Below are 57671 nucleotides of genomic sequence, written 5' to 3'. Positions count from 1 at the left end.
TCAATGATTCCTGTATGGAGATAGGGTCAACGTTGATAGTCGCAACCTTTATTCGGGCAATACAGCTGCCCCTTGCGCTCGGCCAGGATGCCGAAGCCGCATTCGGGGCAGACCTCGGCCCGGGGTTTGTCGTTGATGACATAGCGGCAAACCGGGTAACGCTCACAACCATAAAAGCGTTTGCCGTAACGGGAAGTTCTCGCGACCAACTTGCCCTTGCCACAGGACGGGCAGGCGGGATCCGTGCCACCCTGTTCGTTGATGTCGGCCACATGATGGCAGGCAGGATAATTGGAGCAACCGATAAAGAGGCCGTAACGCCCCTTCTTGATGGCGAGCACATGGCCGCAGGACGGGCATACACTGCCTTCCAGCACTTTCTCCACGTCCTCGTCGTGCTCTATCACCTTGAAAGGGCGTAAATAGTCACAGCGAGGATAAGACGCGCAGCCAATGAAGGCACCATGCTTGCCATGGCGCAACTCCAGTTTATCACCGCACCGGGGACAAGGCTCATCCGCCCACTGTGGGCCATGATCCTGGGTATTGAACAGACTGGGATCGATTTTCGACATGCCGCGCCTCCGAATTCATTGCACGAATTCTAACAGCGCGGCCGCCCTCAGTGAACCGCCCCTTCCGGCTGTTCGAAAATCAGCTCCTCCAGCTGGTGGTAGGCGGACTCGCTGCCGGGCACATTGAACAGTACCATCAGCACCACCCACTTGAGATCGTCCAGTTCGATCACCGGCGAGTCCAGTTCCATCAGCCGATCGATGACGATCTCGCGGGTTTCAGCATTAAGTACCTTGATTTGCTCCAGGAACAGCAGAAAACCACGACCTTCGGCGTCGATTTTATAGAGTTCTTTTTGAGTGTAGATACGGAACGAGTCCGGAGCAGAACGGGCCCAGGCAGGCGTTTCTTCCGCCTCCTGCAACTCGGCGAGGCGCTCCAGCCAGGCCAGAGCCTTGAGGATCTCTTCCTTATGAAAACCCGCTTGGGTCAATTCATCGGCGAGTTCATCCTGTTCTACCATGGCGTCTACATCCGCATGGATGTAGGTTTCGAACAAGTACATCAGTACATCGAACATGATCAGCCCCTCCTCGCTCTGACATAACCCCCGGGTACGGATTCCACCCAGCCAGCCAATTCCAGCTCGACCAACCGGGTAAGTACCTCCTGCACCGGCTGCTGACAACGGGACGCGATCAAGTCCACTGCCGTTGTCTCTAAACCTACGTTATCCAACAAGTCCGGATAAGGCAATAATTCCTCCGTTGCAGGAGGATGAATTTTTATCGCAGCGTCCGAAAACGCCACCAGCTCTTCGAGAACGTCACTGGCTTCACAGACCAGCTTGGCACCCTGCTGGATCAAGCGGTTGCACCCGCCGGCCTGGGGGTTTTGCCAGGCTCCGGGAATGGCAAACACCTCTCGCCCCTGCTCCAGCGCAAAACGGGCAGTGATCAGGGAACCGCTGCGCTCCGCGGCCTCCACCACCAGCACCCCCAGGCTCAGCCCGCTGATGATACGGTTACGGCGGGGAAAATGATGAGCCAGAGGGCTTTCCCAGGGATAACACTCCGATATCAGGGCACCACCCCCGCCGATAATGTCCATCGCCAGCCGTTGGTGTCGCTTGGGATAGCAGTGCTCCAGCCCCGAGCCCAGCACCGCCAGGGTGATGCCCCCCCGGGCCAGCGCCGCCTGGTGGCTGAGCCCGTCGATACCGATGGCCAGCCCCGACGTAATGGCCGCGCCGGCATCCACCAGCTGCGGCACCAGCGCCTTGGCATTCTCCCGCCCCACATAGGACGGGTGCCGGGTACCCACAATCGCGATCTGGGCGAGAGACAAGGCCGGCAAAGCTCCTTCCACAAACAGCATCAGGGGGGCGCCGGGCCAGGATTTGAGCAAGGCGGGATAGTCCCTGTGATCCCACGACAGGATATGGCGGGACGGGTTCGACTGCTGCCATGCCAGCAGCCGCTCCAATATCTGCCACTGGGGCGTCCGCAGTTGCGCCAGTTGCTCGTCGGACAGAGCGCAAGCCTTCAGTGCGGGAGAGTCAAACCAGCTCGCACCCAGCTTAGCGCGCAATTTGCATGCGCGAATCGGGCCTATGCCCGCCGTATGCTGCAGGGCCAGCCAGGGTAACAGCGGGTGCTGCTCAAGGCCGGTACCCGGCATCTCTCACATCGCCCAGTCGGTAATGGGTACGCACCAAATCTTCACTGTCCAGTATCAGGGCCGTGCTGATGCGCTCCTGTACGCTGAATACCACCAGCCGTGCTATGGCCCTGGACGGCAAAGCCTGAGCCGGGCCGCTATTGCGCAGGTAGCGACTCGCCGAATCGGCATAGATGAGTTCATTGCGCGCAGCGGTACCATAGCCGTACACCCCGGGCCCGGGTTTCAGCACCGCATAGAGATCGCCGGCCCTGACGCCCTGCTCATGGCCTTTATTGATGAACACCACGCCATGGCGCCCGGCCATGCTGCCGTCCCGCCCCATCGCCACCACATAGGCATCGTCAAATGCCGGCCCCGGCCGAGGATAATAGAAGGCGGCCAGGGCACCGTCGGACGCCAGGGGCAACACCTTGTCGCCCTGTCGCACCTCCTGTTTCAGGCTGCTCAGGGCCACGCGGCTTAGCTGCTGGTCCATCTGCTGCCGGGCCAGCACGGTACCGACCAGAATCGCTTTCTGCCCCAGGACGGTATCGGTTGTCCTGTCGGTCAGTTTTTCCTGCAGACGGTATACCGCGTAAGACTCTCCCGGGTGCAACCGACCGCGGACATAGACGTCATCTCCCTTCATCATCGCCACCCGGCCCTGCTGGTCACCGAGGATGTAAGGAGCCTGTCGCAATACCGAGGGCGCCAGCATGCGGTGGCTGTCGGTAAAATTCAGGATCGATGCGAGGGGAATGGTGGCAACCGCCGGTTCGGCCCGTACCCGGGGCGACAGTCGTGCCACGCCCGTTCCGCCCTGCTCGACCCGCACCAGGCGGGGCTGGCCATCGACCCGGATCAGGGTAAGAACGTCTCCGGGATAAATCAGGTGAGGATTGGCCAGCCGAGGATTGGCCTGCCACAGCTTGGGCCACAGCCAGGGGGAGGTCAGAAACCGGGCCGAGATATCCCACAGGGTGTCACCCTGACGCACGGTGTAACTGTCGGGGTAATGGGCGGTCAGTTCCGGGCTCTGAGCCTGCAGGCCAAAACAACACCCCGCCAGCAAACCGAGCAGACGCATGCCTTGCTGTTTCATCACATCCTTGTCCTTCGGCCAACTCTTGCTGTTTTTTGTGTGGTTACACGGCTAAAATACTGTCAGTACCGATATTGGAATAAGCATAGTAACCATGGCAAAAGTGTTAGAAGTATTACGTTTTCCCGATGAGCGGCTGCGCACCGTGGCCAAGCCCGTCACCGAAATCACCCCGGCGTTACAGCACATTGTAGATGATATGTTCGAAACCATGTATGCCGAGGAAGGCATCGGCCTGGCGGCGACCCAGGTTGATATTCACCAACGGCTGATCGTGATCGACGTGTCCGAAAACCGGGATCAGCCGCTGGTGCTGATCAACCCTGAAATTCTGGAACAATCGGGCAGCACCGGCATTGAAGAGGGTTGCCTGTCCGTGCCCGGCGCCCGCGCCCTGGTGCCCCGAGCCGAACGGGTCAAGGTGAAAGCCCAGGACCGCCAGGGACAGGAATTCGAACTGGAAGCCGATGACCTGCTGGCCATCTGTATCCAGCACGAGATGGATCACCTTATCGGCAAGCTGTTCGTCGACTACCTGTCGCCGCTCAAGCGCCAGCGCATCCGCCAGAAGCTGGAAAAACTCGCCAAGCAAGATCAACGCTAATCCGATAAAGGACGCCCCTTGAGCAAGCTCAATATCATCTTCGCCGGCACCCCGGACTTTGCCGCCCGCCACCTGCAGGCCCTGCTCGGCTCGGAGCACAATGTCGTCGCCGTCTACACCCAGCCTGACCGGCCCGCCGGCCGGGGCAAGAAGCTGACCCCCAGCCCGGTCAAGGTGCTCGCCGAACAAGCAAATATCCCCGTTCACCAGCCCGAGAGCCTGCGCAACGAGCAAGCCCAGGCCGAACTGGCCGCCCTTAACGCCGATATCATGGTGGTGGTGGCCTACGGCCTGATCCTGCCCCAGGCGGTGCTCGACACTCCGCGCCTGGGCTGCATCAATGTGCACGGCTCCCTGCTGCCACGCTGGCGCGGCGCCGCGCCCATCCAGCGGGCCATCTGGGCCGGCGATGCAACAACCGGCGTCACCATCATGCAGATGGACAAGGGGCTGGACACCGGCGCCATGCTGCACAAGGCCAGCCTGCCGATCACCCCGGCAGACACTTCCGCCAGCCTCTATGAAAAGCTGGCGGAGATCGGCCCCGAGGCGCTATTGCATACCCTGGCCCAACTGGCCGCAGGCTCGGCGGTGGCCGCCCCCCAGGATGACGCCCAGGCCAATTACGCGGAAAAGCTCAGCAAGGAAGAGGCACTGATCGACTGGCACCAGCCCGCCGTTCATATCGAGCGCTGTGTACGCGCCTTCAATCCCTGGCCGGTCAGCTACTTCATGATCGGTGAGCACAACCTCAAACTGTGGCAGGCCCAGGCCCTGGATGAAGGCACAGAACTGGCGCCCGGCACCATACTCAGGGCCGGCAAGCAGGGCATCGACGTCGCCACCGGTGCCGGTGTACTGCGCCTGCTCAGCCTGCAGCCACCGGGCAAGAAGGCCATGAGCTGCCAGGATCTGCTCAACGCCCGCAAGGACTGGTTCGAACCCGGCACCTGCCTGGTTTGAACACTCTCAACTCAGTGGACATCCTATGAAAACCCGTGCCGCCGCGGCCAATATCCTGCACCAGGTGATCCATCAGGGCCAGTCACTCTCGGCCCTGCTACCGCGCTATCAGCAAGAGCTCGCCGCCAAGGACAGGGCGCTGTTGCAGGAACTGTGCTTCGGCTCCCTGCGCTGGTACAGCCGGCTCGACGCCATCGCCAGGCAATTGCTGGAAAAACCGCTCAAGGGCAAATACCAGCCGGTGCATGCCCTGCTGCTGGTGGGTATCTACCAACTGCTTTATACCCGCATCCCGGCCCATGCCGCCCTGGCCGAAACCGTCAATGCCTGCAAGCTGCTCAAGGCCGAGCCCTTCAAGGGCATGGTCAACGGCGTGCTGCGCAACGTGCAGCGCCGGCAGGACGAACTGACCACCAAGATCGACGCCTTGCCCCAGCTGCGCCTGGCCCACCCCAACTGGCTGGTGAAACGGTTGCAGCAGGCCTACCCGGAACAGTGGCCGACCATTCTCGAGGCCAACAACCAGCATCCCCCCATGTGGATCCGGGTGAACCGTCGCCACCACAGCCGCGAGCATTACCTGGCCCTGCTGCTGCAGGCGGGCCTGGACGCGGCTCCCGACCCGCTGGCCGACAGTGCCCTGCGCCTGGCCCGCCCGCTGGACGTTGCCCTGCTGCCCGGATTCGAGCAGGGCCACAGCTCGGTGCAGGATGCCGCCGCCCAGATGGCGGCGCAGCTGCTCGAAGCGGCGCCCGGCGAACTGGTGCTCGATGCCTGTGCCGCCCCCGGCGGCAAGACCGCTCATATTCTTGAACGCCAGCCCGAACTCGGCCAGTTGGTGGCGCTGGACCTGGATGCCGAACGCCTGCAACGAGTCCACCAGAACCTGCAACGCATCGGCCTCACCGCCAGCGTCCTCCAGGGAGACGCGGCCAGGCCAGCCGACTGGTGGCAAGGGCCGCTGTTCGATCGCATCCTGCTGGACGCGCCCTGCTCCGCCACCGGCGTCATCCGCCGCCACCCGGATATCAAGTGGCTGCGCCGTCAGGAAGACATCGCCCAGTTGGCCGACTTGCAGGCGAGTATCCTGGATGCCCTCTGGCAACAGCTCAAGCCGGGCGGCACCCTGCTTTATGCTACCTGCTCCATACTGCCGGACGAGAACAAGGAACAGATCAAGGCGTTCCTGAACCGTACCCCGGATGCCCGGCATCTGCCGCTGCACGAGCACGACAGCCCGCAGCACCCGGGCTGGCAGCTGTTGCCGGGCACCGAGCAACGGGACGGTTTCTATTACGCCAAGCTGAGCAAAATCGCATGAAGATCATCATCCTGGGCGCCGGCCAGGTCGGCGGTACCCTGGCGGAAAACCTGGTGGGCGAGAACAACGACATCACCATAGTGGATACCGACGGCGAGCGGCTGCGCGAGTTGCAGGACAAGTACGACCTGCGGGTGGTCAACGGTCACGGCGCCCACCCCAACGTCCTGCGCGAAGCCGGCGCCCAGGATGCGGACATGCTGGTGGCGGTGACCAACAGCGACGAAACCAACATGATCGCCTGCCAGGTGGCCTACTCCCTGTTCAACACCCCCAACAAGGTGGCGCGGATCCGCTCCCCCGAGTTCCTGGTGGAGCGGGAGCGGCTGTTCATCAACGAGGCGGTGCCGGTGGACAACCTGATCGCCCCCGAACAGCTGGTCACCGAGTATATCTACCGATTGATCCAGTACCCCGGCGCCCTGCAGGTGGTGGACTTCGCCGAGGGCAAGGTCGGCCTGGTGGCGATCAAGGCCTATTACGGCGGTCCCCTGGTGGGCAACGCCCTGTCCACCCTGCGCGATCACATGCCCAATATCGATACCCGGGTAGCGGCCATCTTCCGCCAGGACAGGCCCATCCGGCCCCAGGGCACCACCATCATAGAGGCGGACGACGAGGTGTTCTTCGTCGCCGCCAGCGGCCACATCAAGGCGGTGATGTCCGAGCTGCAGCGGCTGGAAAGCGACTACAAGCGCATCATGATAGTGGGCGGCGGCAACATCGGCGCCGGCCTGGCCCGCCGGCTGGAAAAGCGCTACTCGGTGAAACTGATCGAACACAACCCCAGGCGGGCCGAGCAGCTGTCCGAAATACTGGAGCATACCATCGTCTTCTGCGGCGACGCCGCCGACCAGGAGCTGCTGATGGAAGAGCATATCGATCAGGTGGACGTGTTCATCGCCGTCACCAACAAGGACGAGGCCAACATCATGTCGGCCATGCTGGCCAAGAAAATGGGCGCCAAGAAGGTGATGGTGCTGATCCAGCGCGGCGCCTACGTGGATCTGGTGCAGGGGGGCACCATAGACGTGGCCATCTCGCCCCAGCAAGCCACCATCTCCGCCCTGCTCACCCATGTGCGCCGGGCCGACATCGTCAACGTCTACTCCCTGCGCCGGGGGGCGGCCGAGGCCATCGAAGCCATCGCCCACGGCGACAACAGCACCTCCAAGGTGGTCGGCCGCCAGGTGGGCGAGCTCAAGCTGCCGCCGGGCACCACCATAGGCGCCATAGTGCGCGGCGACGAGGTGCTGATCGCCCACGACAAGACGGTGATCGAGCAGAACGACCACGTGGTGCTGTTCCTGGTGGACAAGAAATTCATCCCGGAAGTGGAGCGGCTGTTCCAGCCCAGCCCCTTCTTCCTTTAATCCGCCAGGCGCCCGCCCGGCAGCGACCGCAGGGGCTCCTCGCCCGCCGCCTCCCGCAGGTGCTCGGGCAGGGGCTTGGCCACCTCCACCCCCAGCTCCCGGAACGCCTCGGCCTGGCGGATCAGGTTGCCCCGGCCCGTGGTCAGCTTCTTCATCGCCTTCTGGTAGCTGTCGTCGGCCCGCTGCAGCGACTGGCCCACCGCCTCCATGTCTTCCGTGAACAGGCGCAGTTTTTCGTAGATCTTGCCCGCCGACTCGGCGATCTTGCGCGCGTTCTGGTTCTGCCGCTCCACCCGCCACAGGTTTTCTATGGTACGCAGGGCCACCAGCAGGTTGGTGGGGCTGACCAGCAGGATATTATGGTCCAGGGCATACTTCACCAGCCCCGGCTCCGCTTCCACCGCCACCAGGAAGGCCGGCTCCACCGCCACGAACATCAGCACATAATCGAGGGTGCGCACCCCCTGCAGTTGCTGGTAGTCCTTGCGCCCCAGCTCGCGGATATGACCGCGCACCGAGGCCACATGCTCGCGCAGCGCCTGCTCCCGCCCGGTCTCGTCCTCGCCGTTGAAGTAGCGCTCGTAGGCGGTGAGCGACACCTTGGCGTCGATGATGATGTCCTTGTCTTGCGGCAGGTGCACCACCACGTCCGGCTGGTAACGCTTGCCGTCGGCGTTGCTGAGGCTCTGCTGGGTGCTGTATTCGTGCCCCTCGCGCAGCCCCGACTCGGACAGCACCCGGGCCAGCACCACTTCGCCCCAGTTGCCCTGCTGCTTGCTGTCCCCCTTCAGGGCCCGGGTCAGGGCGGCGGTGTCGGCGCTCATCTGCCGGTGCAGCTCGGCCAGCCGCTCGATCTCGAATTTCAGGCTGTGCCGCTGGCGGCTCTCGTCCGCATGGCTTTCCTGCATGTTGCGGCGAAAGCCCTCCAACTGTTCACGCAACGGTGACAGCAGGCTCTCCAGGCTGTGCTGGTTCAGTTCCCGGAAGTTGTGGGTTTTCTGCTCGAAGATGCGCTGGGCCAGGTTTTCGAACTGCTGGCTCAGCCGGTTTTCGCTGGCTTCAGACTGGGCCTGCTTCTCCGCCGCCCATTGCCGTTCCTGACGCAGCAGGGTTTCGTATTCCTTGAGCCGGCCGTTCATCTTCAGCACCAGCTGCTGCTGCTGCTCCAGCCGCTGCCTGCTGCCTTCCAGCTCCTGCAGCCGCGCTTCCAGCTGCTCCTGCAGCTGTTCATTCTGCTGAGCCAGCAACGCCAGTCGCGGATGCAGGCCGAGCCGGGTCAGGCCCCAACCGGCCAACGCCGCCCCCGCCGCCAACAGATAGGGCCAGTACCCCGCTAGCAGCCCGGCCATCAGCGCCTCCGCTGCTCAAGCATCGCCATCACCCGCCGGTTAAAGCGCAACCAGAGTAACACATAGAGCAGATACAGCAGAGTAATCAGCCACTTGTGCTGGTTTACCCCGTTGTCGAAGGCGGCCAGAGGCAGATCCAGCAACTGGCTGTACAAGGCCACCAGCAGTGGAAACATCAGAAACACAGACCAGCGCCAGCACTGGGCGAGAAAAGAAATAAAGAGGCCGTTATCCAATGCCTTAGTCCCGATTGCCGAGGGTAAGGCCCAAGCTTACCAGCGACCGCCCCCGAATTCAGCCGGTACGGTGCAGATAACTCTTCAACTGTTCGGAAGGAATGGAGGTACTGGAAGACAGGGCATAAGCCGCCCACTGCCCGGCCTGCTCCAGTGCCGCCGGCATCGCCAGCCCCGACACCAGGCCATGGATGAGCCCTCCGGCGAAGGCATCGCCGGCCCCGGTGGCATCCACCACCGACACCGGCCGGGCCGGCACCCGAATATGCCGGTCCGCCGAAAACGCCTCGGCGCCCTGCTCGCCGTGGGTCACCACCAGCCACTGCAACTGCTCGCCCGCCAACCGCCGGGCATGGCTCCAGAGATCCGGCTGCGGTGCCAGATCGGCGGCGGAGGCGATCAGCACCTGGCAGGGCCGGGACCAGCGCCCCTCCTTGGGATACTGGCTGATCACCAGGGTACGCTCGAGCATCCGCGCCATATAGCCGGCGGCTTCGGCACCGTCCATATTGACGTACAGGCAATCCGCCGGTTCGATCGGCAGCAGGCCGGGCAATGCAGGCCGCCGGGCCTGGCGCAAGATGGTGCGCTCGCCCTGGGCATCCACCAGCACCAGCAGCTCTCCGGTGTCGCCATCGAAGCGCTCCACGTAGTCGATGTTCAACCCCAGCCCCTGGGCCTCCTGCCGCAGCCAGTCGCCGGTGTCATCCCGCCCGACCCGGGAAATAATGCAGACCTCATGCCCCGCCCACAGCAGGCCGACACCGGTGTTGGCGGCCCCCCCGCCCAGCCGTCGCCCCTGATCCCGGTACAGCAAGCGGCCGCCGGCAGCGAGCGGCTCGTTCAACAACAACACATGATCACAATTCAAGTTGGCCAGAAGCAGCAGTTTTGCCATCGCCAGGATCCTTCATTACATCGCGGCACCCGGGACGGCACCACCCTATCAAACAGGCTCACACCTGAGCAGCAAGGGGTTCCGGCAAGCCGAGCCTGTTGGCAGTGGGCATCATTCTACCGTCACCTTGATGGGCTCCGACATCAGCGGCGGCTGATGCGGAATGTGCAAGTGGTCTCCCAGCACCAGCTGCAGCCGGTATTCCCCCGGCGGCAGGCTGAGCCGGGTTTCGGTCTGGCCACCCCCGAAATGCAGCACCCGTTCGCTGGCCGGCAGGGGCTGCGACAGATCTTCCGCCTCCGCGTTGATCAGCAGGTGATGGTGGCCGGTATTGGGCAGTTCAACCCCGGCCGGGGCCACGCCCATGCCCTGCAGACCGAACCTGACCGTAAACTCCGTACTCACGACCTCGCCATCGGCGGGCGTGATGAAGTAGACTCGCGCCCCTTCCGGAGAAGGGGTCGCCATCAGGGTCGCGGCGGCCAGCACGGCCGCCAGGGTGAAGATGCTTGCTCCGCTCATCAGCTCTGCTCCTTGATAGTGGCATCAGCAGCAAGCATAGCATCCCCGGAGGTGGAGGAACTCAGTCGGCCCGGCCCATGTAGCGCCGCTCCGTGGTATGGATACGCACCTTGTCGCCGATTTTCAGGTATTCCGGCACCTGGACGGTCAGCCCGGTGGCGAAGGTGGCCGGCTTGGTGCGCGCCGACGCCGAGGCGCCCTTGATTTCCGGCGTGGTCTCCACGATCACCATTTCCACCGTTTGCGGCGGCTCCAGGCCGATCACCTGGCCATCCACCAACATCACCTGGATACCCTGGGTGTTTTCATCAAGAAACAGCAGCTCGTCGGCAATCTCGCTGCTGCGGATCGGATACTGGCTGTAGTCTTCCATGTCCATGAAAATATGGTCGTCGCCGTCCACGTAGGACAGCACCACGGTGCGCCGCTGCAGCTCTATGGTGGTCAGCAGATCGTCGCCCTTGAACCGCTCTTCCGCCTTGAGCCCGGTCTTCAGATCGGTAAAGCGCATCTTGTAGAGGGTGGTGGCACCACGCGCACTCGGGCTCTGCACCTCGATGTCGCGAACCATCAGCAGCTTGCCGTCCAGCTCGACCACCATTCCTTTTTTAACTTCATTCGCCCTTGGCATGAATACTCTCCAGAAAATCAGACGCCGCATCTTAGCCAAGGCCGGAGGGCGGCACCATACCCCCTGGCCATGATTTGAGAGCGAGACGGCAAATACCGACCCGCAGGAGCCCGCCTACCCCCGCAGCACCTTGTCCAGCGCCTGCTCGAAGGTGGCGACGGTGCGATCCACATTCTGCAGCTTGTCGAGCCCGAACAGGCCGATGCGAAAGGTCTGGAAATCGGCCGGCTCGTCGCATTGCAACGGCACCCCGGCGGCAATCTGCAGCCCCTCGACGGCAAATTTGCCGCCGCTCTTGATGGCCGCATCATCGGTGTAGCACACCACCACCCCAGGGGCGGCAAAACCGTCGGCGGCCACGCTCTTGATGCCGCGCGCCGCCAGCAGCGCCCGTATCCGGCTCCCCAACTGCTGCTGGCGCTGCTTGAGCAGGGCGAACCCCAGCGCCTCGGTTTCCCGGATGGTGTCCCGGAACCGGAGCAGGGCGTCGGTGGGCATGGTGGCATGATAGGCATGGCCGCCCTGCTCGTAGGCTTCCATGATCTGCAGCCATTTTTTCAGGTCACAGGCAAAGCTGCTGCTCTGGGTATCCTCAATGCGCCGACGGGCACGCTCGCTCAGCATCACCAGGCCACAGCAGGGCGAACTGCTCCAGCCCTTCTGCGGGGCACTGAGCAGGATGTCGACACCACTCGCCTTCATGTCCACCCAGAGGGTGCCGGAGGCGATGCAATCGAGCACGAAGAGACCGCCCACCTCATGCACGGCGTCGGCCACCGCCTTGAGGTAAGGATCCGGCAGCATCATGCCGGCGGCGGTTTCCACATGGGCGGCAAACACCAGAGCCGGCCTGTGCTCCCTGATGCTGGCCACCACCTCCTCGATGGGCGCCGGGGCCAGTGCCGCCCGGGGGCCGGGCTCCACCGGGCGCGCCTTCAGCACCCTTTCCGAGGCCGGGATACGGCCCGTCTCGAAAATCTGGCTCCAGCGATAGCTGAACCAGCCGTTGCGGAGCACCAGGCAATGCTGATCGGTTGCAAACTGGCGGGCCACCGCCTCCATCCCGAAGGTGCCGCCGCCCGGCACCACCACCACCGACTCGGCCCGATACAGCCCCTTGAGGCCGGCGGAGATATCCCGCATCACCTGCTGGAAGCGTTGCGACATATGGTTCAGGGAGCGGTCGGTATAGACCACCGAATATTCCAGCAGGCCATCAGGGTCGACATGGGGCAGTAATCCGGACATAAACACCTCTTCGCTGAGCGTTAATGCTTAATACTGCCCAATCTGTTCACAAATAACAAAGACCTGGTACACGAAAATCCATTCCAGATCCCACTGCCGGCACGGCCGCCACCGGTGTTACCATAACGGCCCTATGTTTAACTGTGGTAGCCCCTGAAATGAACGAACAATTCAGCCTGGAAGGCCATGCCTTTATTCCCCTGCATAACCTGCTCAAAGTCATGGGTTGGTGCGATTCCGGCGCCATGGCCAAGGCGGTGATCGAGGAGGGTATGGTGCTGGTCAACGGCGAGGTGGAGTTGCGCAAGCGCTGCAAGATAGTGGCCGGACAGCGTGTCAGCTTCAATGGCCAGGACCTGGTGGTAACGGAATAAGCAAAAAGGCCTGCATCGCTGCAGGCCTTTTTTGTTGAATCTGGTCGGCATGAGAGGATTCGAACCTCCGACCCCTTCGTCCCGAACGAAGTGCGCTACCAAGCTGCGCTACATGCCGTCAACGGGGCGAGAATTTACATAAATGGCGCAACGCTTGCAAGCTCTTTTTCATCAAAGCCCTTATTTAGGTCCCAATAGCCGCAGGCTCCAGTCGCCCACCTGGCCCTCGACCAGGTAAGCCGCTGCTTTTTCACGCCAACTGGTTGATAAACAATCTAATTCGGCCAACTCCCGCAAACCGGCCTGATCGAAGCCATGGTTGAACACAATATCGCCGGCCCGCTTCACCGGCATCTGCGGACAAGGCCGCTCCACCAGGGTCATGCTGGCCTCGGGCGTCACCTCCCCCTGCTCCAGCACCCGCAGCAGCCAGCCGGCCCGGCCATTGGCCTGCACCAGCACCGAGAAAAAATCGTAGCCAAAGCGGGCATTGAGCTTGTAGCAGGGCGAACGGGGCTGGCTTACCTGCACCAGGGCGCTGTCCAGCCGGTAGATGTCGCCGATGCAGGCCTCCTGCTCCAGCAGACCGACACCGGAAATATTCTCGCCGAAGGCGCCCGGCCCCAGCAGCCCGAGAGGTCCGGTCAATCCCATGCCCCGGAACCAGCTCTGCCAGAAGTCATAATGCTCCCGGGGATAGTAGTGCAGCGCCCGTTCCGGACCACCGTGAAAACGGGTGGATACCTGGGCGTCGTCGTTCAGACCGCCAAAACTGCAAAACTGGCGGCGGCTGACCGGCTGCTTGTCGATGGCACTGGCAATCGCCGGATTCAACATTTTCGGTTTGCCTGCCAGAATCGTTACACGCATCAAAGCCTCCCTGGCGGTGATAAAAACGCGTTACCGGATAAGACAAAGCCCTGCAACTCAGGGTAGATTGAGTCTATAACAAGGTATAACGCCATTCCCCTATCATGCTTATTAAGGAACCGGGTGTCATGAATAAAATGCTGTTATTGCTGCTGGCCCTGTTCAGCCTGCCTGCTCAGGCCAGACTGGCGGTCAATATTCCGCAACCGGAGCAGGCCCCGCCCCACCACGACTACTATCGCCAGGTACTGACCCTGGCCCTGGAAAAAAGCGGCGAGCCCTTCACCATCAATCCGGTGCCGCTGAACGAGTCCCAGTTCCGCATCGCCCAGATGCTGTTCCGCGGCACCCCGGTCAACCTCGCCTGGATGGGCACCTCGTCCGAATACGAACAAAAGCTGCTGCCGGTGCGGGTGCCGCTGATGCGCGGGCTGTCCGGCTTCCGGGTGCTGATCATCAACCAGTCACGCCAGCAGGAGTTCAGCCTGGTGCAGAGCCTGGCCGAACTGGCCGCCTTTACCGGGGTGCAGGGCATCGGCTGGAGCGATATCGAGGTATTGAAAGGAGCCGGGCTGAACATCAGCGCCGCCCGCCGGGTCACCATACTGGACATGCTCAACCGCAACCAGCATGTCGATTACTACCCGCGCAGCCCGGTGGAAGCCTTCGGCGAGCTGGCCGCCCAGGGCCAGGACTACCCGCAGCTGATGATCGAACCCCGACTGCTGTTGCACTACCCCTTCGCGGTCTATTTCTTCGTGAGTCCCGAAGCCCCCAGGCTGGCCGAAGCGCTGCAACGGGGGCTGGAGCGGGCCTATAGCGACGGCAGCTTTATGGCCCTGTTCGAACGGCATCCGCTGATCCGTACCAGCCTGCAGCAGCTGCAACTGGAACAGCGGCTACGACTGGAGCTGGTCAATCCGGATCTGACTGAAGCCACCCGAGCCTTGCCGGACCATTACTGGCATCCGGGGGCCCGGCCTTGAAAAAACGGCGATAACCGCACAGTATCCTTATATCAACCCAGCAGCTCGGAGCACAGAACCGGTGAATATCGCCTTCTTCAGCAGCCAGCCCTATATGCAACAGCCCTTCGCCGAACAAAATGCCGGTTACGGCTTCGACATCACCTGGTTCGAGGCCCGGCTCGAACCCCACACCGCCGCCCTCGGCAAGGGCTTCGACGCCATCTGTGTCTTCGTCAACGACAAGGTCGATGCCGAGGTGATCGAGGTGCTGGCCACCGGAGGCGTACGCTACATCGCCCTGCGCTGCGCCGGCTACAACAACGTGGATCTGGACGCGGCCCGGGCGGCCGGCATGACGGTGGTAAGGGTGCCGGCCTACTCACCGGAAGCGGTGGCCGAACATACGGTGGGGCTGATGCTCAGCCTCAATCGCCATATCCACAAGGCCTACCAGCGCACCCGGGATGCCAACTTCTCCCTCAATGGCCTGGTCGGCTTCAATATGCACGGCAAGACCGCCGGCATCGTCGGCACCGGCAAAATAGGCATCGCCACCCTGCGTATCCTCAAGGGCCTGGGCATGGTGCTGCTGGCACACGACCCGATGGAGAACCCCGAGGCCCTGGCCCTGGGGGTGCGCTATGTACCGCTGGCGCAACTGTTCGCCGAGGCCGACGTGCTCAGCCTGCACTGCCCCCTGTTCGAAGAAAACTATCACCTGCTCAACCGGGACAGCTTCGCGCAGATGAAAGACGGAGTCATGATCATCAACACCAGCCGGGGCGGCCTGCTCAACGCCGACCATGCCATCGAGGCCATCAACAACGGCAGGATCGGCGCCCTGGGGCTGGATGTGTATGAAGAAGAGGAAAACCTGTTTTTCGTCGACAAATCCAGCGAGATCATCCGCGACGACACCTTTCACCTGCTGTCCGCCTACCCCAACGTGATCATGACCGGGCACCAGGCTTTCCTCACCCGGGAAGCCCTGGCCGCCATCGCCCACACCACCCTCGACAACCTGCAACGGCTTTCCCGCGGGGAGTCCTGTGATAATAAAATCAACTAAGGAGCACAGTATGAAACTCGTCCTTGCCGCCACCACCGCCACCCTGCTGCTCGCCGCCTGCGCCGGCGGTGGCCTCAGCACCACCGAGTCCAGCCTGCAGCATCAGCGCTGGACCCTGGCCACCGTCAACGGCGAACCGGTCGATGCCGGCATCGGCTCCGATCTGGCCATCGGCGAGCACATGGCCATCAGCGGCCTGGCCGGCTGCAACCGCTTCTTCGGCAGCGCCAGGCTCGAGCAGGGCCGGCTCAAGGCCGATCCCCTGGCCAGCACCAAGATGGCCTGCCTGTCGGGCAGCATACAGCAGGTGGAAACCGCGGTGCTGGCTACCCTCAACCAGGGCGCCGCCGTCAGCCATGACGACCGGCAACTGACCCTGACCGGCAGCGACTACACCCTGGGCTATCGCCTGGCCGACGCGGACTGATGCCATGAGCGAGCACTTTCTTATATGTCCGGCCTGCGGGGCCAAGAACCGGGTGCCGGCGACCCGGCTGCAGCAGGGGCCCCAGTGCGGCAAATGCAAGGCCTCGTTGCTGCCGGGCACGCCGCTGGAACTGGACGGCCCCCGGCTCGAGCGCCTGCTCGCCCATGAAACCCTGCCGCTGGTGGTGGACTTCTGGGCGCCCTGGTGCGGCCCCTGCAAGATGATGGCGCCGGTATTCGCCGCCGCCGCCACCGAGCTGCAGGGCAAGCTGCGCCTGGCCAAACTGGATACGGAAGCCCACCAGCAGGCGGCAGCCCGCTTCGGCATCCGCTCCATCCCCACCCTGATCGCCTTTTCCGGCGGCCAGGAGCTGGCCCGCCAGTCCGGCGCCCTGCCCGCCGGCCAGCTGCGCCAATGGCTGAGCCAGTTTTATTGAACCAGGCCTACGACGGCATCGGGAAAGGAATCCTGCTGCCAGTCAACCCTCCGGCCACAACATCAAATTGTTTGAATAAAAGACTCTAATATCCCCGCTGGTCATCCCCGCCCGGTCGGCCACAATAGTCCTGTCAGTATTTCATAGGAGCAGGATCATGGGTAAGTTGGTAGATGGCATCTGGCATGATGTCTGGTACGACACCAAGACCACCGAGGGACGCTTCGAGCGTAGCCAGAGTCAGTTTCGCCACTGGATCACGCCGACCGGCGAGGCGGGTCCCAGCGGCCAGGCGGGTTTCCAGGCCGAGGCGGGGCGTTACCATCTTTATGTGTCCCTGGCCTGCCCCTGGGCCCACCGCACCCTGATCATGCGCCGCCTGAAAGGGCTGGAGGAGATGATCCCGGTGTCCGTGGTGCACCCGGTGATGCTGGAGCACGGCTGGACCTTCGCCACCGACTTCGAGGGCGCCACCGGCGACAGCCTCCACGGCCTCGACTACCTGTACCAGCTCTACCTCAAGGCCGACGCCCGTTATTCCGGCCGGGTCACGGTGCCGGTGCTGTGGGACAAGCAGCGGCAGACCATCGTCAGCAACGAGTCCGCCGACATCATCCGCATGCTGAACGGCGCCTTCGACGACCTCGGCGCCAAAGCCGGCGACTACTACCCGCAGGAGCTGCGCCCCGAGATCGACGAGCTCAACGCCTGGGTCTACGACCAGATCAACAACGGCGTCTACCAGGCCGGCTTCGCCACCCGCCAGGCCGCCTACGACGAGGCGGTCACCGCCCTGTTCGAGGCACTGGAGCGGCTCGAAGCCCGGCTGTCCGGCCGGCGCTACCTGCTGGGCGAGCGCCTGACCGAGGCGGACATCCGGCTGTGGACCACCCTGGCCCGCTTCGATGCCGTCTATCACACCCACTTCAAGTGCGACCGGCGCAAGATAGCGGAATACCCGGCGCTCTACGGCTACCTGCGCGACCTCTACCAGACCGCGAATATCGCCGGCACCACCAACATAGCGCACATCCGCCACCACTATTTTCGCAGCCACCCGACCATCAATCCCCACGGCATCGTCTCCGTGGGCCCGGCACAGGACTGGACGACGCCCCACGGTCGCGGGTCGGGTGGCGGGGCCGGACCGGCGTAGGCGGCCGCCGCAGTATGACCCATCGCAGGCAGCCCGACCGGAGGCGGGTATCGGCCGGCTCCCGATCATCCATTCCGTTGCCGAAATTGCGCAGGCAACCATGGATTAGCGGGTGGGCAAGCTGGTATAAAGAGGTTTTTATTCCACTAGGTATGCCCCATGGACGCGCTTGAGCAACATCGCTTGAAACGTATTCTTTCCAACACCCGCAGCATCGCCCTGGTCGGGGCCTCGAACCGCCCGGATCGCGCCAGCTACCAGGTGATGGAATATCTGCAGCAACAGGGCTATCAGGTCTATCCGGTCAATGACCAGCTGGCGGGCGCCATCATCCTCGGCCAGACCTGCGTGGCCGGCCTGGAGGATCTGGATCAACCGGTGCAACTGGTCAATGTGTTCCGCCGCGGCGAGTTCGCTTCCGACATCGCCCTGGAGGCCATAGAGCACGAGGCGCTCTGCCTCTGGCTGCAGCAAGGCATCACCAGCCTGCAGGCCGCCGAAGCCGCCGCCGAGGCCGAGCTGGAATACGTGGAAGATCTCTGTATCAAGCAGGTACACCAGCAGTTGCTGGGATAATCTGAGTCAAAAGGGGCCATAGGCCCCTTTTGACTTGATGGCAACGTCGTTGTCATGACCGCATAAGTCGGCCAAAGGGCCAACTCCGCCGACACGCCGCAAGTACGTCCATGTAGGCTCGCACATGCCATCCCTGGCATGTGACGGTCGACGGAGCCGTTCCCTTTGTCCGCCTGTTCTGACATAGACGTTGCCTGTCCAGGTAAGCCTGAAGGTTTGCCAGCAGTCTGCTTTTTCTTTTATCGGGCGTCCGCCTCCGCCCTGGCCGGCATGTCCGTTTCCTGCTCCGCCGCTTCCGCCCGCCGGCCCAGCAGCCGCAGCCCCAGGGCCATGATGCCGGCGCTGATCGCCAGCCCCAGCCACCAGGGCAGGCCGTAGGCCACCGGCAGCACGGCGCAGAGGGTGCTGATCACCCCCACGAACAGGGCGTAGGGCAGCTGGGTGCGCACATGCTCCACCAGGCCGCAGCCCGAGGCCATGGCCGCCAGCAGGGTGGTCTCGGCCAGGGGCGAGCAGTGATCCCCCCACACCGCGCCGGCCAGCACCGCCGCCACCGCGGCGTAGAACAGGTGCATGGCCGCCGGATCCCCCGCCAGGCCGTGGTGCTGCAGCACCGCCCAGGCCAGGGGCACCACCAGCGGCATCATGATGCCCATTACCCCCCAGGAGGAGCCGGTGGCGAAGGCGGTGAAGGCCGACAGCAGGAAGACGCTCACCGGGATCAGCTCCGGACTCAGGCTGTCGCTCAGCACACTCACCAGGTAGTCGCTGGTATTGAGCGCCTCGTTCACCGACGACAGCGCCCAGGCCATCATCAGTATGGTGATGGGCAGCAGCATGGACTTGACCCCCTCGAACCAGTAATGGGCGGTCTCGTCCATGCTCAGCAGGCCCTGGGCCCGGGTCATCACCAGCGCCACCAGGGTGCTGAGCAACGAGCCCCACATCATGGCGGTGAAGGAGTCGCCGTTGCCGAACACATCGCGCAGGCTGGCCCCGGCGGGAAAGCCCAGCTCGCTCATGCCGGTATACCAGATGCCGCCCAGGGTGGTCAGCACCAGCACCGTCATCGGGATGATGGCGTTCAGGGCCCGGTGGGGTATGCCCGGCTTGGCGTCGATGCTGGCTTCCTCGGCGATGGCTTCCCGGTCGGTCAGCGCCTCGTCCGGCTCGCCACGCTGTTGCACCGCCCGGATTTCCGCCTTCAGCATGGGCCCGAAGTCGCGCCCGCTGAGGCTTATCATAAACACGAACAGCAGCGCCAGTATGGGGTAGAAGCTGTAGCTGATGGCGGCCAGGAAGACCCCGTAGGCGGAGCCCTCGAAGCCATCGATCTGACGAATGGCCTCATCGATCAGGCCCACCTGAAAGCCTATCCAGGTGGTCACCAGCAGGATCGCGGACACCGGCGCGGCGGTGGAATCCACCAGGTAGGCCAGCTTTTCCCGGGAGATACGCAGCTTGTCGGTGATGTTGCGCATGGTGTTGCCGACGATCAGGGCGTTGGCGTAGTCGTCGAAGAAGATGGCGGTGCCCAGCAGGCCGGTGGTGGTCTGGGCGCTGCGCCGGCCGCGCACGAAGCGGGTGATGTGGCGGGCGATGCCGACGGTGCCGCCGTTGCGGGAGATGATGCCCACCATGCCGCCGATCAGCAGGCAGAACAGCACCACCGACATGTGCTCCGAGTCGCTGGCGGCGGCGAGCACATGCACATTGACCGAGTCGAGCACACTGGTCAACAGTTGCTCCCCGGCCAGGCCGTAGCCCAGCCAGCCGCCGACGCAGATGGCGACGAACAGCGCCAGTATCACCTGGCGGAACACCAGCGCCAGCAGGATGGCAAGCAGGGCCGGCAGCACCGACAGCCAACCGGCGATGGCCGGGCTGTCCACCTCGGCCAGCACCCGGCCGGTGGCGTCCACCAGGGTCAGGGCGACGTGGTCGGCGCCGGTGACCAGGCCCTCCACCACCGCCTCGCCGTCGTCGAACGCCAGGGCGTGGCGCCGGCCGTCCAGCACCAGCCACAGGGGCTGCGCCGGACTTCCCGCCACCGTCACCTCGAAGGGAATCCCCTTCAGCACCAGGGCCGGCGGACTCAGCGCCAGCGTCGGTTCCGTCTCCCCGGCCCTAAGGCCGCCCGACCACAATAACACCAGGGCCAGCAGGGCGCTCAGCAGTAACGCCAAAACCCGCTGATAACGTCGTCTGTCATGCCCGCAGGAGTCGGCCAAAGGGCCTACTCCAGATATCGCCGGCTGGCAACCCCGCAACTGTTGATATCCTTCCATGGTGGCTCTCCTCCCTTACACCGAACGCAGATACCAGTCGTACTCCTGGGAGCTGACATGGCGCATAAACAGCTGCCGCTCGCCGTAGCGGTTGGCGTGGTAAACCCGGCAGAACTCCGCCCCCAGGTAGGAGGGCAGCACCTCGTTGCGTTGCCACTGATCCAGCGCCTGGATCCAGCTGTTGGGCAGGCTGGGCGGATGGCTGGCGTAGGCATTGCCGGTCACCGGCACCGGCGGGCTCAGCCGCTGGCTGATGCCGAGATGGATGCCCGCCAGTATGCTGGCCACCAGCAGGTAGGGGTTGGCGTCGGCACCGGCCACCCGGTGCTCCAGCCGGCGCGCCTCGGCGCTTCCGCCGGGAATGCGCACCGCCACGGTGCGGTTGTCGGCGCCCCAGGTCTGGCTCATGGGCACGTAGAAGCCGGGCTGGAAACGGCGGTAGCTGTTGGCGTTGGGGGCGAACACCACCATCGACTCGGGCATCAGCGCCAGCACCCCGGCCACCGCCTGGCGCAGCGTCTCGCTGCCCAGGCCCTGGTCATTCTCGCTGGCGAAGCGGTTGCGGCCCTGCTCGTCAAGCAGGCTCACATGGATATGAGTGCCGCTGCCCGCCTCCTGGTTGTAGGGCTTGGCCATAAAGGTAGCCTCCATGCCGTGGCGGGCCGCCACCCCCTTGATCAGCCGCTTGAGCAGCACCGCCTCGTCACAGGCCTGCATGGCGTCGGCCCTGTGCTTGAGGTTGATCTCGAACTGGCCCGGGGCGCATTCGGCGATGGCGGTGTCCACCGGCAGCTGCTGGGTCAGGGCCGACTGATGAATGCTTTCGATAAAGTCGCAGTGGTCGTCCAGATCCGACAGGGAATACACCTGGCACTGCTTGTCCCGCTTGCCGGTGACCGGCGACAGGGGCGGCTGCAGCTGGTGCTGGCCATCCCGCTCCCGGTCCACCACGTAAAACTCGGTTTCCACCGCCACCACCGGGGTCAGCCCCAGCTCGGCGAAGCGGTCCAGCACCCGCCGCAGCACATGGCGGGGATCGTAGGCGAAGGGGCGGCCGTCGTTTTCAAACATGCTCATCAGCACCTGGGCACAGGGCCTGTCCTGCCAGGGCACCCGGCTCAGGGTGCCCGGCACCGGAAAGCACAGCCGATCCCCCTCCCCCTGATCCAGGCCCAGTCCGGTTTCTTCGATGGTATTGCCGTTGATGTCCAGCGCGAACAGGGACGCCGGCAGGCAGACCCCCTCTTCGTAGGCCTTGAGCAGGCTGTCCCGGGGGATGCGTTTGCCGCGCACCACCCCGTTGATGTCGCCGATCATCAGGTCGATGGAATTGATATCCGGGTTCTGCTCCAGAAACGCCCGGGCCTCTTGCATGCCCCTGTCACCCATAGTGAACTCCATGTTGCTTTTTAATAACCACACCAAAAGATGAATCGTTATAGAATACTGAACACAACAGAGCAAGATGGCCGCCCAACCAAAGGTTAACATTTTGTGAAAAATAGTTAAGCGCATCACAAATGACGCAGGAAATCCGCTTATTTTATGCTTTCAGATCTGGATCAAACGATGGAGTCATGCTCTTATTTCACTCATACAAGATATCGCGACACGTTGAATATATAAACCAACAGGTTTTATCGGGTGGAAAAATGGAAATAAAAATGAACAATCCTGTAGTGGGCGTCAGCGCCTGCCAGCGCCAGATAGAGGGGCATGGCTGCCATATGGTGGTCAACAAGTACGTCGAGGCCCTGCGCCGCTCGGCCGGGGTGGAGGTGGTACTGCTGCCGGCCCTGGACGAGGGCCTGGATCCGGCCATCCTGGCCCGGCTCGACGGCCTCTGCCTCACCGGCAGCTACAGCAATGTGGAGCCCCGCCATTTCGGCCAGGCCCCCTGGCCCGGCGACTGCCGCTACGATCCGGCCCGGGACGGCTCGGCCCTGTCGCTCGTCCGCGCCGCCCGCCGCCTGCAACTGCCCCTGCTCGGCATCTGCCGGGGGCTGCAGGAAATGAACGTGGCCTACGGCGGCAGCCTGCGCCAGCCGCTGCAGGAACTGCCCGGCCTGCTCGATCACCGGGAGCCGGCGGCCGACCACATGGACGAGCACTACCAGCCCGCCCACGGCATCCGCCTCAATCCGGACGGCCTGCTCGCCCGGCTCGGCGGCGCGCCGGAATTCGAGGTCAATTCCCTGCACCAGCAGGGCATCGACCGGCTGGGCGAGGGCCTGATCGCCGAGGCCCTGGCCCCGGACGGCCTGATCGAGGCCATCAGCGATCCGGCCCATCCCTTCGCCCTGGGCGTGCAGTGGCACCCGGAATGGCGCAGCGCCGAGCATCCGCTCTACCGGGCCATCTTTACCGCCTTCGGCGCCGCCTGCGCCCGATACCGGGAAACCATCAAGGCCTGACAGAGCGCTCACCCGATAAACACATGAACGAAAAGGACACCATCATGCATCAGTACAACACTCAAGCATTGCGCGAACAGGACGGCCGCCACCACCTGCACCCCTTCACCGACACCAAGGCGCTGGGCAGCGGCAGCCGCATCATCACCGGCGCCGACGGCATCTATATCCACGACTCCGAAGGCAACCGCATCCTCGATGGCATGGCCGGGCTCTGGTGCGTCAACCTGGGCTACGGCCGCCGGGAGCTGGTGGAGGCCGCCGCCGCCCAGATGACCGAGCTGCCCTACTACAACAACTTCTTCAAGACCGCCCACCCGCCGGCGATCAAACTTGCCAAAAAACTGACCGAGCTGGCCCCCGAGCACATCAACCACGTGTTCTTCACCGGCTCCGGCTCCGAGTCCAACGACACCGTGGTGCGCATGGTACGCCGCTACTGGCAGCTCAAGGGCCAACCGCAAAAAACCGTGATCATCGGCCGGCGCAACGGCTACCACGGCTCCACCGTGGCCGGCGCCAGCCTGGGCGGCATGGCGCCCATGCACGAGCAGGGCGGCCCCATGCTGCCGGACGTGGCGCACATCGCCCAGCCCTACTGGTTCGGCGAGGGCCGGGAAATGAGCCCGCAGGAATTCGGCCTGCTGGCGGCTCAGTCTCTTGAGCAGAAAATCAAGGAGCTGGGAGTGGAGCGGGTGGCCGCCTTTATCGCCGAGCCGGTGCAGGGCGCGGGCGGCGTCATCATCCCCTCCGACAGCTACTGGCCCGAGATCCAGCGCATCTGCGACCACTACGGCATCCTGCTGGTGGCCGACGAGGTGATCTGCGGCTTCGGCCGGCTGGGCCAGTGGTTCGGCAGCCAGCACTTCAACATCAAGCCCGATCTCATGCCCATCGCCAAGGGGCTGTCCTCCGGCTACCTGCCCATCGGCGGCGTACTGGTGGGCGACCGGGTAGCCGAGGTGCTGATCGAGCAGGGCGGCGAGTTCTACCACGGCTTCACCTACTCCGGCCACCCGGCCTGCGCCGCCGTGGCCCTGCGCAACCTGGAGCTGATGGAAGAAGAAGGCATCCTCGAGCGGGTGCGCGAGCTCACCGGCCCCTACTTTGCCAAACAGTGGGCCAGCCTGGCCGATCATCCCCTGGTGGGCGAGGTGCGCAGCCTGGGATTGCTCGGCGCCCTGGAGCTGGTGGCCGACAAAACCACCCTGGCCCGCTTCACGCCGGGCATCGGCGGCCGGTGCCGGGACAACTGCTTCGCTACCGGCATCGTGATGCGCTCGGTGGGCGAGACCATGGTGGTGTCCCCGCCCCTGGTGATCACCGAGGCCCAGATAGACGAGCTGGTGCGCCTGGCCCGCCAGAGCCTGGATCTGACCGCCCGCCAGCTGGGCCTGATGGACTGAGGTGATCCCATGAGCGCACACACCTTTGCCGACTGGCGCGCCCTGAGCGAGGGCCTGCAACCCGAGGGCCGGGCCTTTATCCGCGGCCGCTACTGCGAGGCGGCAAGCGGCGACCGCTTCGCCACCCTCAACCCGGCCAACGGCCTGCCCCTGGCCCTGGTGGCCAGCTGCGACGAGCAGGACGCGGAGCTGGCGGCAGGCCATGCCCGCGCCGCCTTCCGCCGGGGCGACTGGTCCGGCCTGGCTCCGGCCGGGCGCAAGGCCGTGCTGCTGCGGCTGGCCGGGCTGGTGGAGCGGCACGCCGAGGAGCTGGCCCTGCTCGACAGCCTGGATATGGGCAAGCCCATCTCGAGCAGCCTTAACGTGGATCTGCCTGCGCTGGAACGCCGAGGCCATCGACAAGGTCTACGGCGAGGTGGCCCCCACCGGCCCCGACAGCCTGGGGCTGGTCACCCGGGAGCCGCTCGGGGTGGTGGCGGCCCTGGTGCCCTGGAACTTTCCGCTGATGATGGCCTGCTGGAAAATCGCCCCGGCGCTGGCCGCCGGCAACGCGGTGATCCTCAAGCCCTCGGAGAAGTCGCCGCTCAGCGCCATCCGGCTGGCGGCCCTGGCCCGGGAGGCGGGCCTGCCCGACGGCATCCTGCAGGTGCTGCCGGGCTACGGCCACACCCTGGGCAAGGCCCTGGCCCTGCATCCGGAGGTGGACGCCCTGGCCTTTACCGGCTCCACCCGGGTGGGCAAGCTGCTCACCCAGTATGCGGGCGAGTCCAACCTCAAGCGCACCTTTATGGAATGCGGCGGCAAGAGCGCCAATATCGTCTTCGCCGACGCCGGCGATCTGGACCGGGTGGCGCGGGAGGCGGCCCAGGCCATCTTCTACAACCAGGGCGAGGTATGCATCGCCGGCTCCCGGCTGCTGGTGGAAAACACCATCAAGGAGGAGCTGGTCGAACGCATCCTGCACCACGCCCGGGCCTGGCAACCGGGCCACCCGCTGGATCCCCAAAGCCCCATGGGCGCCATCGTGGACGCCGCCCAGCTCGACGGCATCTGCGGCCATGTGCACAAGGCCCTGGCCCAGGGCGCCCGGCTGCGCCTGGGCGGCGAGCCGGTGCTTACCGACGGCGGCGGCTGTTATTTTCCGCCCACTGTGTTCGACCAGGTGCACAACGGCATGGCCCTGGCCCGGGAGGAAGTGTTCGGCCCGGTGCTGGCGGTGATCGGCTTCGACGGCGCGGACGAGGCGGTGGCCATCGCCAACGACTCCCCCTACGGCCTGGCGGCGGCGGTATGGACCCAAAACCTGGACCTGGCGCTGACCACGGCGCGGCGGCTGGAGTCGGGCCAGGTGTTCGTCAACAACTACGCCGGCGGCGACATGACGGTGCCCTTCGGCGGCTATAAGCAGTCGGGCAACGGCCGGGACAGGTCGCTGCATTCCCTGGCGGAATACAGCCAGTTGAAGACCACCTGGATAGCCCTGCACGGGCATTGAGGTTGCCGAGACCCAAAACGACGGGCGCCATCATGGCGCCCGTCGTCTTATCAATACTTATTCGCACCCCATATGCTGCCGGAAACGCTCGGGATCATGCCCCGGCGGTACCTGCTCACAGGGCGACGCGGCAGAGCCATAGCCGCGCAATGCCTGATAGCGCCGGATCTGGGCCTCGCTGAGCAACGTCACCGTATCGAGATGGCGCGACAGATGGACAAAACGCAGCTCGGCGCGCACCGCCTCGGCCTCCGCGATACGCTGGCGCAGTTCCGCCTTGCCGATGCTTCCTCCCTTCAGGGCCTGCTCCAGGGCAAGCTCCGCCTGGATCAGGCGTTCACCGGCGCTGATCGCCTCTTCCCGCATCTGCTCGAACAACTGCCGAACGGCCGCCCGCTGGGCCTCGTCGAGGGGCAGCTCCTCCTGCAGCTCGAGCAGGTGCGCCGGCCCGGGAATACCGTTCAGCTCGGCGGGCAAGGCCAGCCCCCAACCACCGCCGCGGCGCAGCTCGGTCATATCCGCCTCGGAAAGGCTCTTGATCTCGCGCTCCTGAAAGCCGGCATAGGGTGAGTGGTGGTTGTGGTGGTGCCGGCCGTCCGACGCCTGCGCCAGACCGGAAAACAGCAATGCCGCAAAGGGGAATGTCACGTATCGAAGCATGGTGGACTCCTTGTACTACTGTCCTTGCCGAAAGAGGGCTTGGTGGAAGGCCGCGGCGCACATGGGCACCCGCAAGATCCGGCCGGCGCCCAACCGAAGCGCCCCCAGTTTAACACTCAACCGGGAAACGGCCTTCCTGTTAGGCCGCAGAGCGGCGCTAACCGGGCCGATTTCTTCGGCCATGGCGGACGACCTTGCCCGGGCACCTTATGCGGGACCGGCACCCTGCCCGGCCATCTTGCCGATTAACCCGCAGAGGGCCTGCAGCTCCCGTTGCACCGGCTCCTCGAAGGGAAAGCCGATATTGATGCGCAGGCAGTCCCGATAGCGGTCGGAGGCGGTGAACAGCGCGCCGGTGCGGATATCCAGCCCCGCCCGTTCCGCCGCCCGGCCGAGGGCGTCGCCGTCCAGCCCCGGCACCTGGAGCCACAGCACCAGGCCGCCGTCGGGCTGGCTGATGCGGCACCCTTCGGGCAGGTGGCGGACCAGGTAGTCGAGATACAGCGGCTTGTGCCGGGCCAGCCGGTCACGAGTGCGCCTGAGATGGCGGGCGTAGGCGCCGCTGTCGATAAAATCGGCCAGCGCCAGCTGCATCAGGGTCGGCACCCCTAGCGCCCGCTGCACATAGGGCCGGAAGTAGCGGCCCGGACGGCACCAGCCCAGGCGATAGCTGGGCGACAATGTCTTGGACAGGGAGCCGCACCAGATCACGAAGCCGCCCTCGTCATGGTAGGCGGCCGGCAGCGGCACATGCGGGTGATGCGCCAGTTCGAGGTAGACATCGTCCTCGATCACCGGCACCCGGTAGCGGTTGGCCAGCTGCGCCAGCCGCCGCTTCTGCGCCACCGACATGGTGATGCCCTGGGGGTTCATGTGGGTGGTACAGAACAGCCCCGCCTGCACGGTGCCGAGCCGCAGGTGGTGCTCCAGCTGCGCCAGATCGATGCCGTCGTCCAGCGACGGAATTTCCACGATGCGCAGTGACAGCTGCGCCAGCACCTCCAGCAGGCCGTTGTAACAGGGCGAACTGATGGCGACGGCGTCGCCGGGCCGGGTACAGACCTCGAGCGCGGTCTTCACCGCGTCCATGCAGCCGTGGCCGATCACCAGCTCGTCGGCATCCATCGCGAAGCCGCACTGGCCGAAGTGCCCGGCCAGGGCCTCGCGCAGCACCGCCTCCCCCTGCGGCGCCGGATAGCGGTCGAGGCGTTCGCCGGCCGCCCGCATGGCCCGGCGGAAGCTGCGCTCCAGGGCGGCCCGGCTGGCCTCTTCCAGGGACAGGCGCGAGGTGCCCAGGGGGCCACTCAGGGTGGCGGGGTGGCGATAGGGCACCACGGGGGTGGCGAGCCGGCTTTCGAACGGCGCCCATTCGGGCCCTTGGGTGGCGGCGCGGCGCGGCGCGACGAAAAAGCCCGCCTTGGGCCGCGCCTCCAGCCAGCCGAGGGATTCCAGCTCGGCGTAACAGCTGACGGCGGTGGACAGGCTGACTCCCTGCTGCCGGGCGAACTGCCGCAGCGACAGCAGGCGATCGCCGGCGGCGAGCCTGCCCGCCCGAATATCGCCGATAAATTTCTCCGCCAGCTCCCGGTATTTCGCCATGCCCGCCCCATCTGTACCCGTTAAATTTCCAAAAATTGTATCTGTACCGATTTTTGCCCGCAAGCGACACTGGCTCCGTCACATATCAACAGGGGGAACGGGAGCTATGCAGGGTCGGGATTTATTGCTTATCGTATCGGTGATGGCGATTTGGGGATTCAACTTTTCGATGATCAAGCTCGGGGTCACCGGGATGGATCCGTTGTTGATCGCGGCGGCGCGCTTCGCCTGCGCCACCTTTCCCATCATTTTCTTTATTCGCCGGCCCAAGGTGCCCTGGCGCTACCTGATGGGCTACGGCCTGCTGTTCGGCACCGGCATCTGGGGCATGGCCTCGTGCGCCATCACCTTCGGCCTGTCGTCGGGCATGGCGTCGGTGCTGCTGCAGCTCGACGTGCTGACCACTGTGCTGGTGGGGGTGCTGCTCTACAAGGAGATCATCTCCCCGCGCATGTGGTTGGGCATGGGGATGGCGCTGGTGGGCCTGGTGGTGTCCATCCTCTACACCAACGGCAACGTGACCCCGGCGGGCGTGGCCTTTATCCTGATCTCCGCGATTTGCTGGCCGCTGGCCGGGGTCATGGTGCGCCAGTCGGGCACCCGCTCGCCCTTCGCCTTCAACATCTGGGGCATGCTGTTCGCGCCGCTGCCGCTGATCGGCCTGAGTGTGCTGTTCAACGGGGTGGAGGTGCTCGAGATCACCTACCGGCAGTGGAACGCCGAGGCCTGGCTCTCGGTGCTGTTCCAGGCCTACCCCACCACCCTGTTCGGCTACTGGGTGTGGAACAAGATGCTGCTCAAATACCCCATGAGCCAGATGGCGCCGCTTACCCTGCTGGTGTCGGTGTTCGCCCTGGCCAGCGGCTACCTCATCTACGGCGAGCGGCTGTCCGCCGCCCAGTGGCTGTCGTGCAGCGCCTTCCTGCTCGGCGTCGGCCTGGTGCTCTACCGGGGGCCCTTGCCCGGCGCGGCCAGGGCGGTGAAGCAGCAGAAGGCGGTGTCTTAACGGGCGGCGCCCTCATTGGCAGTCAGAAATGCTTGGCCGGGGTGGAGCAGCTGACGATCCGGCAGGGCTGGTCGCTGATATTGCGGAAACGGTGGGGCTGGGTGGTGGAGAAATAGTAGCTGTCTCCTTCTTTCAGCAGCCGGCACTGGGCGCCGACGATCAGCTCCACTTCGCCCTCGATCACCACCCCGGCTTCCTCGCCCCGGTAGGCCATCATGTCGTGGCCGGTGTCCACCCCGGGCGGATAGGTTTCGATGATAAAGGACATGGCCCTGTTCTTGCGGTTGTAACCCACCAGTTTGAGCGACAGGCTGCCGGTGCCCACGTCCTGCAGCTCGTCGGCGGTATAGAAGATCTGATCGGTGTTCTGCAAGTCCAGGGTGAAGAACTCGCCCACCGTGATGGGAATGCCGTCGAGGATCTTCTTCAGCGAACTGACCGAGGGGCTGACCTTGCCCTGCTCGATCAGCGACAGGCTGGAGTGGGTTACGCCGGTGCGCTTGGCCAGCTCCCGCTGGGAGATGTTACGCAGCAGGCGAACCGCCTTGAGCCGGGCGCCCACGTCGTTGGCATCGTCAGAACCTTGATCCGCTGTCGTCATATCACCACGCCAAGAAAGAGGGGAAAAATTGTGCGAGCCGCATTCTACAGGAAGCCGGAAGAGGCTGTAAAACGATTCTAACTGCCCGACTTATCGAATAAATTTTCCGCTACAACCCCGCCAGCCCCTGGATATCGGTGGGCTGCAGATAAAGCGGATAACGGGGCCGAGGGGTAAACAAGCGAGGATTTACACAACGAAGGGAAGTGATTATGCCGTCGTGGAACGCCACTTTCGGCAAAACAAGGAAAACAATACCGCAGATGGCACCCAGTTATCAGGCCGTGACCAGCATCTCGCGCAACTGGTCTATGCCCATGGGGCGGTGATACTTGAAGCCCTGCAGATAGTTGCAGCCCTGGTGTTGCAGCCAGGCCTCCTGCTCCTGGTTTTCGACCCCTTCGGCCACCACCTCCAGCCCCAGGCCTTTGGCCAGACCGAGGATCGAAAGGGTAATGGCGCAGTCGTCCACATCATGGGGCAGCTCCTTGGTAAAGGAGCGGTCGATTTTGAGCTTGGTGAAAGGCAGGTTTTTCAGCCGCAACAGCGAGGAATAACCGGTGCCGAAATCGTCGATGGACAGCTTGATGCCCATGCGCACCAATTCCTCCAGGGTCTGCCGCAATGCCCTGGAATCGCCCTTGATGGCGTCCTCGATCACCTCCAGCTCCAGCTGCTCGCCCACGACCTGGTAGCGCTCGAGCAGCTCCCAGACCTTGTCGGACAGCAAGGGGTCCATGATGGCGTCGGCCGACAGGTTGACGGCCACCGGCGGTAACCTCAGTGCTTGCCGGCGACTTTCCTGGATATCCCGGCATACCCGCTCCAGCACCCACTGGTCCAGCGCGGCAATCAAACCGGCCTCATAGGCCAGAGGCAGGAACTCGGCCGGCGACATAAAGCCCAGGCTGTCGTGCCGCCAGCGCACCAGGGCTTCGGCCCCCACCAGGCGCTGGCCGTCGTTGGACACTATCGGCTGGTAGACTACGTTCAGGCCGTCGTTGGCGATGGCTTCCGCCAACTGCCCTTCCAGCAGGAAGCGGGCCTTGGCCGAGGCCGATATATCCTGATTGAAATACTGGGCCTGGCGCCGGCCACAGGACTTGGCATGGTACATGGCCGATTCGCTATGGCGGATCAGGGTGGAGATGTCGTCCCCATCATAGGGAAAAAAGGAAATGCCGATGCTGGCGCTGACCTGCACCTTTTGCTCGCCCACCATGATGGGATGGCCTATGGTGTCCAGAATGGCATCCACCACCCCGTGCATGGTGCCCACCTCCTTGGGAAAACGGTAGATCATGGCGAACTCGTCCCCCCCCACCCGGGCCACCAGCTCCTTGCCCGGCAGCAGCATGCCCCGCAGCCGGGCCGCTATCTCGCTAACCACTTCGTTGCCCACATGCAGCCCCATGCCATTGTTGATGGCGTTGAGCCGGTCGATATCGATCCACAGCAGGGCGAAAGGTTCGGGCTGGGCGTTGCCGTCCTGCTCGATCAGCCGTTTGATATGATTGCGCAGGGCGCGCTGGTTGAACAGGCCGGTAAAATCATCGTGGTGGGTCACGTAGTCGAGCTCTTTACGGCTGTTCAGCCAGGCTTCGTGGGAGTTGATCAGGCTGATGCAACCGGCGATGGCGGTCACGAAGGCGATGTCGGCCAGGGTCCAGCGGCGCCGCTGCCCGGCGGCCAGGGAGATCACGCCCCCGAGCCGGCAACCGTCGAAAATGGGTGCATCCAGCAGGGAAGCGACGCCACCGCCACCCCCGTCACAGTGGCTTAAGGTGAGGGTGCGCGGATCCGAGGAGACATCCTCGACGCTGATGATTTCGGCGGCGGACAGGGCGGAGAAATAGTCGCCCAGTTGCTCCCGGCCCAGGTTGCGGGGGCTGCTGTCGAGCCCGCTTTCCCGGCAATAGGACAAGACCCGGTTAAGGCTGTTGCCGCCGATACAGGTGGTCCAGACGCTGATCTTGTCCACGCCGAGCAGCTCGCCGCAGAGGGCACTCAGGGCTTCCAGTTTGCCACGCTTGTCACGCCCGCCGAAGTCCCGGCTGTGCTGCAGCTGCATCAGCGCCTGGTGATAGCCGAAAAAGGTCTGAATTTGATCCACAGATAGTCCGTTAACTGTTTTTATCCCCGCCTATAATGGCAAAGCCATTCGGCACTGTCCATGCGCTTTCCGTCCCGGCACAAAAACAGGACTCCCTCAGGCTATTTAATAACAGCTTGTTTTGTTTGATGTTGTGCCCTCGAGGCTGGCGGGCCTATTCCTCGCGGAAAATGGTGACCTGGCTGAAGCCCAGCTTTCTGAAATACTCTTCACGAAAATCCTTCAGGGTCTTGCGGTCGTTGCGGCTGACGTTGGCCAACTGGGTTTCCATGCGGCGGAACTCGGTCAGATCCACCCCTTCGGCCGCGGCGATGGCGTCGTAGAGGCTGTGGTGCTTGTCGTTGGCGTAGCCGATTTCTTTCTGTTGCTTGCGATAGTGGTAGCGGATGCGAAATGCCATGGATGCGGTTTCCGGGAAAAAGACCATTGTCGCCCCAATGCCGGTTCCGACTCAAGCCCGGGCAAGGGACGGATTCCCATCCGCCCGCCATGGGCGCATAATGGCCGGGAATGAAACGAACCTATGCCGCCCTTTCCGCTGCCGGCACCGGCAGGCGAAACCTGTTGTTACTGCTGCTCTTGCTGGGCATGGCCCTGCTCGCCTTCGTGCTGTACGGCACCGCCCGCCTGCAGGCCATGGCCCAGATCCGCGAGCAGGCCGACGCCAACCTCAACCGCTATATCCTGAGCCTGCAGCACCAGCTCGACCGCCACAAGGACCTGCCCCGGCTGCTGGCCAGCCAGCAGCAGCTGATCGCCCTGCTGCAGGATCCGGGCAATCCGCACAAAACCGACCAGGCCAACCGTTACCTGGCCTGGGTCAACGACACCATGGGCGCCACCGACAGCTACCTCATCGCCACCAACGGCATCACCCTGGCCGCCAGCAACTGGGACCAGCCCCGCCCCTTCACCGGCAACGACTACAGCTTCCGCCCCTACTTTCAGCAGGCGATGGAAGGTGGCCCCGGCCGCTATTTCGCCCTGGGCAACGTCTCCCGGGTGCGGGGTTACTTCTTCTCCCACCCGGTGATGCAGGGCGAAGAGATCATCGGGGTGACAGTGGTCAAGGTGGACCTGGAAGACGTGGAGGAAGACTGGAGCGATCCGCTGCTGGACATACTGGTGATGGACGAGGACGGGGTCATCTTCATCTCCACCCGCGCCCACTGGCGCTTCCGCACCCTGGGCCAGTTGCCGGGTTCCGAGCACATGCTGGCCAGTCGCCAGTACGGCAACCACAGCCCGCGTCCGGTGCCGTCTCGGACAGCAGACCGGCCACCGACCCTGGCCGCCCTGCTGTCCGAGACGGATATCGCCCGCATCCGGGCCAGCCGGCGCTACGGCCAGGCGCCGCTGCTGCCCCTCGACATAGTGCGGCGGGAAGCCACCGCCCAGGGTGACCTGCTGCTCACCCTGATCGATCAACCACCCAGGTCCGATGGCCTGGATCCGCAGCCGACCGGCCACTACCTGCTGGTCAGCCGGCTGCTGCCCGAAGCGGGCATGAGGGTGGCGGTGCTGGCCAGCCTGCGCCCGCTGGAAACCAGCGTCTTCCGTACCCTGGCAATAGGGCTCACCTTCTACCTGGTGGTCGCCGCCCTGGCACTGTTCCTGGTGGCCCGGCACCGGCTGAAGAAACGCTACGAGGCCGAGTTGCAACGGGCCCACGAAGCCCTGGAATTGCGGGTCGAACAGCGCACCCGCGAACTGACCGAAGCCAACCGGCGGCTGCAGCAGGAAATGGAGCAGCACCACCAGACCCAGAACCAGCTGATCCAGACCGCCAAGCTGGCGGTGCTGGGCCAGCTTTCCGCCGGCATCAACCACGAGCTGAGCCAGCCGCTCACCGCCATCTGCCACTATGCGGACAACGCCCGCAAGCTGCTGGAGCGGGGCAAGGCCGGGTCGGTGACCACCAACCTGGAAGAGATCGCCGGCCTGGCCGGGCGCATGGCCACCATCTTGCAGCCGCTGCGGGAATTCGCCCGCCAGAACGGCGATCTCAGGCAGAGCGTCAACCTGCAGCACCTGCGCCAGGGGGTCATGGTGATCATGGGCGGCCAGCTGGAGCAGCAGGGCGCCCGCATCGACTGGCCCGACGATCTCGGCGGAGTCTGGGTGCGCGGCGACATCGGCCGGCTGGAGCAGGTGCTGGTGAACCTGATCAGCAACGCCCTGCAGGCCATGGCCGGGCAGGCGGAACCCCGCATCGAGGTGGGCCTGAGCGCCACCGACGAGGAAGTGCAGCTGACCCTGCGGGATCAGGGCCCCGGCCTGGCGGAGCACACCCTGGAGCACATCTTCGAGCCCTTCTACACCACCAAGTCCGCCGGCCTGGGGCTGGGGCTGTCCATCTCCCACCGTATCGTCCAGAGCATGGACGGCCGGCTGGAGGCGCGCAACCACCCCGGCGGCGGCGCCCTCTTCACCCTGACCCTGAAACGGACCCGAGAGCACAAGCAGGAGCCCCGATGAACAACGAGCACACCGTCATCCTGGTGGACGACGATCCCCATGTCCGGCTGTCCGCCGGCCAGACCCTGGAGCTGGAAGACTATCAGGTCGTCGCCCTGGCCAATGCCGAGCAGGCCCTGGCCCTGATCGACCGGGATTTTGCCGGGGTGCTGATCACCGACATCAACATGCCGGGCATGACCGGACTGGAACTGCTGCAACAGGTCAAGAGGGTGGATACGGACATTCCGGTGATCCTGATCACCGGCTTCGGCGACATCTCCATGGCGGTGGGCGCCATCCGCAACGGCGCCTATGACTTTATCGAAAAGCCCTTCTCCGCCGACCTGCTGCTGGACGTGGTGCACCGGGCCCTGGAGAAGCGCGCCCTGACCCTGGAAAACCGCCAGCTGCGCCAGGAGCTGCAGGCCCAGAGCGCCCCCGGCCCACGCATCATCGGCAACACTCCCCCCGTCCAGCAACTGCGCCGGCTGGTGCAGGCGGTGGCGGAAACCCCCGCCGACGTGCTGCTGATGGGCGAAACCGGCACCGGCAAGGATCTGCTGGCCCGCTATATCCACGAGCACAGTCCGCGGCGGGAGCGCAACTTCGTGGCCATCAACTGCGGCGGCATGCCCGAGACCCTGATCGAGTCCGAGCTGTTCGGCCACGAGAAGGGCGCCTTCACCGACGCCAAGGAAAGGCGCATCGGCAAGTTCGAACACGCCCAGGGCGGCACCCTCTTCCTCGACGAGATCGAAAGCATGCCCATGAGCCTGCAGATCAAGCTGCTGCGGGTGCTGGAGGAGCGGGCCATAGAGCGGCTCGGCTCCAACAAGCTGATCCCCTTGGATCTGCGCATCATCGCCGCCACCAAGGCGGATCTCAAGGCCCAGGCGGAGGCCGGGGAATTCCGGGAAGACCTCTACTACCGGCTGAACGTGGTGCGCATCGACATCCCGCCCCTGCGCGCCCGGACCCAGGACATCCCCATGCTGTTCCAGCACTTCGCCCTGCTCGCCTCCGCCCTGTACGAGCGGGAGATACCGCCCCTGTCGGCGGAACGGATCCACAGCCTGATGAGCCACGACTGGCCGGGCAACGTGCGCGAACTGCGCAACCTGGCGGAGCGCTACGTGCTGCTGGGCGAGGCCTGCACCTTCGACTTCGACGACAGGCCCATCCTCGATCAGGATCCCAGCGCCCTGGGGCTGTCGGCCCGGGTCGACCACTTCGAGAAGACCCTGATCCAGGCCGAGCTGGCCCGCCACGGCGGCTCCATCAAGGACACCCTGGAAAGCCTGCAACTGCCGCGCAAGACCCTGTACGACAAGATGAAAAAGCACGGCCTGGACAAGAACGACTACAAGGCCGAGCTGGGCTGAGCGGCACAGACTGGAGCAGCATCACCTCCGTCCTTCCTGCTATCTCCGGTATCCTCTCGGTTGGCGCCAGCTCCATGGGTGGAAATCCGCCCATGGATTTCCGCTCCCCGCCGTTGCGGGCAAAACAATACTAGCCTGATTACCTTCCTCGTTCCCTTTATCGCCCGCTGTTCGGGCCAATCCTCAGGCCTGATCATGCCCAATCGGGCCCATGGGTGGAAAACCATCCACCATCATTCGACAAACGGCGGATTTCCACCCATTTTCATCCGGTCGAAAGGGTGAAAGTTAACCACCATGTCTCCCCTTGTAGTGGAAATGTAACACCAGAGCACCATCCCGGGGCAATCACATAAAGTTGGTCTCTTTTTTGCAAACCACATGTTAACAGCAACGCCAACCTGATCACCTTCCGGTTACAGAAAGTGAACAGTGGCAGGGAAAGCCGACCGGTCCGCCAGGGCCGGAGCAAAAACAGAGGTAAACCATGTCAAACGCCGAACAACAGCTCGACAGCCTCAGCCCCGAGGAGCGTAAAAAGCTCGAGGAGCTGATGGAAAAAGACGCCAAGACCGAGCGCAAGCTCACCGGGCCCTGGGCCTGGCTGGTGGCCGCCCTGGCCGCCGCCATGGTCGCCATCTATTTCTACGGCGCCGGGGTGGCCGCCCTCAGCACCCAGTACCACCTGGGCGTGTACGTACTGATCACCTTCGTCCTGGTGTTCCTGCTCTACCCCGCCGGCAGCCGCACCGCCCACGGCGGTCTGTCGCTGATCAGCGCCACCTTGCTGTCGGTGCTGGTCAGTTGCTTCTTTATCTACGACTCGCCCACCGCCTTCTACCAGCAGATCTCGATGTTCCGGGAAACCTGGGAATACGATGGCCTCGCCACGGCCCTATCCCAGGACCTGGGCAAGCTGCACTACAGCCTGTGGCTGGTGCTGCCCTTCGCCGCCGTGCTGCTGCCGCTGGATCAGTGGCTGAGCAAGCGCAACCACAACAGCCCCACCGCCAGCGATGTGATACTGGCGCTGATGGTGGCCGGCACCGTCATCTACTGGATCAGCCAGTTCGAGGCGCTCAACTACCGGGCCGGGGCCGAAAACGAGGTGGACATGCTGGTGAGCATCGTCGGCCTGCTGCTGTCGCTCGAGATCTGCCGCCGGGTGCTGGGCTGGTCCATCACCCTGATCGGGGTGGGCATGATCTGCTTCGCCCTGTTCGGGCCCTACCTGCCGGAGCTGTTCGCCCACCGGGGCTTCCGCTTCGAGCGCCTGGCCACCGCCCTGTTCCTCACCACCAACGGGGTGTTCGGGGTCATGGCCAGCGTACTGGCCACCTACGTGATCCTGTTCATCTTCTTCGGCGCCTTCCTGCAGAAGTCCGGCGCCGGCAAGTTCTTCATCGACCTGCCCCTGGCCCTGGCCGGCCGCTCCACCGGCGGCCCGGCCAAGGTGGCGGTGATCTCCTCCGCCCTGTTCGGCTCGGTGTCCGGCTCCGCCATCGCCAACACCGTGTCCTCCGGCGCCTTCACCATCCCCATGATGAAGCGGGCCGGCTTCAAGCCCCATGTGGCTGGCGCCATCGAGCCCGCCGCCTCCATCGGCGGCATGTTCCTGCCCCCCATCATGGGCGCGGGCGGCTTCCTGATGGCCGAGCTCACCGGCACCCCCTACTCCACCATCATGATACTGTCCATCGGGCCCGCCCTCCTCTACTTCCTGGCGGTGTACTGCATGGTGCACTTCGAGGCCAAGAAACACGGCCTGGTGGGCATCCAGGGCGAGGAAATCCCGCACTGGAAAACGGTGTTCAAGGCCGGCTGGTACTACGCCCTGCCCCTGGTGATCATCACTGTGCTGCTGCTCAGCGGCCGTTCCGCCGGCAACTCCGCCTTCTGGGCCACCCTGTCCTGCATCGCGGTGAGCTGGGTCAACAAGGAAACCCGCATGGGGCCGAGGGAGATCTGGAATGCCATCCAGGTCGGGGCGCGCAACACCCTGATCGTGGGCGCCACCATCGGCGTGATCGGCGTCATCGTCGGCACCATCTCGCTCACCGGCATGGGCCTCAAGTTCTCCGACCTCATCATCTCCATGGCCGGCGACAGCCTGTTCCTCGCCCTGGTGCTGGTGGCCATCGCCTCCCTGGTGCTGGGCATGGGCGTGCCGGTGACCGCCGCCTACCTGATCGTGGCCGTGCTGGCGGTGCCTGCCCTGGGCGAATTCGGCGTGGCCGCCATCGCCGCCCACATGATCGTCTACTGGCTGTCCCAGGACTCCAACATCACCCCACCGGTGTGCGTGGCCGCCTATGCGGGCGCCGCCATCGCCGGCTCGGATCCCTGGAAGACCGGCTGGACCTCGTTCAAGTTCGCCAAGATGCTGTACGTGATGCCGCTGCTGTTCGCCTACGTGCCCGCCATGCTGCTCGACGGCACCTTGCTGGAGATCATCACCGCCTTCGTTTCCGCCACCCTGGGCACCATCGCCTTCGGCGCCTTCGCCATGGGCTACCTGCGCCGCAGGACCAGGCTGCATGAATGGCTGCTGCTGGGCGTGGGCACCCTGCTGCTGTACTGGCCGACCTTCATCTCCGATTTCGCCGGTCTGGCGGTGATCGCCCTGGTGTGGTGGCTGCAGCGGGAAGGCAGCACCGCCCCGGCGGTCAAGGTCAACCATTCCAACGCCAGCTAAGGACGTCACCATGAGCCAAATCAAGCTAATCGTCTACGCCACCGACTTCTCCGAAGGCTCGGCCCACGCCGCCGAGCTGGCCAGGCAGCTGACCCGGCTGCACGGTGCCCGCCTGCACCTGCTGCACGTGATCACCGAGCTGCACGACCGGCACTGGCGCGGCATTCCCGGCGGCCTGATGGAAGAGTTCGCCCGGGAGATCAAGACCCAGGCGATGACCGACATGCACGACTTCGCCCAGCGCTTCTTCGGCGATTTCGAAGGCGAACTGACCACGGACGTGGTGATAGGCCCGGCCGCCGAGGAGATCCTGGTCCAGGCCTCGGCCCTCGGCGCCGACCTTATCGTGATGGGCACCCACGGTCGCAGCGGGGTGGAAAAGCTGCTGGTCGGCTCCACCACCGAGCGGCTGATCCGCAAGTCCATGATTCCCGTATTAACTGTACCCGAGCGCGGCTGAGAGGCCCGCCCCCCCTTCTCGAAGGAAGACCGAGAGAAACCATAACAAAGAGGAAATGACTATGATGTTGAAGCAACTGTTCAAACCTTCCAAGGCGCTGGCCTCCCTGACCATCGCCGCCGTGGCGGCCTTCGGCATGAACGCCACGGCCCAGGCCCAGACCGAGCGCCTGGCCTTCTCCGGCGGCCCCGACGGCGGTACCTTCCAGTACTTCTCCAACGGTATCGCCACCCGGCTGTCGCGCACCATGGAAGGGGTGGAAGTGTCCAACATGGCGTCCGCCGGCTCGGTGGAAAACCTGCGCCGGGTCAACTCCCGCGACGCCGACTTCGGTATCGTCTACTCCGGCGACATCTACCTGGGCCTGCAGGGCAAGCTGACCAACGACACCCGCCAGTACCGCAACGCCCAGGCCATTTCCTACCTGTACGGCGCCCCGGCCCACCTGATCGTGCTGGACGGCTCCGGCATCACCGACGTGGCCCAGCTGGCCGGCAAGAGCGTCGCCGTGGGTCCGGCCGGCTCCGGCGCCGCCGCCTCCGCCCAGCGCTTCTTCGAGGGCGTGGGCCTGTGGGACAAGATCACGCCCCAGTACATCGGCTACAACCAGGGCGCCTCCGCCCTGGGGGATCGCCAGATCGACGCCCTCTGGGTGTTCGCCGGCTTCCCCAACGCCTCGGTGATCCAGGCCGCCTCCAGCAACAAGGTACGGCTGCTGCAGGTGAACGACGCCGCCGAGAAGGGCACCCTGTTCAATGACCATCCCTACTACGCCACCGTGACCATCCCCTCCGGCACCTACCCGGGCGTGGACTACGACGTGGTCACCATCCAGGATTCCGCCCTCTGGGTGGCCGGCCGTCACCTGTCCGAAGACAAGGTGTACGACAGCCTGAAAGAGATCTACTCCGAAGATGGCCTCAAGTTCATGTACTCCGTGTCCCAGGCCGCCGAGGCCATGACGCTGGAAGACGGTCTGCTGGGCGTGGTCACCCCGCTGCACGAAGGCGCCAAGAAGTTCTGGACCGAGCAGGGCAAGACCCTGAGCAGCACCCAGCAATAATCCTTTTCAGGCTCCGTTAGCCTTTTCCGCCCCGCTCCCGCAGCGGGGTTTTTTTATGGTGGCGTGAGCAGGCTCCCGCTTTGCCCGCCCCGCTATTGGTCCGGCCGCCGCCCAGGCGTTATAACAATAATTCAACATCGAACAATCATTTTCCAGGGACAGGTGGAGCTGTGAACCCATTCAGATTTGGCATCGGCGGCAGGCTGCTGCTGGCGTTCCTGCTGCTGGCGGCCATCACCCTGCTGGCGGCGGGACTCTCCTGGCGCAGCAGCGGCGAACTGGAGGCCCGGCTGCAGCAACTGCGGGAAACCAGTATAGGGGTGCTCTACGCCGCCTCCCGCCTCAACGACCAGAGCCGGCAGGTGGTGACCATGGTACCGCAGCTGGTCAGCGCCGAGTCCCGCGCCGAACGGGAGCGGGCCCGCCAGGGCCTGGATCTGGCGCTGAACGGCATGGAAGACTGGATGCGCCACCTGCCGGACTACAACCGCTACTTTGTCGAGATCACCGATCAGATCCGCAACAGCGTCGAACTGCTCGACACCACGGTGATCCGCCGCGAACAGCTGGCCTGGGAAAGCCAGCAGCGGCGCCAGTTGCTGTACCCGCTTTACCTCCAGGTCAGCGACGTCCTGCAGGCGCGCCAGGCCCAGTCTCCCGAGCCCGAACTGGCCATCATGCTGCAAACCATCAACTACCTGGCCGCCCTGGCGGAAAAAATCGCCAACGACACCAGTTTCAACGAGCTGGACTACACCTTCCTGCGACTGGAAGAGATGGCCGAGCGGCTCGGCCGGCAGAGCCTCCCCCTGCCGGAGCCCGGACGCCAGTCACTGGAGCTGCTATTGCGCCTGGTGTCCCGGGACGGCCCGCTGTTCCGGCTGAAGAACGAAGAGCTGGATCTGCGCTACCAGGAGCAGTTCCTGGTGGCCAACAGCCAGCGCCACGTGCGCCAGCTCGCTATCCAGATAGCCCACTACAGCGAGGCCGCCAACCGCCAGGTGGATACCGACATCGCCCAGTCGGCCCATACCGTGGCCCGGGCCAGCCATGCCACCCTGCTGCTGTCCCTGCTCAGCCTGGTGCTGGTGGCCGGCATCTCCTGGCTTTATGTCAGCCGCAACGTGCTGGCGCGCATCGCCCGGCTGCAGCACAACATGCGCGCCATCGCCAGCGGCCGGCTGGATACCCCCATCCGTATCCGCGGCCGGGATGAAGTGGCCGGCATGGCCCGGGATCTGCGCCACTTCCAGCTGACCGCCCTGCGGGCGGAGCGGGCCCGCCACCGCCTGGCCCGGGAAATCGAGGACCGGCTCCATGCCGAGCGCCAGCTGCGCCTGACCCAGGAAGAGCTGATCCAGGCCGGCAAGCTCGCCGCCCTGGGCCAGCTCAGCGTGGCCATCACCCACGAGATCAACCAGCCGCTCAACGCCATGAGCACCCAGTTGCATTCGGTGGGCCGCTACCTGGCCCGCAACGAAGCGGACAAGGCCGAGCAGGGCCTGGGCAAGCTGCGCCAGTTGCTGGACAAGGCCGGCACCATCACCCGCCACCTGCGCAGCTTCGCCCGCAAGGCCGACAGCCGGCTGTCGCCGGTGGCCCTGGCGGCGGTGGTGGAAGCGGCGGTAGAACTGCTGCAACCCAGGTGGCACGGGGTGACCCTGAGCATCGCAGGGGATGCCGACACCCTGGTGCAGGCCGAGGCCATCCGCCTGGAGCAGGTGCTGGTCAACCTGCTCGGCAATGCCCTGGACGCGCTGGAGGGGCGGCCGTCTCCCGAGGTGCGCATCCACTGGCGGCAGTACCGGGACCAGGTACAGCTCAGCCTGGAGGACAACGGCTGCGGCATTCCCCCCGAGCAGATGGAGCAGATCTTCGACCCCTACTACACCACCAAGGCCCCGGGCAAGGGCCTGGGGCTGGGCCTGGCCATCAGCTACAACATCATGCAGGACCTGGGCGGCCAAATTCGCCTGAGCTCCACCCCCGACCGGGGCACCACTTTCAACCTGCGTTTCAACAGGGCATAACATGGAAATACTGCTGATCGACGACGAAGCCATGGTCAGGGACAGCCTGACCGAAATGCTGGAACTCGAAGGCTTCCGGGTGCGGGCCTACGCCGATCCCCGCCGCGCCCTGGCCGAGCTGAGGCCGGGCCGTGAGGCGGTGCTGCTCACCGACGTGCGCATGCCGGGGCTGGACGGCCTCGAACTGCTGCAATTGGTGCAGGCCAGGGACAGGGAGCTGCCGGTGATCCTGATGAGCGGCCACGGCGACATTCCCATGGCGATCCAGGCGATGAAGGAAGGCGCCTACGACTTCCTGGAAAAACCCCTGCAACCCGAGGCGCTGCTGGAGCGGCTGCACAGCGCCATGGCGCAGCGCCGCCTGAGCCTGCTGCCGCAGTCGCTGCCCGAAGGCGAGGATCCCCTGGCCCGCACCCTGCTCGGCCAGTCCGCCCCCATGCAGCGGCTGCGGGAGCAGATCCGGGTGCTGGCCGCCGCCCAGGTGGACACCCTGATCTACGGCGAAACCGGTACCGGCAAGGACGTGTCGGCCCGCGCCCTGCACGACGCCAGCCCGCGGCGGGACCAGCGCTTCGTGGCCATCAACTGTGGCGCCATGCCCGAGCACCTGCTGGAGAGCGAGCTGTTCGGCCACGAGGCCGGCGCCTTCACCGGTGCCCAGCGCCGCCACATCGGCAAGATAGAAGTAGCCCACGACGGCACCCTGTTCCTGGACGAGATCGAGAGCATGCCCCTGGCGGCACAGATCCGCCTGCTGCGGGTGCTGCAGGAGCGGACCATAGAGCGGGTCGGCGGCACCACCCCCATAGCAGTGCGGATCACGGTGATCGCCGCCAGCAAGGCGGATCTGGCCGAGCTCAGCGAGCAGGGCCGCTTTCGCGCCGACCTCTACTACCGGCTCAACGTGGCCTGCCTGCACCTGCCGCCGCTGCGCGAACGCAAGGAGGATCTGGCCGAGCTGTTCCGCTTCCACGCCCGGCAAGCGGCGGACAAATACCAGCGCCCCCTGCCCGGCCTCAGGCCCAGCCAGCTCGCCCGCCTGGAGCAACACGCCTGGCCCGGCAACGTGCGCGAGCTGCGCAACGTGGCCGAGCGCTTCGTGCTGGGGGTGGCCGGCGAGGGGCTGAACCTGGACCAGCCCGAGCCGACCGCCGACGGCGACGGCGACACCGACTTCGAACAACAGCTCGAAGGCTACGAGCGGAGGCTGATCATGGACAGCCTGCGCCGCCACCAGGGCCAGATCAACAAGGCCGCCGAGCACCTCAACCTGACCCGCAAGACCCTTTACCGCAAAATGAAGAAGTACCAGCTGGACAAATGGGACTACCGCGGCTGAGCCTCCCCGGGCTTTGGGACAACCCTGTCCCAAAGTCCTCCTCGCTTGTCATCATAACTTTATAACAATATGAAATATAAAGATAAAAAATCATGGCATCGATTTTGCCGTAGGGAATGGGCCCAAACGGGCATTCACCTATGGACTCAATTAACGATGAAGGACTGACATCATGACCAAAACCGTGCTGAGCGGCCTGCTGGCCACCACCCTGCTGTGCTCTCCCTGGCTGCAGGCCGAACAGATCGTCGTGGCCCATCGGGGTGCTTCAGGCTACCTGCCGGAGCACACCCTGGCGGCCAAGGCCCTGGCCTACGCCATGAAGCCCCATTACCTGGAGCAGGATCTGGTGATGACCAAGGACGACCGCCTGGTGGTGCTACACGATCACTACCTGGACCGGGTCAGCGACGTGGCCGAACGCTTCCCCGGCCGCGCCCGGGAAGACGGCCGCTACTACGCCATCGACTTCACCCTGGACGAAATCCGCCAGTTGCGGGCCACCGAGGTGTTCAACCAGGACGAAGAAGGCAAACAGGGCGCCGTCTACCCCGGACGCTTTCCCCTGTGGCAGTCCAGCTTTCGCATTCCCACCTTCGAGGAGGAAATCGAGCTGATCCAGGGCCTGAACAAGAGCCTGGGCTACGACATCGGCATCTACCCGGAGATCAAGGCGCCCTGGCTGCACCACCAGCACGGCAAGGACATCGCCCGCGCCACCCTGGAGGTGCTCAAGCGCTACGGCTACACCGAGCAGGACAGCAAGGTCTACCTGCAGACCTTCGACTACAACGAGCTCAAGCGCATCAAGGAGCAGTTGCTGCCGGAATACGGCATGGACATCAAGCTGGTGATGCTGCTGGCCCATACCGACTGGGACGAAACCTTCGAGCAGGATGCCCAGGGCCAGTGGATCCCCTATGACTACGACTGGATGTTCGAGCCCGACGCCATGGCCACCCTGGCCCGGCACGCGGACGGCGTCGGTCCCTGGATGCCGATGGTGGTGGCCGACGGCTCCACCCCCGGCAACATCGAGCTGACCGGCCTGGCGGCCCGGGCCCAGGCCGCCGGCCTGGAGGTGCACCCCTACACCCTGCGCCTGGATGAAGGCCGGCTGCCCGCCTACGCCGAGAACTTCGAGCAGCTGCTCGACGTCTTCTACAACCAGGCCAGGGTGGACGGGGTCTTTACCGACTTCCCCGACAGGGCCGTCGCCTTTTTGGAACGGCAGGCGGAGTGAGACACCAACCCAGAGCGCCATGTAGTTTAAAAATCAGGCAGGGATGATTCTTGGGGCGCGGGCGGCCCGCCCGCATGAGGATGGCGCCGAGGTGGGCGAAGGCACAGCCCAGCCCGCAATGCCTGTTCTGCCTCGAGCCTCTTTGAACCTGTGGTGTGGCGGGCCAGCCCGAGGGTTCCCGCTGCGCGGGAAAGCAGGCGGGCCGCCTGCGCTCCACCAGTCAGGTGCCAATCTGCAAACGTCGTTTGCCACCGACGAGAGTCGCAGGGATAAGCGGGCAGTCCACAAGGGACAGTCCTGTCCCTTTTTAACAAAACCGGCGGGACAGGGATGTCCCAAAGCCGGTTATCAAACCAGAAACAAAAAGTTAACACACTGAAAATAAAAGATTAAAAATATTGGCACCCATATTGCCATAGGGAAAGAGCAACACCGGGCACCGCCCATACGGAATAATCGACAAGATAAGGACGAAAACCATGACCAAAAACCTGCTCACCGGCCTGCTGGCCTCCGCCCTGCTCGGCTTCGGCGTCGCCGCCCAGGCCCAGGACTGCCCCCGCGGCGTGCTCGACGACATGTACTGCGACAGCAACGGCGACATGGTGGCCGACACCCCCGCCGATCCCAAGCAGTGGAAGGACCCGGGCACCCTGGTGTTCACCTATACCCCGGTGGAAGATCCCGCCGTCTACCGCGACGCCTTCGCCGACTTCCAGAACTACCTGGCGGAAAAAACCGGCAAGAAGGTGATCTACTACTCGGTGCACTCAAACTCGGCCCAGGTCGAGGCCATGCGCTCCGGCCGGCTGCATATCGCCGGCTTCTCCACCGGCCCCACCGGCTACGCGGTCAACCTGGCCGGCTATGTGCCCATCGCCGTCAAGGGCACCGAAGAGGCCTTCCAGGGCTACAACCTGATCATGCTGGTACGCGCCGACAGCGACATCCAGACCATGGAGGACGTGAAAGGCAAGACGGTGGCCCACACCGCCGTGTCCTCCAACTCCGGCAACCTGGCGCCCCGCGCCCTGTTTCCGCTGATCGGTCTGACCCCGGACGAAGACTACAAGGTGGTCTATTCCGGCAAGCATGACCAGTCGGTGATGGGCGTACTGTCCGGCGACTACGACGCCGCTCCCGTGGCCTCCGACGTCTACGATCGCATGGTCGAGGCCGGCCGGGTCAAGGGCGAGGACTTCCGCACCATCTATACCAGTGCCCGTTTCCCCACCTCCGCCTTCGGCTATGCCCACGATCTGCACCCGGATCTGGTGGCCAATATCAAGGACGCCTTCGACAGCTACCGCTTCCCGGCCGAGATGCAGGAGACCTTCGGCGGCGCCGATCGCTTCTACCCCATCACCTACAAGGAAGACTGGCAGATCATCCGCGACATCGCCCACGCCACCGGCACCGCCTACACCAAGAACGGCCTGCAGCAACTGGCAGAGAAAGAAGCCGCCGACGCCGCCAAGCAACGGGCCGAAGCCCTGGCGCAACAGGCCCAGCAGTAACCGCCATCCCGTTTAACCCATAACGGTGTTACCACGGCTGTGCCTGCGGGCACAGCCTGTGGATCGCCATTGCCCGAACAACCCGATAATCAGCAAGGAAGAACTGATGACCACCTCCTATCTGCAGATCAAGCAGCTCAGCCACGCCTATACCCCGGGCAAGCTGATACTGCGCCAGATCGACATCGACATCACCGAACCCGGCATCATCGCCATCATAGGCCCTTCCGGCACCGGCAAGAGCACCCTGCTGCGCTGCATCAACCGGCTGATCACCCCCAGCCACGGTCAGATCCTGTTCCAGCAGGCGGATCTGGCGGCGGCCAGGGGCAAGGAACTGCGCCGGCTGCGCCGCCATATCGGCATGGTATTCCAGGAATACAACCTGGTGGAGCGGCTGACGGTGCTGGAAAACGTGCTCACCGGCCGGCTCGGCTACATGAGCGCCTGGCAGGCCTGGCGACGCAACTTCGCCCGGGAGGATCTGGATCGGGCCTTCGAGCTGCTGGAAAAAGTGGGCCTGGCCGACTTCGCCATGCAGCGGGCCGACAGCCTGTCCGGCGGCCAGCGCCAGCGGGTGGGCATCGCCCGTGCCCTGATGCAGCACCCCTATATACTGCTGGCGGACGAGCCCACCTCGTCGCTCGATCCCAAGACCGCGGTGGAGATCATGGAGCTGATGGACACCCTGGCCGCCAGCCAGGGCATACCCACCCTGGTCAATATCCACGACGTCAAGCTGGCCCAGCGCTTCGCCCGGCGCATGATCGGCATGAGCGGCGGCCAGGTGGTGTACGACGGCGATCCGGCCGGCATCACCGACGCCCACCTCAAGCAGATCTACGGAGGTGAATCATGGCTGGTGTAACCCGATCCAACCCCTTCCGCCAGAGCCCGGCGGCCCGCCTGGGCTGGCTGGCGGTCGCCGCCTACGTGATCTACGGCTTCGGCGCCATGGATCTCAACTGGGCCCGCTTCGTCGACGGCCTGGGCCACGGCGCCCGCCTGCTGGATCGCATGTTCCCGCCCAACTTCGATCGCTGGGAGATCCTGCTGCACGACCTGATCGAAAGCCTGCAGATCGCGGTGATCGCCAGCGTGGCCGGCATCTTCATTTCGCTGTTCGTGGGCCTGCTCGCCGCCCGCAACCTGATGCCCGCCCTGGTCACCTCGCCGGCACGGGTGCTGATCGCCGTATGCCGTACCTTCCACCCGGTGATCATCGCCATCCTCTTCGTCAAGGCGGTGGGCTTCGGCGCCCTGGCCGGTATCCTCACCCTGGTAGTGGCCTCGGTGGGCTTTATCGCCAAGCTGTTCGCCGAGGCCATAGAGGAGATTTCGCTCAAGCAGGTGGAGGCCATCCGCGCCACCGGCGCCGGCTTCGTCAGCGTCATCCTGTTCGCGGTGCTGCCTCAGGTGTTCTCCCGCTTTATCGGTTTTTCCACCTACCAGCTCGACTCCAACCTGCGCAACTCCACCATGGTGGGCCTGGTGGGCGCCGGCGGCCTGGGCGGCACCCTGTTCGCCGCCTTCCAGCGTTTCGACTACGACTTCGTCACCGCCATCCTGCTGACCATCATCGCCCTGATCCTGGTGGGTGAGGCCCTGTCCAACGCGGTACGGAGAGTTTTCCAATGAGCAGCCACACCCAGTCGATGGAGCAAGCCCCCATGTCCCAACCTCAACGCCACTGGCAACGCTTCACCCCGCTGCAACGCCTGAGCCGCTACCTGGTCTACCTGGTGATCGTCTCCGCCTTCGTGATCTCGGTGCGCACCGTGGAAGTGATCCCCGAGTTCCTGTTCGATGCCCCCCAGCAAATGGCGGACATGTTCGCCCGCATGTGGCCGCTGGAATGGGCCTCCTACCCGGCCACCATCCACGGTGCCCTGATGGAAACCCTGCACATCGCCACCCTGGGCACCCTGCTGTGCCTGCTGCTGGCGGTGCCCCTGGCGCTGCTCAACGCCGGCAACGTGGTGGCCTCGCCCTGGCTGAACTGGCTGGCCCGCTTCTTCCTGGTCTCTTCCCGCTCGGTCAACTCCCTGGTGTGGGCCCTGCTGTTCGTGGCGGTGTTCGGCCCCGGGGTCATCGCCGGGGTGCTGGCGGTGGCGCTGCGTTCGGTGGGCTTCGTCGGCAAGCTGCTGGCCGAGGCCATAGAGGAGATCAACATGGGCTCCATCGAGGCGCTGCGCGCCACCGGCGCCTCCACCGCCAGCGTGCTGCTCAAGGGCTACTGGCCCCAGGTGATGCCGGCCTTCTTCAGCATAGTGCTGTTCCGCTGGGACATTAACGTGCGCGAGTCGGCGGTGCTGGGGCTGGTGGGCGCCGGCGGCATAGGGGTGGTGCTGAGCGACGCCATGAACCTCTTTATGTGGGAACGGGTGGCCACCATACTGGTGAGCATACTGGTGGTGGTGCTGCTGGCCGAGTGGCTGGTGGTGCAGGTGCGCAAGAGGTTGCTGTAATGACACTGAACAATCACTATCTGGTACTGCGCCACGGCCACAGCCTGGCCAACCAGGCCCACCTCATCATCAGCCATCCCAGGCAGGGCGAGGCCGGCTACGGCCTCTCCCCCCAGGGGCGGCAACAGGTGGCCTGCACCCTGGCGAACTGGCCCTTCGCCCGGCCGGATCGCATGATCAGTTCGCCGTTTCTGCGGGCAAGGGAAACGGCGGCCCTGGCCGCCGCCCGCTTCCTCTGCCCCCTGGGCGAGGACATCGCCCTGCGCGAGCGCTTCTTCGGCGAGCTGGACGGCGGCCCGGACCTGCGCTACCCGGACGTGTGGCAGCAGGACGAGCTGAGCCCGGATCACCATTACGCCGGGGTCGAAAGCCTGAACCAGGTGGCCCGGCGCGGCTGGCAGTTGCTCGAGCGGCTGGAGCAACAGCACCGGGGCCAGACCCTGCTGCTGGTGAGCCATGGCGATACCCTGCAAATCCTGCTGACCTTGGCCCTGGGGCTGCCCCTGGGCCGCCACCGGGAGCTCAAGCCCCTGGCCACGGCAGAAGTACGGGAGCTCAGCCTGGCTCCGCAGGCCGTCCTGCCCTGAGGACCCTGACCACCACCCGAAAGAGGGCGTGCCGGGCGGCTATACTGTAGGCAGTTGCCACCCGAACGCGGACACGCCCATGTCGACCTTTTCCACCGAGCACGACGCCATTCTCGACGCCGCCCTCCACCTCGCCCTGCACAGTTCCTGGGAAGCCTTCAGCCTGCAGGAGCTGGCCGATACCCGGGAGCTGAGCCTGGCCGAGATCGCCCGCCATTTCCGCTCCAAGGACGACATGGCCGAGGCCCTGTTCGACCGGGCCGACGCCGCCATGCTGGGCCTGCCCCCGGACGAGGACGAAGCCCTGGCGGAGCGGCTGCTGATCCGCATCATGGCCTGGCTGGACTACCTGGCCCCCTACCGGCCGCTGGTGCGGGACATGCTGGCCTACAAGCTGGAGCCGGGCCACTTCCACCTGCAGGCCCACGGCATCACCCGGGTCAGCCGCACCGTGCAGTGGTTCGTCGAGGCCGCCCAGTGGCGCCCGACCGGCCTCGGCCGCATCCTGGGAGAGCTCACCCTCACCTCCATCTACCTCACCGCCGTGGCCAGTTTCCTGGTGGACGGCAGCGACAACCTCAACACCACCCGTACCCTGCTGCGCGGCCTGCTGGACAGGGCGACCCGGCTCTGCCCCCGGTGCTGAACGGCCATGGACGGCCTGAGCCACGCCCTGCTCGGCGCCACCCTGGCGCAACTGCCCTCGCCGCGCCGCTGCCCCCTGGGCCGCAACCAGCGGCTGGGGCTGGGCGCCCTGGGCGGCCTCTTCCCCGACATCGACTACGTCCTCTTCCCCTGGTCGCCGCTGGAGTTCCTCGCCTACTGGCACCAGGGGCCGACCCATTCCCTGCTGCTGGCGCCGCTCTGGGCCGGCCTGCTGGCCCTGGTGCTGCGGCTGCACCCGGCCCTGCGCGCCCAGGGCCGCTGGCTGTTCCTGCTCCTCCTTATCGGCATCCTCTCCCACGACCTGCTCGACGCCCTCACCGGCTACGGCACCCAGCTGTTCTATCCCCTGAGCCGGGCCCGCTTCAGCGCCGACCTGCTGTTCGTGATCGATGGCTACTTCACCCTGCTGCTGGCCATCGCCCTGGCGGTGCTGTACCGGCGGCCGGGCCGGCGGCTCGCCCTGCTGCCGCCGCTCCTCTACCTGGGCCTGCTGCTCGGGCTCAAGCAACTGGCCCTGTACCAGGGCGGTGCGCCCGTGGCCATTCCCCAGCCCTTTTCCCCCCTGTACTGGCAATTGATCGACCCCCACCGCCAGCAGTCGCTCTACCTGCGGCTGGCGCCGGATCCCGTCGCCGCCCGGGTCTCTTCCCGGCTCGGCTACCCCGGCTGGCGGCAGGGCTACCAGGCCGGAGTCGGGGCCCGCTGGCAGCCCTATGGCCCGAGCAGCGCCGACCCGGACTGGCAGGCGGAGGTGGAGCAGGCCTGGCGGCACCCACAGTTCCGGCCCTTTCGCGACTTCGCCCGCTATCCCTACCTGTACCGGTTGGAGCAGTATGAGGACGAACGCTGTGTCTGGTTCAGCGATCTGCGCTACGACTGGCCCGCCCTGCCGGCCAGCTTCCGCTACGGCCTGTGCCGCCAGGCCGGCGGCGACTGGCAGCTGTACCGGATGCGCTACCTGAGCGAGCGGCGCCAGCGGCTCTAGGCGTTGCGGGTCAGAAGCTGGCGGTAACGGTCTTCCCCCGGCCTATTACCGGGGAAGGCGGCCTCCGCCGCCATGGACAAGAGGGCCGGTTTGGGACTAGATTCTAACGGTCAAACAGATCCGCGACGCCCAGGGAAGGAGCCCGCCGCCAAGACCCGGCAGGAGCGTCCTTTTTTCAACACGGGAACATCATATGCACACCTTACGCCTGGCGCCCCTGGCGCTGCTGTTTGCCTTTACCCTGGCCGGCTGCTCGGAAGAGCAGGCCGCCAATGAACAGGCCGGCACGGCCACCCTCTCCGGCAACCTCGTCTATCTGCCGCGCATCGCCCTGCCGGACGACGCCCGGGCCAGCGTGCGCCTGGAAGACGTCAGCCTGGCCGACGCCCCCGCCGAGACCCTGGCGGAGCTGAACTTCGCCACCGAAGGCCGGCAGGTACCGCTGCCCTTCAGCCTGGAATACGATGCCGCGGCCATCGACCAGCGCCACCGTTACGCGGTGCGCGGCGAGATCCGCGACGAACAGGGCACCCTGCTGTGGACCACCACCGAGCACCACGGCGTGCTGACCCAGGGCCAGCCCGACGACCATATCGAGATCCGGCTGGAGCAGGTCGAGGCGGCGCCGGCCGGCCCCTCCACCCTGGTGTACCGCTGCACCCCGCAAGACGGCGAGCCCTTCGAGTTCGTGGCCCAGTACCATGACGGCCGGCTCGGCCTCTGGCTGCCGGACAGCTTCGGGCTGCCCTACCAGGAGCTGCCCCAGGTGATCTCCGCCAGCGGCGCCCGCTTCGAAAACGAGCAGGCCCAGGTGTGGAGCAAGGGCAACAGCGCCCTGCTGGAAGTGGGCGAACAGAGCTACGGCGAATGCGTGGAAGACAGGGCCGCCGGCCTGCGGGAAGACGCCCGCCTGCGCGGCGTGACCCTGAGGGCCACCGGCAACGAGCCCGGCTGGGTGCTGGAGGTGAGCGCCGGCCGGCAGATCCGCTTCAACTACAACTACGGCGCCAACCAGCTGCTGCTGCCCAACCCCGAAGCCCTGCCGGACGACGCCGGCTACCGGGCGGCCAGCGCCGATCACCGGCTCGAGGTCAGCGTCCGCCAGGAAGACTGCCAGGACGATATGAGCGGCGAGGCGTTCTCCTACCGGGTCGTGGTCACCCTGGACGGCCAGGATTATCGCGGCTGCGGCAGCAAGCTTAACTGAAGGCTCCGTCACCGGAAGCATGGGCCCCGGCGGGGCCCATTGCCGTCACCTCCCTTTCCGCTGCCCCGGGCAGCTCCCGCTAAAATCAGTTAAGATACTGTCATTACTCATTTTTTGTTGGCGGTCCCCGGCCCGTGATCACCCTTGAGCGCAAAGACGGCTTTTCCCTGAAGATTTCCCGCATCCTGCGGGAGGCCACCGAGCACCGGCTGGATCTCTACCTCTTTATCCCCGGCGAGCTGGGGCTCAACAGCCATGTGGTGCCGGAGGAGGAGTTTTACCATAACGCCATCCACGTCAAGCGCACCTACTTCAGCGACCGCCAGCACCTGCCCCTGGTGCACAGCCGCCTGGCCCGCCGGGGCAAGCTCGGCACCGAGCAGTACCGGCTCAGCCTCAGCCTCTATGCCTACCAGTACGTGGTGGGGCTGGAGCAGTCCTGCCACGAACTGCGCAACGGCAAGGAGGCGGCCGGTCGGGAAGAGGTGGAAGAGGTCATCGCCCTGGCCGAAGACATACTCCGGCGGCTGCGGCGCAACGTGCCGGCGGACGAGACCCTGCTCAAGTACTACGCCAATATCGACAACTACCTGTCCTGGTTCACCGAGCAGCGGCTGCTGTCGCTGGTGGCCCACCTGCCCCGCAACGACGACTACAAGCTGCTCAAACCCCGGCTGCTGGACGCCTGCGGCGCCGAGCGGCGGCACCGGGACACCCTGCAGTACAATTCTCCCCACGGCAGCGAGGCGCTGTCGCGCCTGTCCAACAAGATGCGGCTGTTGCGACGGCTGATCGAATATCCGGTGACGCTCAAGGAAAAAACCCGGGAGCTGGGCGGCGGCGAGCAGAAACTGCTCAAGGCCGGGGTCACCGCCGTGGTGATGACCTCGGTGTCGCTCGCCGCCTTCGAGGTGCGCGAAACCCTGGGCGGCATCTCGCTGATGGTGATCTTCGCCCTGGCCCTGCTCTACGCCCTGCGGGAGATCTTCAAGGAGGATCTGCGCGCCACCCTGTGGCGCTGGCTGCGCAAGGGCCGGCCCAAGTGGCGGCGGCAGTACTTCGACGTGCATGGCAACCAGCTGGTCGGCCGCCAACTGGAATGGTTCGACTACCAGTCGCCTTCCCGGCTGGACGCCGCCATCAAGGACGCCCGCCGGGCCAACGTCAGTCAGCGGGAGGAAGTGATCATGCACTACGGCAGCCACTCGCGCATGCTGCCGACCCGCTTCCTCAGCGGCTACGAGCAGACCCGGGAAGTGCTGCAGCTCGACCTGGCCCTGCTGGCCCGGCTGATGGAAAAGGGCTCCCACCACGTCTACCAGCTCAAGGACAACCAGGTCAGCCGCCAGCCGGTGGAAAAACGCTACCTCATAAACCTGGTCACCCGCGAGGTGCAGGGGCAACTGCCGCCGGTGATCCAGCGCTGGAAAGTGGTGATGAGCCGCTCGAAAATAGTGGAAGTGGAAGAAATCCCCCAGCCGGGCCAGGGCGGCGGTTGAGCGTCCGCGTACGCCCGCCCGAGTGATGGTATACTGGCGCCTTTGCGGCAGCGGGCGGACGGCATGAACGAGAGGGGTCCTGAACACGGCAAGCGGACACGCGGTACCCGGCCTGGCCGGCTGGCCGTGCTGTGGGCGGCCCTGCTCTGGCTGGGCCTGGCCGGGCCGGCCGCCGCCCAGGGTGGGGTGATCCGGGTGGGGGGCGATCTCAACTACCCGCCCTACGAGTTTATCAACGAGCAGGGGGAGCCCGACGGTTACAACACCGAGCTGACCCTGGCCATCGCCGAGGTAATGGGCATGCAGGTGGAGATAGAGCTCGGCCACTGGCAGCAGGTGCGCCGGCGCCTGCTCGACGGCGAGCTGGACGTGCTGCAGGGCGCCGTCTTCTCCCCGGAGCGGGCCCGCTGGTTCGCCTTTTCCCCGCCCCATGCGCTGATCAACCACTCCCTGTTCGCCCGCAAGGGCGAGGCGGCCAATGTCAGCCTGACCGATCTGGCCGGGCGGGAGGTGATAGTGCAACGGGACAGCATCATGCACGAGCAACTCAGCCGGCTGGCCCCCGAGGCCCTGGCCGTGCCGGTCGACACCCACTCCGATGCCCTGCGGCTGCTGGCGTCCGGCCGGCACGACTTCGCCCTGGTGGCCAACCTGCCCGGCCTCTATCTCGGCCGGGAGCTGGAACTGTCCAACCTGGCGCCGGTGGGCCACCCCTTCCCGCCCCACCGCTACGGCTACATGGTGACCAAAGGCAACGAGGCGCTGCTGGCCCGCTTCAGCGAGGGGCTGGCCATCCTCAAGAACACCGGCCGCCAGCAGGCCCTGTACGACAAGTGGCTGGGCCCGTTGGAAAGCCCGGGCCTGCCCTGGCAGAAAATAGGCCAGGCCGCCGCCCTGGTTTCCCTGCTGCTGCTGCTGGGGCTGGCCGCCATCATGATCTGGAACCGGACCCTGCGCCGGGAAGTGGACCGCCGCAGCCGGGAGATGGAGCGCCAGCAGCAGCAGTTGCTGCAGGCCGACAAGATGGCCTCCCTCGGCATACTGGTGTCGGGGGTGGCCCACGAGATCAACAACCCCAGCGGCCTGCTACTGCTCAACCTGCCGGTGCTGAAGGAGGCCTACCAGGATGCGGAGGAGATCCTGGAAGCGCACTACCACGAACACGGCGATTTCTACCTGGGCGGCCTGCCCTACAGCCGCATGCGCGACGAGATCCCGGCCATGCTGGAGGACATGCTCACCAGCGCCGACCGCATCCGCCGCATCGTCGACGACCTGCGCGACTTCGCCCGCCAGGGACCGGGCGAGCTCAACGAAACGGTGGATCTCAACGCCGTGGTGGCCACCGCCATCCGCCTGGTCGACACCAGCATCCGCAAGGCCAGCCAGCGCTTCGAGGTCAGCTACGGCGAGGGGCTGCCGCCGTTTCGCGGCAACGGCCAGCGCATCGAGCAGGTGGTGATCAACCTGATCGTCAACGCCTGCCAGGCGCTCACCGGCCCGGAACAGGGCATCCGGGTGAGCACCCGCTACCAGTCCGGCAGCCAGGAGCTGTGCCTGGAAGTCCAGGACCAGGGCCGGGGCATAGCGCCGGAACACCTGTCCCGGCTGCGGGATCCCTTTTTCACCACCAAACGCGAACAGGGCGGCATCGGCCTGGGCCTGGCCGTGTCCACCGGCATAGTGCAGGAGCACGGCGGCCGGCTGGAATACGACTCCACCCCCGGCCAGGGCACCACCGCCACCCTCACCCTGCCCGCCCTCAAAGGAAACCAGAGTGATCACCAATAACCGCTATCCCAGCTTCGGGGTGCTGCTGGTGGACGACGAAGCCCCCTTCCTGCGCAGCCTGAGCATCGCCCTGGAGCGCCAGGGCATCAACCACCTCTACCGCTGCACCGACAGCCGCGAGGTGATGGCCACCATCACCCGGGAGCCCATCGGCCTGGTGCTGCTCGACCTGACCATGCCGCACCTGTCCGGCGAGGAACTGCTGGCGCGCATCAAGGAGGAGCATCCCGACATCGGTGCCATCATCATCAGCGGCCTGAACCAGCTGGAAACGGCGGTGAACTGCATCCGCCTCGGCGCCTACGACTACTTCGTCAAGACCATGGAGGAAGACCGGCTGATCGGCGGCATCCGCCGCGCCATCCAGACCCAGGAGATGCGCCAGGAAAACCAGGAGATGCGCCGCCGCTTCCTCACCGACACCCTGGAAAAGCCCGAGGTGTTCGCCGATATCGTCACCCAGGACAAGAGCATGAGATCCGTGTTCCAGTACCTGGAGGCCATCGCCGCCAGTCGCCAGCCGGTGCTGATCTGCGGCGAGAGCGGGGTCGGCAAGGAACTGATCGCCCGGGCCATCCACCGCCTCGGTGGTGCCGAGGGGCCCATGGTCAGCGTCAACGTGGCCGGGCTGGACGACAACGTCTTCGCCGACACCCTGTTCGGCCACCACCGCGGCGCCTTTACCGGCGCCGACCGGGCCCGGGCCGGCATGATAGAGCAGGCCGCCGGCGGCACCCTGTTCCTGGACGAGATCGGCGATCTCAGCCAGGCCTCCCAGGTCAAGCTGCTGCGCCTGCTGCAGGAAGGCGAGTACTACCCGCTCGGCAGCGACAGGCCCAAGCGGCTGCGGGCCCGCATCGTGGTGGCGACCCATCAGGATCTGGCCAGGAAGCAGCAGGACGGCGGCTTTCGCAAGGATCTCTACTACCGGCTGCGCATCCACCAGGTGGAGATACCGCCCCTGCGCCGGCGCAAGGGCGATCTGCCCCTGCTGCTGGCCCACTTCCTGGCCGAGGCGGCCGAAGAGCTGGGCAAGGCGGTGCCGACCCTGCCCAGGGAGTTGCCGGTGCTGCTCGCCAACTACGAGTTTCCCGGCAATGTGCGCGAGCTGCGCGCCCTGGTGTTCGACGCCATGAGCCGGCACCGCAGTCATATGCTATCGATGGAGGTATTCCGCCAGGCCCTGGGGCAGGAGGGCCCGGCACAGCAGGACGAGCCGGAGCAACCCCTGTTCGGCCAGCTCGACACCCTGCCCACCCTGCAGCAGGCCGGAGAACTGCTGGTGGCCGAGGCCATGCGCCGGGCCCAGGGCAACCAGTCTTTGGCCGCCCGCCTGCTCGGCATCTCCCAGCCGGCCCTGAGCAAACGGCTGAAGAAAAACACCGGGGAGGACTGACCCTCCCAAACCCCTATAACCAGGGTTAAGGCTATAACCAGGGGATAAGCATTATCCTATTGATAAAAAAGAATTTAATAAAAATACCCTGGCGAGGCATAACCCTGGTTATACCCCTTCCCTCCCCTTGCCAGCGCCAGCCTTCAACGATTTAATCCTTTAGTAACAGTCAGTTAAACAGAAAAATAAAACTTGGCATTCTACTTGCTAATACCTGGGTATGCGGTACTGACCGCCCGCCCCCGGTTTTCCGGTGATGGCGGCCCCAGTTCGGGCATCGACGCCGATGCCGTTCTGCTCTTCCACATCGGATATGGAGAATCCACCTGATGACAACCGACAAGAAAAGACTGTCCCTCACCAGCCGCGTCCTGCTGGGCATGGGCCTGGGCATACTGGCCGGCTTTATCTTCCGCACCCTGCTGGCGGATGTTGCCCTGGTGCACGACTACCTGATCAACGGCCTGCTCCATGTGGGCGGCAAAATCTTTATCGCCAGCCTGAGCATGCTGGTGGTGCCCCTGATCTTCGTGTCCCTGGTGTGCGGCACCAGCTCGCTGAAGGATCTGTCCACCCTGGGCCGCCTGGGCGGCAAAACCCTGGGCTTCTACCTGGCCACCACCGCCATCGCCATCACCCTGGCGCTGCTGATGGGCACCCTGTTCCAGCCCGGCCAGGGCGTGGATCTGACCACCGCCAGCACCTTCGCCGCCCGGGAAGCCCCGTCCCTGGGTGAGGTGTTCATCGGCATGTTCCCCACCAACCCCATCAACTCCATGGCCCAGGGCAACACCCTGCAGATCATCGTGTTCGCGGTGCTGTTCGGCATCGCCGTCAGCCTGGCGGGCAAGCCGGGCGAGCGCATCGCCGCCTTCTTCGGCGACGTGAGCGAAGTGATCATGAAGCTGGTGACCCTGCTGATGAACATCGCCCCCTACGGCGTGTTCTGCCTGATGGCCCAGCTGTTCACCACCCTGGGGCTGGATGCCATCGTCAACCT

The 57671-nt window shown here is 65.0% G+C and carries 52 protein-coding genes, 1 tRNA gene and 1 pseudogene (1 of these 54 only partly in view); 35 read left to right on the top strand and 19 right to left on the bottom strand.

The genetic code is table 11. The features are described from left to right. Positions 1–26 precede the first annotated feature (26 nt). From JKV55_RS06785 to JKV55_RS06770, 4 genes are read right to left on the bottom strand one after another with little or no spacing between them, the layout of a single operon-like run. Positions 27–575 (bottom strand): DNA topoisomerase family protein, encoded by a 549-nt coding sequence (locus JKV55_RS06785; protein ID WP_202083522.1) that lies wholly within the window; start codon positions 573–575, stop codon positions 27–29. 47 nt (positions 576–622) lie between these two features. Next, positions 623–1096, bottom strand: a complete 474-nt coding sequence (locus JKV55_RS06780) for a DUF494 family protein (RefSeq protein ID WP_202083520.1) — start codon at positions 1094–1096, stop codon at positions 623–625. Between the two features lie 2 nt (positions 1097–1098). Further along, entirely contained in the window at positions 1099–2196 is a 1098-nt protein-coding gene (dprA, locus tag JKV55_RS06775; protein WP_202083518.1) for a DNA-processing protein DprA, read from the bottom strand. Beyond that, entirely contained in the window at positions 2177–3283 is a 1107-nt protein-coding gene (locus tag JKV55_RS06770) for a LysM peptidoglycan-binding domain-containing protein (RefSeq protein WP_202083512.1), read from the bottom strand. The genes dprA and JKV55_RS06770 overlap by 20 nt, the downstream gene beginning before the upstream one ends. A 91-nt stretch (positions 3284–3374) precedes the next feature. Between JKV55_RS06770 and def the strand changes: the two genes are divergently transcribed. Genes def through trkA form a run of 4 tightly spaced genes read left to right on the top strand, consistent with a single transcriptional unit; the run spans position 3375 to position 7541 of the window. Then, the gene (def, locus tag JKV55_RS06765; RefSeq protein WP_202083510.1) at positions 3375–3884 is read left to right on the top strand and encodes a peptide deformylase; all 510 of its coding nucleotides are present in this window, start codon (positions 3375–3377) and stop codon (positions 3882–3884) included. An 18-nt stretch (positions 3885–3902) separates the two neighbouring features. After that, positions 3903–4847: a methionyl-tRNA formyltransferase gene (gene fmt / locus JKV55_RS06760; RefSeq protein WP_202083508.1), complete on the top strand. Its 945-nt coding sequence runs from the start codon at positions 3903–3905 to the stop codon at positions 4845–4847. A gap of 25 nt (positions 4848–4872) precedes the next feature. Further along, entirely contained in the window at positions 4873–6168 is a 1296-nt protein-coding gene (gene rsmB / locus JKV55_RS06755; protein WP_202083506.1) for a 16S rRNA (cytosine(967)-C(5))-methyltransferase RsmB, read from the top strand. Then, positions 6165–7541, top strand: a complete 1377-nt coding sequence (trkA, locus tag JKV55_RS06750; protein ID WP_202083504.1) for a Trk system potassium transporter TrkA — start codon at positions 6165–6167, stop codon at positions 7539–7541. Before rsmB ends, trkA begins: the two co-directional genes overlap by 4 nt. On the opposite strand, the gene rmuC is transcribed toward trkA, so the two are convergent. The 6 genes from rmuC to JKV55_RS06720 form a co-directional block, all read right to left on the bottom strand. Further along, the gene (rmuC, locus tag JKV55_RS06745) at positions 7538–8890 is read right to left on the bottom strand and encodes a DNA recombination protein RmuC (RefSeq protein WP_202083503.1); all 1353 of its coding nucleotides are present in this window, start codon (positions 8888–8890) and stop codon (positions 7538–7540) included. The genes trkA and rmuC overlap by 4 nt on opposite strands. Then, complete coding sequence (locus tag JKV55_RS06740) at positions 8890–9075, bottom strand: hypothetical protein (RefSeq protein WP_202083547.1); 186 nt, start codon at positions 9073–9075, stop codon at positions 8890–8892. Before JKV55_RS06740 ends, rmuC begins: the two co-directional genes overlap by 1 nt. A gap of 109 nt (positions 9076–9184) precedes the next feature. Continuing rightward, positions 9185–10024 carry a PfkB family carbohydrate kinase gene (locus JKV55_RS06735; RefSeq protein WP_202083502.1) on the bottom strand — a complete coding sequence of 280 codons (840 nt, stop codon included), beginning with the start codon at positions 10022–10024 and terminating at the stop codon, positions 9185–9187. A gap of 111 nt (positions 10025–10135) precedes the next feature. Further along, positions 10136–10546: a DUF4399 domain-containing protein gene (locus tag JKV55_RS06730; protein ID WP_202083500.1), complete on the bottom strand. Its 411-nt coding sequence runs from the start codon at positions 10544–10546 to the stop codon at positions 10136–10138. Between the two features lie 61 nt (positions 10547–10607). Further along, positions 10608–11177: an elongation factor P-like protein EfpL gene (gene efpL, locus JKV55_RS06725; RefSeq protein WP_202083498.1), complete on the bottom strand. Its 570-nt coding sequence runs from the start codon at positions 11175–11177 to the stop codon at positions 10608–10610. A gap of 114 nt (positions 11178–11291) precedes the next feature. After that, on the bottom strand, positions 11292–12425 hold the full coding sequence (locus tag JKV55_RS06720; protein ID WP_202083496.1) for an aminotransferase class V-fold PLP-dependent enzyme: 1134 nt from the start codon (positions 12423–12425) through the stop codon (positions 11292–11294). Between the two features lie 158 nt (positions 12426–12583). Between JKV55_RS06720 and JKV55_RS06715 the strand changes: the two genes are divergently transcribed. Further along, complete coding sequence (locus tag JKV55_RS06715; protein ID WP_202083494.1) at positions 12584–12799, top strand: RNA-binding S4 domain-containing protein; 216 nt, start codon at positions 12584–12586, stop codon at positions 12797–12799. Between the two features lie 41 nt (positions 12800–12840). On the opposite strand, the gene JKV55_RS06710 is transcribed toward JKV55_RS06715, so the two are convergent. Together JKV55_RS06710 and JKV55_RS06705 are read right to left on the bottom strand one after the other, a co-directional pair. Continuing rightward, positions 12841–12917 (bottom strand) — tRNA-Pro (locus JKV55_RS06710). Between the two features lie 62 nt (positions 12918–12979). Beyond that, complete coding sequence (locus tag JKV55_RS06705) at positions 12980–13669, bottom strand: MOSC domain-containing protein (protein WP_202083492.1); 690 nt, start codon at positions 13667–13669, stop codon at positions 12980–12982. Between the two features lie 128 nt (positions 13670–13797). Between JKV55_RS06705 and JKV55_RS06700 the strand changes: the two genes are divergently transcribed. From JKV55_RS06700 to JKV55_RS06675, 6 genes are all read left to right on the top strand, one after another. Beyond that, on the top strand, positions 13798–14655 hold the full coding sequence (locus JKV55_RS06700) for a type 2 periplasmic-binding domain-containing protein (RefSeq protein WP_202083490.1): 858 nt from the start codon (positions 13798–13800) through the stop codon (positions 14653–14655). A 61-nt stretch (positions 14656–14716) separates the two neighbouring features. Further along, positions 14717–15706, top strand: a complete 990-nt coding sequence (locus tag JKV55_RS06695) for a 2-hydroxyacid dehydrogenase (RefSeq protein WP_202083488.1) — start codon at positions 14717–14719, stop codon at positions 15704–15706. Between the two features lie 10 nt (positions 15707–15716). Then, positions 15717–16133 carry an META domain-containing protein gene (locus tag JKV55_RS06690; RefSeq protein WP_202083486.1) on the top strand — a complete coding sequence of 139 codons (417 nt, stop codon included), beginning with the start codon at positions 15717–15719 and terminating at the stop codon, positions 16131–16133. Positions 16134–16137: 4 nt separating this feature from the next. After that, positions 16138–16569 carry a thioredoxin TrxC gene (trxC, locus tag JKV55_RS06685; protein WP_202083485.1) on the top strand — a complete coding sequence of 144 codons (432 nt, stop codon included), beginning with the start codon at positions 16138–16140 and terminating at the stop codon, positions 16567–16569. A 157-nt stretch (positions 16570–16726) separates the two neighbouring features. After that, complete coding sequence (locus tag JKV55_RS06680) at positions 16727–17725, top strand: glutathione S-transferase family protein (protein ID WP_202083483.1); 999 nt, start codon at positions 16727–16729, stop codon at positions 17723–17725. Positions 17726–17884: 159 nt separating this feature from the next. Further along, positions 17885–18301, top strand: coding sequence for a CoA-binding protein (locus tag JKV55_RS06675; RefSeq protein WP_202083482.1), 417 nt, complete (start codon positions 17885–17887; stop codon positions 18299–18301). A gap of 239 nt (positions 18302–18540) precedes the next feature. Here JKV55_RS06675 and JKV55_RS06670 read toward each other — a convergent pair whose 3' ends face one another. Both JKV55_RS06670 and JKV55_RS06665 read right to left on the bottom strand, forming a co-directional pair. After that, positions 18541–20487 (bottom strand): Na+/H+ antiporter NhaC family protein, encoded by a 1947-nt coding sequence (locus tag JKV55_RS06670; protein WP_202083480.1) that lies wholly within the window; start codon positions 20485–20487, stop codon positions 18541–18543. 117 nt (positions 20488–20604) lie between these two features. Next, the gene (locus JKV55_RS06665) at positions 20605–21978 is read right to left on the bottom strand and encodes a glutamine synthetase family protein (protein ID WP_202083478.1); all 1374 of its coding nucleotides are present in this window, start codon (positions 21976–21978) and stop codon (positions 20605–20607) included. Between the two features lie 275 nt (positions 21979–22253). Here JKV55_RS06665 and JKV55_RS06660 point away from each other — a divergent pair, with 275 nt between their 5' ends. The 3 genes and pseudogenes from JKV55_RS06660 (at position 22254) to JKV55_RS06650 (ending at position 25904) form a co-directional block, all read left to right on the top strand. After that, a complete protein-coding gene (locus JKV55_RS06660; RefSeq protein WP_202083476.1) occupies positions 22254–23003 on the top strand; it encodes a gamma-glutamyl-gamma-aminobutyrate hydrolase family protein in 750 nt (249 codons plus the stop codon). 44 nt (positions 23004–23047) lie between these two features. After that, positions 23048–24409 (top strand): aspartate aminotransferase family protein, encoded by a 1362-nt coding sequence (locus tag JKV55_RS06655; protein WP_237332717.1) that lies wholly within the window; start codon positions 23048–23050, stop codon positions 24407–24409. 9 nt (positions 24410–24418) lie between these two features. Continuing rightward, positions 24419–25904: pseudogene (locus JKV55_RS06650) on the top strand (aldehyde dehydrogenase). 57 nt (positions 25905–25961) lie between these two features. Here the strand turns inward: JKV55_RS06650 and JKV55_RS06645 are convergent. Both JKV55_RS06645 and JKV55_RS06640 read right to left on the bottom strand, forming a co-directional pair. Next, the gene (locus tag JKV55_RS06645; RefSeq protein WP_202083472.1) at positions 25962–26564 is read right to left on the bottom strand and encodes a hypothetical protein; all 603 of its coding nucleotides are present in this window, start codon (positions 26562–26564) and stop codon (positions 25962–25964) included. A 207-nt stretch (positions 26565–26771) separates the two neighbouring features. Continuing rightward, entirely contained in the window at positions 26772–28163 is a 1392-nt protein-coding gene (locus tag JKV55_RS06640; RefSeq protein ID WP_202083470.1) for an aminotransferase-like domain-containing protein, read from the bottom strand. A 106-nt stretch (positions 28164–28269) separates the two neighbouring features. Between JKV55_RS06640 and JKV55_RS06635 the strand changes: the two genes are divergently transcribed. Then, on the top strand, positions 28270–29169 hold the full coding sequence (locus JKV55_RS06635) for an EamA family transporter (protein ID WP_202083468.1): 900 nt from the start codon (positions 28270–28272) through the stop codon (positions 29167–29169). 22 nt (positions 29170–29191) lie between these two features. On the opposite strand, the gene JKV55_RS06630 is transcribed toward JKV55_RS06635, so the two are convergent. From JKV55_RS06630 to JKV55_RS06620, 3 genes are all read right to left on the bottom strand, one after another. Then, positions 29192–29770, bottom strand: coding sequence for a cupin domain-containing protein (locus JKV55_RS06630; RefSeq protein ID WP_202083466.1), 579 nt, complete (start codon positions 29768–29770; stop codon positions 29192–29194). A gap of 277 nt (positions 29771–30047) precedes the next feature. Further along, positions 30048–31883, bottom strand: coding sequence for a sensor domain-containing phosphodiesterase (locus tag JKV55_RS06625; RefSeq protein WP_202083464.1), 1836 nt, complete (start codon positions 31881–31883; stop codon positions 30048–30050). 154 nt (positions 31884–32037) lie between these two features. Further along, on the bottom strand, positions 32038–32283 hold the full coding sequence (locus JKV55_RS06620) for a DUF2960 domain-containing protein (RefSeq protein WP_202083462.1): 246 nt from the start codon (positions 32281–32283) through the stop codon (positions 32038–32040). Between the two features lie 110 nt (positions 32284–32393). On the opposite strand from JKV55_RS06620, the gene JKV55_RS06615 reads away from it, so the two are divergent. The 20 genes from JKV55_RS06615 to JKV55_RS06520 all read left to right on the top strand — a co-directional run. Then, the gene (locus tag JKV55_RS06615; protein ID WP_237332716.1) at positions 32394–34361 is read left to right on the top strand and encodes a sensor histidine kinase; all 1968 of its coding nucleotides are present in this window, start codon (positions 32394–32396) and stop codon (positions 34359–34361) included. After that, positions 34358–35725, top strand: coding sequence for a sigma-54-dependent transcriptional regulator (locus JKV55_RS06610; protein ID WP_202083460.1), 1368 nt, complete (start codon positions 34358–34360; stop codon positions 35723–35725). The genes JKV55_RS06615 and JKV55_RS06610 overlap by 4 nt, the downstream gene beginning before the upstream one ends. 487 nt (positions 35726–36212) lie before the next feature. Next, on the top strand, positions 36213–38420 hold the full coding sequence (locus tag JKV55_RS06605; RefSeq protein ID WP_202083458.1) for a TRAP transporter permease: 2208 nt from the start codon (positions 36213–36215) through the stop codon (positions 38418–38420). Between the two features lie 10 nt (positions 38421–38430). Further along, positions 38431–38880, top strand: coding sequence for a universal stress protein (locus JKV55_RS06600; protein ID WP_202083455.1), 450 nt, complete (start codon positions 38431–38433; stop codon positions 38878–38880). A 61-nt stretch (positions 38881–38941) separates the two neighbouring features. Further along, a complete protein-coding gene (locus JKV55_RS06595; protein ID WP_237332715.1) occupies positions 38942–39943 on the top strand; it encodes a TAXI family TRAP transporter solute-binding subunit in 1002 nt (333 codons plus the stop codon). Positions 39944–40113: 170 nt separating this feature from the next. Beyond that, positions 40114–41973 (top strand): ATP-binding protein, encoded by a 1860-nt coding sequence (locus tag JKV55_RS19910; protein ID WP_202083454.1) that lies wholly within the window; start codon positions 40114–40116, stop codon positions 41971–41973. A gap of 1 nt (position 41974) precedes the next feature. Next, positions 41975–43312: a sigma-54-dependent transcriptional regulator gene (locus tag JKV55_RS06585; protein WP_202083452.1), complete on the top strand. Its 1338-nt coding sequence runs from the start codon at positions 41975–41977 to the stop codon at positions 43310–43312. A gap of 172 nt (positions 43313–43484) precedes the next feature. After that, complete coding sequence (glpQ, locus tag JKV55_RS06580; RefSeq protein ID WP_202083449.1) at positions 43485–44555, top strand: glycerophosphodiester phosphodiesterase; 1071 nt, start codon at positions 43485–43487, stop codon at positions 44553–44555. Positions 44556–45034: 479 nt separating this feature from the next. After that, positions 45035–46072: a phosphate/phosphite/phosphonate ABC transporter substrate-binding protein gene (gene phnD / locus JKV55_RS06575; protein WP_202083447.1), complete on the top strand. Its 1038-nt coding sequence runs from the start codon at positions 45035–45037 to the stop codon at positions 46070–46072. Between the two features lie 106 nt (positions 46073–46178). Continuing rightward, the gene (gene phnC / locus JKV55_RS06570; protein WP_202083439.1) at positions 46179–46940 is read left to right on the top strand and encodes a phosphonate ABC transporter ATP-binding protein; all 762 of its coding nucleotides are present in this window, start codon (positions 46179–46181) and stop codon (positions 46938–46940) included. Continuing rightward, complete coding sequence (gene phnE / locus JKV55_RS06565; RefSeq protein WP_202083437.1) at positions 46928–47710, top strand: phosphonate ABC transporter, permease protein PhnE; 783 nt, start codon at positions 46928–46930, stop codon at positions 47708–47710. The genes phnC and phnE (JKV55_RS06565) overlap by 13 nt, the downstream gene beginning before the upstream one ends. Next, entirely contained in the window at positions 47707–48540 is an 834-nt protein-coding gene (gene phnE / locus JKV55_RS06560; protein WP_202083429.1) for a phosphonate ABC transporter, permease protein PhnE, read from the top strand. Before phnE (JKV55_RS06565) ends, phnE (JKV55_RS06560) begins: the two co-directional genes overlap by 4 nt. Further along, a complete protein-coding gene (locus JKV55_RS06555) occupies positions 48540–49127 on the top strand; it encodes a histidine phosphatase family protein (protein WP_202083428.1) in 588 nt (195 codons plus the stop codon). The genes phnE (JKV55_RS06560) and JKV55_RS06555 overlap by 1 nt, the downstream gene beginning before the upstream one ends. A 79-nt stretch (positions 49128–49206) precedes the next feature. Further along, complete coding sequence (locus JKV55_RS06550; RefSeq protein WP_202083426.1) at positions 49207–49773, top strand: TetR/AcrR family transcriptional regulator; 567 nt, start codon at positions 49207–49209, stop codon at positions 49771–49773. Positions 49774–49779: 6 nt separating this feature from the next. Continuing rightward, complete coding sequence (locus JKV55_RS06545) at positions 49780–50778, top strand: metal-dependent hydrolase (protein ID WP_202083424.1); 999 nt, start codon at positions 49780–49782, stop codon at positions 50776–50778. 193 nt (positions 50779–50971) lie between these two features. Then, positions 50972–51985: a YbaY family lipoprotein gene (locus JKV55_RS06540; protein WP_202083422.1), complete on the top strand. Its 1014-nt coding sequence runs from the start codon at positions 50972–50974 to the stop codon at positions 51983–51985. A gap of 134 nt (positions 51986–52119) precedes the next feature. Beyond that, positions 52120–53484, top strand: a complete 1365-nt coding sequence (locus JKV55_RS06535; RefSeq protein WP_202083420.1) for a hypothetical protein — start codon at positions 52120–52122, stop codon at positions 53482–53484. 63 nt (positions 53485–53547) lie between these two features. Continuing rightward, positions 53548–55275, top strand: a complete 1728-nt coding sequence (locus JKV55_RS06530; protein ID WP_202083418.1) for a transporter substrate-binding domain-containing protein — start codon at positions 53548–53550, stop codon at positions 55273–55275. Continuing rightward, positions 55262–56671, top strand: coding sequence for a sigma-54-dependent transcriptional regulator (locus tag JKV55_RS06525; protein WP_202083416.1), 1410 nt, complete (start codon positions 55262–55264; stop codon positions 56669–56671). Before JKV55_RS06530 ends, JKV55_RS06525 begins: the two co-directional genes overlap by 14 nt. Positions 56672–57000: 329 nt before the next feature. Beyond that, positions 57001–57671: the 5' portion of a dicarboxylate/amino acid:cation symporter gene (locus JKV55_RS06520; protein WP_202083414.1), read on the top strand. Its footprint extends 670 nt past the window's final position; only the first 671 of its 1341 coding nucleotides appear in the window; its start codon is at positions 57001–57003; its stop codon lies beyond the right edge, outside the window.

The sequence above is a fragment of the Zobellella iuensis genome (assembly GCF_016746085.1).
Classification (GTDB): Bacteria; Pseudomonadota; Gammaproteobacteria; order Enterobacterales; family Aeromonadaceae; genus Oceanimonas; species Oceanimonas iuensis.
Note: the sequence above shows the minus strand (reverse complement) of the source record. Positions and strands in the feature narration are given on the sequence as shown.

Bases quoted from the DNA above. Each gene is read 5' to 3' on its own strand.
- JKV55_RS06660 (WP_202083476.1), top strand. From the start codon at position 22,254: ATGAACAATCCTGTAGTGGGCGTCAGCGCCTGCCAGCGCCAGATAGAG.
- JKV55_RS06545 (WP_202083424.1), top strand. From the start codon at position 49,780: ATGGACGGCCTGAGCCACGCCCTGCTCGGCGCCACCCTGGCGCAACTG.
- JKV55_RS06675 (WP_202083482.1), top strand. From the start codon at position 17,885: ATGGACGCGCTTGAGCAACATCGCTTGAAACGTATTCTTTCCAACACC.
- JKV55_RS06530 (WP_202083418.1), top strand. From the start codon at position 53,548: ATGAACGAGAGGGGTCCTGAACACGGCAAGCGGACACGCGGTACCCGG.
- JKV55_RS06715 (WP_202083494.1), top strand. From the start codon at position 12,584: ATGAACGAACAATTCAGCCTGGAAGGCCATGCCTTTATTCCCCTGCAT.
- JKV55_RS06640 (WP_202083470.1), bottom strand. From the start codon at position 28,163: ATGGCGAAATACCGGGAGCTGGCGGAGAAATTTATCGGCGATATTCGG.
- JKV55_RS06615 (WP_237332716.1), top strand. From the start codon at position 32,394: ATGAAACGAACCTATGCCGCCCTTTCCGCTGCCGGCACCGGCAGGCGA.
- rsmB (WP_202083506.1), top strand. From the start codon at position 4,873: ATGAAAACCCGTGCCGCCGCGGCCAATATCCTGCACCAGGTGATCCAT.
- JKV55_RS06780 (WP_202083520.1), bottom strand. From the start codon at position 1,096: ATGTTCGATGTACTGATGTACTTGTTCGAAACCTACATCCATGCGGAT.
- efpL (WP_202083498.1), bottom strand. From the start codon at position 11,177: ATGCCAAGGGCGAATGAAGTTAAAAAAGGAATGGTGGTCGAGCTGGAC.
- JKV55_RS06730 (WP_202083500.1), bottom strand. From the start codon at position 10,546: ATGAGCGGAGCAAGCATCTTCACCCTGGCGGCCGTGCTGGCCGCCGCG.
- JKV55_RS06595 (WP_237332715.1), top strand. From the start codon at position 38,942: ATGATGTTGAAGCAACTGTTCAAACCTTCCAAGGCGCTGGCCTCCCTG.
- JKV55_RS06690 (WP_202083486.1), top strand. From the start codon at position 15,717: ATGAAACTCGTCCTTGCCGCCACCACCGCCACCCTGCTGCTCGCCGCC.
- JKV55_RS06720 (WP_202083496.1), bottom strand. From the start codon at position 12,425: ATGTCCGGATTACTGCCCCATGTCGACCCTGATGGCCTGCTGGAATAT.
- trxC (WP_202083485.1), top strand. From the start codon at position 16,138: ATGAGCGAGCACTTTCTTATATGTCCGGCCTGCGGGGCCAAGAACCGG.
- JKV55_RS06655 (WP_237332717.1), top strand. From the start codon at position 23,048: ATGCATCAGTACAACACTCAAGCATTGCGCGAACAGGACGGCCGCCAC.
- JKV55_RS06585 (WP_202083452.1), top strand. From the start codon at position 41,975: ATGGAAATACTGCTGATCGACGACGAAGCCATGGTCAGGGACAGCCTG.
- JKV55_RS06665 (WP_202083478.1), bottom strand. From the start codon at position 21,978: ATGGGTGACAGGGGCATGCAAGAGGCCCGGGCGTTTCTGGAGCAGAAC.
- JKV55_RS06630 (WP_202083466.1), bottom strand. From the start codon at position 29,770: ATGACGACAGCGGATCAAGGTTCTGACGATGCCAACGACGTGGGCGCC.
- rmuC (WP_202083503.1), bottom strand. From the start codon at position 8,890: ATGGCCGGGCTGCTAGCGGGGTACTGGCCCTATCTGTTGGCGGCGGGG.
- phnD (WP_202083447.1), top strand. From the start codon at position 45,035: ATGACCAAAAACCTGCTCACCGGCCTGCTGGCCTCCGCCCTGCTCGGC.
- JKV55_RS06705 (WP_202083492.1), bottom strand. From the start codon at position 13,669: ATGCGTGTAACGATTCTGGCAGGCAAACCGAAAATGTTGAATCCGGCG.
- JKV55_RS06785 (WP_202083522.1), bottom strand. From the start codon at position 575: ATGTCGAAAATCGATCCCAGTCTGTTCAATACCCAGGATCATGGCCCA.
- JKV55_RS06645 (WP_202083472.1), bottom strand. From the start codon at position 26,564: ATGCTTCGATACGTGACATTCCCCTTTGCGGCATTGCTGTTTTCCGGT.
- glpQ (WP_202083449.1), top strand. From the start codon at position 43,485: ATGACCAAAACCGTGCTGAGCGGCCTGCTGGCCACCACCCTGCTGTGC.
- phnE (WP_202083429.1), top strand. From the start codon at position 47,707: ATGAGCAGCCACACCCAGTCGATGGAGCAAGCCCCCATGTCCCAACCT.
- phnC (WP_202083439.1), top strand. From the start codon at position 46,179: ATGACCACCTCCTATCTGCAGATCAAGCAGCTCAGCCACGCCTATACC.
- JKV55_RS06610 (WP_202083460.1), top strand. From the start codon at position 34,358: ATGAACAACGAGCACACCGTCATCCTGGTGGACGACGATCCCCATGTC.
- JKV55_RS06620 (WP_202083462.1), bottom strand. From the start codon at position 32,283: ATGGCATTTCGCATCCGCTACCACTATCGCAAGCAACAGAAAGAAATC.
- trkA (WP_202083504.1), top strand. From the start codon at position 6,165: ATGAAGATCATCATCCTGGGCGCCGGCCAGGTCGGCGGTACCCTGGCG.
- JKV55_RS06540 (WP_202083422.1), top strand. From the start codon at position 50,972: ATGCACACCTTACGCCTGGCGCCCCTGGCGCTGCTGTTTGCCTTTACC.
- JKV55_RS06555 (WP_202083428.1), top strand. From the start codon at position 48,540: ATGACACTGAACAATCACTATCTGGTACTGCGCCACGGCCACAGCCTG.
- JKV55_RS06635 (WP_202083468.1), top strand. From the start codon at position 28,270: ATGCAGGGTCGGGATTTATTGCTTATCGTATCGGTGATGGCGATTTGG.
- JKV55_RS06680 (WP_202083483.1), top strand. From the start codon at position 16,727: ATGGGTAAGTTGGTAGATGGCATCTGGCATGATGTCTGGTACGACACC.
- JKV55_RS06600 (WP_202083455.1), top strand. From the start codon at position 38,431: ATGAGCCAAATCAAGCTAATCGTCTACGCCACCGACTTCTCCGAAGGC.
- JKV55_RS06605 (WP_202083458.1), top strand. From the start codon at position 36,213: ATGTCAAACGCCGAACAACAGCTCGACAGCCTCAGCCCCGAGGAGCGT.
- JKV55_RS06735 (WP_202083502.1), bottom strand. From the start codon at position 10,024: ATGGCAAAACTGCTGCTTCTGGCCAACTTGAATTGTGATCATGTGTTG.
- JKV55_RS06700 (WP_202083490.1), top strand. From the start codon at position 13,798: ATGAATAAAATGCTGTTATTGCTGCTGGCCCTGTTCAGCCTGCCTGCT.
- JKV55_RS06550 (WP_202083426.1), top strand. From the start codon at position 49,207: ATGTCGACCTTTTCCACCGAGCACGACGCCATTCTCGACGCCGCCCTC.
- phnE (WP_202083437.1), top strand. From the start codon at position 46,928: ATGGCTGGTGTAACCCGATCCAACCCCTTCCGCCAGAGCCCGGCGGCC.
- def (WP_202083510.1), top strand. From the start codon at position 3,375: ATGGCAAAAGTGTTAGAAGTATTACGTTTTCCCGATGAGCGGCTGCGC.
- dprA (WP_202083518.1), bottom strand. From the start codon at position 2,196: ATGCCGGGTACCGGCCTTGAGCAGCACCCGCTGTTACCCTGGCTGGCC.